The organism is Micromonospora sp. MH99 (assembly GCF_021442385.1).
Lineage (GTDB): Bacteria > Actinomycetota > Actinomycetes > Mycobacteriales > Micromonosporaceae > Micromonospora.
The window spans coordinates 1-52,285 of sequence record NZ_MUZA01000046.1 but is presented as its reverse complement, the minus strand read 5'-3'; the positions used below and the strand labels follow the sequence as shown (position 1 = coordinate 52,285).

Sequence of the window (52,285 nt, the reverse complement as noted above, 5' to 3'; positions counted from 1 at the left end):
CGCAGTCGGCCCCGCCGTTCCAGGCCGCTCCGCAGTCGGCGCCGCCGTTCCCGCAGTCCGCGCCGCCGGCCAACCCCGCCCCGCAGTCGGCGCCGCCCGCGCCGCCGTTCGGGCAGCCGCCGTCGGCCGACCCGACGCAGACGATCCCGCGCCAGTCCGCCGAGCCGGCCTCCGCCGATCCCACCCAGGTCTTCGGGCGCCCGGCCGACCCCGACGCCGACCGCACCCAACACATCAACCCCGACCAACCCCGCTAACCTCCGCGGCCTCGTTGATCATGAGGTTGTTGCCGGCGGCACGGCGTGTCGTGGCGATAACTTCATGATCGACGGGGTTGGGCGCACCTCCCGGGGTGGTGCCGTTTCCCACGGTGCGGGCTGGGTCTGGTGGGTCGGGCTCGCGCTGCGCATAGGCTGAGTGGATGGTTGATCGCACCCACTCCGGTCCGAGCGAGGCGAGCGTGCGGCGGGCCCTGGGCCGGGCCGCGACCGGTCGCGCGCTGGACGTCGACGAGGCGACCGCGCTGCTCGCCGCCCGCGGCGACGCGCTCGACGAGCTGCTCCGGACCGCCGGGGGGATCCGCGACGCCGGGCTGCGTGACGCCGGGCGGCCGGGCGTGGTCACGTACTCGAAGAAGGTCTTCATTCCGCTGACCCGGCTCTGCCGGGACCGCTGCCACTACTGCACGTTCGCCACCGTGCCGCACCGGCTGCCGGCGCCGTTCCTGGACCGCGACGAGGTTCTGGCGATCGCGCGGGCGGGCGCGGCGCAGGGTTGCAAGGAGGCCCTGTTCACCCTCGGTGACCGGCCGGAGGAGCGCTGGCCGGCGGCCCGGAGCTGGCTCGACGAGCGCGGCTACGACTCCACTCTGGACTATCTGCGTGCCTGCGCGGTGGCCGTGCTGGAGGAGACGGGCCTGCTGCCGCACCTCAACCCTGGGGTGCTGTCCTGGTCGGAGCTGCAACGGCTCAAGCCGGTCGCGCCGAGCATGGGCATGATGCTGGAGACCACGGCCACCCGGCTGTGGTCCGAGCCGGGCGGCCCGCACTACGGCTCGCCGGACAAGGAGCCGGCGGTCCGGTTGCGGGTGCTCGACGACGCGGGGCGGGTCGGGGTGCCGTTCACCACCGGCATCCTCATCGGCATCGGCGAGACGCCGGCCGAGCGGGTGGACGCGCTGTTCGCGATCCGCCGCGCGCACCGGGAGTACGGCCACCTCCAGGAGGTGATCGTGCAGAACTTCCGCGCCAAGCCGGACACGGCGATGCGGGGCATGCCCGACGCGGAGCTGCACGACCTGGCCGCCACGGTGGCGGTGGCCCGACTGCTGCTCGGCCCGAAGGCCCGCATCCAGGCCCCGCCGAACCTCATCGCCGGCGAGTACGACCTGTTGCTGCGCGCCGGCATCGACGACTGGGGTGGCGTCTCCCCGCTCACCCCCGACCACGTCAACCCCGAGCGCCCGTGGCCGCAGATCGAGGAGTTGGCCCGGCACACCGAGCTGGCCGGGTTCACGCTGCGGGAGCGGCTGACCATCTACCCGGAGTACGTGCGCGCCGGTGACCCGTGGCTCGACCCGCGGCTGCTGCCGCACGTGAGCGCCCTCGCCGACCCGGCGACCGGCATGGCTGTCGAGTCGGCCCTCCCGCAGGGGCGTCCCTGGCAGGAGCCGGAGGAGACGTTCGGCGGGCGCACCGACCTGCACGCCACCATCGACACCACCGGCCGCACCGACGACCGGCGCGGCGACTTCGACAGCGTCTACGGCGACTGGTCCGAGGTCGCCGGCAAGGTCACTCCCGAGGCGGCGGCGCGGCGTGCGGGCGTACCGCCGGAGTCGACCGGCAGTGGCGCGGACCGTGACGTGGCGGCCGGGTTGCGGCTGGCGGCCGACGACCCGGCGGCGCTGCTCGATCCCCGGCACACCGACGCGGCGTTGGCGCTGTTCGGCGCGGACGGGCCGGCGCTGGACGAGTTGTGCCGGCTCGCCGACGACGTACGCCGCGACGCGGTCGGCGACGACGTCACCTACGTGGTCAACCGCAACATCAACTTCAGCAACGTCTGCTACGTGGGCTGCCGGTTCTGCGCGTTCGCCCAGCGTGAGCGGGACGCGGACGCGTACCGGCTCTCCGTCGACCAGGTCGCCGATCGGGCCGAGCAGGCGTGGGCGGCCGGCGCCAGCGAGGTGTGCCTCCAGGGCGGCATCGACCCGAAGATGCCGGTCACCGGGTACGCGGACATCGTGCGCGCGATCAAGGCCCGCGTGCCGGAGATGCACGTGCACGCGTTCTCGCCGATGGAGATCGTCACCGCCGCCGCGAAGGCGGGCGTGCCGGTGCGCGAGTGGCTGACCCAGTTGCGCGAGGCGGGGTTGGACACCATCCCGGGCACCGCCGCTGAGATCCTCGACGACGACGTGCGCTGGGTGCTCACCAAGGGCAAACTGCCGGCGGCCGCCTGGGTCGACGTCGTCAGCACGGCCCACGAGCTGGGCATCCGGTCCAGCTCCACGATGATGTACGGCCACGTCGACCACCCGGGGCAGTGGCTGGCGCACTTTAGGGTGCTGGCGGGCGTGCAGGACCGCACCGGCGGGTTCACCGAGTTCGTGGCCCTGCCGTTCGTGCACACCAACGCGCCGATCTACCTGGCCGGCATCGCCCGCCCGGGGCCGACCTGGCGGGAGAACCGGGTCGTGCACGCCATGTCGCGGCTGCTGCTGCACGGCCGGATCGACAACATCCAGTGCTCCTGGGTGAAGCTCGGCGACGAGGGCACCGTGGCGATGCTCCAGGGTGGCTGCAACGACCTGGGTGGCACCCTGATGGAGGAGACCATCTCCCGGATGGCCGGCTCCGACAACGGGTCGGCGCGTACCGAGGAGCAGTTGCGGGCCATCGCGAAGGCTGCCGGTCGTCCGGCGCGCAAGCGGTCGACTGCGTACGGTCACGCTCCGCGCTGAGGTCGAACCTTTTCTCGCCGCCGGCCGTACCACGCGGTGCCGGCGGCGGTCGCGGCGAGGACCGCCGCCGGTGTCCCCTTCAGGGGCCCGGCGGCGTCACCGTGACGGCACCGGACCCGTCCGTCACCGCGGGCGCGTACGCGCCACCGCCGGAAAGGTTGCCCATGACCAGTGATCAGCGGAAGCGGCAGTGGCCGCGACTGACCCGCCGGCAGACGTTGACCGCCGCGGCCAGCGCCACTCTCGGCGCCGCCGCGCTCACCGTGCCGGGCCTGTCGGCGGCGCAGAACGCGCCGGGCGCGGCGGGTCGGGCCGATGAGCCGATCGTCGTGCACCTGCGCGACGCCGCGTCCGGAACGATGGACGTCTTCGTCGGCGAGTCCCGGATCGAGGTACGCGACCGTGGCCTGGCGGACCGACTGCGGCGCGCAGCCCGGCGCTGACCCGCACCGTCCCGCCCCGCCATCAGTCCCCGCCCAGTGAGGTTGGTCCGCCATGTCTTCCCACCGCGAGGCCCCGGAGATAGCCAAGGATCCGGTCGCCGACAGCTCCGACCTTTACGCGTTCGTCAGCCCCGACAAGCCCGACACGGTCACGTTGATCGCCAACTACGTGCCCTTGCAGCTCCCGTCCGGCGGGCCGAACTTCTTCGAGTTCGGCGACGACGTGCGCTACGAGATCCACATCGACAACAACGGTGACGGTCAGCCCGACGTCACCTACCGGTTCGAGTTCACCACCGAGATCACCAACCCGAACAGCTTCCTCTACAACACCGGGCCGATCGAGTCGCTTGACAGCAGGAACTGGAACCGCCGGCAGTTCTACAGCCTGACCCGGGTGACCGACGGCCGGGAGCACCGCCTCGCGCACAAGCTGCCCTGCCCGCCGTGCAACGTCGGCCCGCTGTCCACCCCGAAGTACGCCGACCTCGTCCGGCAGGCCACCTACACCCTGTCGACGGGGGAGCGGGTCTTCGCCGGCCAGCGTGCGGACGGCTTCTTCGTCGACCTGGGGGCGATCTTCGACCTCGGCACGTTGCGGCCGTTCCAGCAGCTGCACGTCGCCGGTAAGAAGATCTTCAAGGCCGAGGGGGAGCCGGTCAACGCCACCGACCGGATGAACGTGCACAGCCTGGCCGTGCAGGTGCCGCTGAAGCAGGTGCGTCGCCGTGCCAGCCGGTACGACGGGGCCGACCCGGCGTCGGTGCTCGGCGTGTGGACGTCGGCGTCGCGCCGGCAGGTCCGGGTGCTCGGTGACCGGGTCGCGCAGGACACCTCCACCGGTCCGTTCACCCAGGTCTCCCGGCTGGGCAATCCGCTGTTCAACGAGGTCATCGTGCCGATGTCCAAGAAGGACCTGTGGAACTCGCTGCCACCGTCGGAGGACAAGCGGTTCGCCCAGTTCGTCGAGCGGCCCGAGTTGGCCGCGCTGCTGCCGGCCCTGTACCCGGACGTCTTTCCCAACCTGGACAAGCTCAACAAGTCGAAGAAGGCCCGTGCCGACCTGGTGGCGATCCTGCTCACCGGCGTACCGGCCGGGCTGATCGACGGCTTCACCAACGCCACCGGCGACGTGCAGGCCGACATGCTGCGGCTGAACACGGCGATCCCGCCGAACCGCAAGCCGGACCGGTTCGGGGTGCTCGGCGGCGACCTGGCCGGCTTCCCCAACGGGCGGCGGGTCGGCGACGACGTGGTGAGCATCGCGCTGCGGGCGATCGCCGGGTTGACCGTCCCACTGGTCGACAAGACGTTCCGCCCGGACGCGGCGGCCGCCGCGGTCACCCCGGGGTTGAGCGCCGCCGATGTGACCGCCCCGTTCCTCGCGAGCTTCCCCTACCTCGGTACGCCGTACGACGGGTTCAACAACCCGCCGGCGTCGTCCTGATCGTCGGCGAGGGGAGCGGCGGATGCACGAGCACACGTACGGGCCGTCGGAGACGGGGAGTGTCGTCCTCGAACTGGGTGGCGACACCGGCGCCCTGATCGTCTTTACGGGTCGGGATCTGCACGGCCGGGAGATCGAGATCAGCCGCGGCGATGATCGACGCGTCCACTCGGCGGTACGGGAGCGCCGGGTGCGGGACGGGTCGTTCCACAGTGCGGTCTATCCCGATCTTCCCGCCGGGATGTATACCGTCTGGTGGGACGAGGACACGTCCGCCGGCGTCGTTTCTGTCCATGGTGGAGGGATAGCCGAGTTCGTGTGGCCCAGCAGCGGTTTTGGGGCCACCGGCTGACCCCGGAGCGCCATTTTGCACTCGCACCCCGTCCACATCGTGGGCGGGGTGCGAATGCTGTCCACGGCTCGACGGGCGGTCTGCGCCGCGCCGCGTTAACCTGTCCCCCACCAAGATCAGCTTTGCGAGAGGGGGCTGGCGGTCTCCCGTCGGGGGGAGCGCCACGGCAGAAAAGTCGGGCAACTCGCCGGAGAGGGCGTTACTCGGCCGGGGTCTGAATCGATAGGGCAGGTTGCGAGGCTGGGACGGTCCTGGTGGCCGACCAGGGGTGTCGGGAGGGCGACTCCATTATCAAGTTTGGCTTGACGGCGCACGCATTACACGCGTGTAATTTGAATGGGGTTGTTCGCACGGAACGCAACAAAAGGGACCGGACGGACAAGCACGCCTTTCGCGTGGGGGGTTGCAGCGGCGATGACGCCGGTGCGCGACAAGGAGGCATTTGATGGACGGCCAGCTTGAGGTGGCCGACCTGCTCGGAAACGCGCCGGAGTGGCAGGAGCGGGCCTTGTGCTCGCAGACCGACCCCGAGGCGTTCTTTCCCGAGAAGGGCGGCTCGACCCGCGAGGCGAAGCGAATCTGCTCGCGCTGCGAGGTCAAGACCGAATGCCTCGAATACGCTCTCGGCCACGACGAGCGGTTCGGCATCTGGGGTGGGCTCTCCGAGCGGGAGCGGCGCAAGTTGAAGCGGCGGGCCGCCTGAGCGGTGCAGGGTCGGGGCGGTGGGGGCCGCCCGGCTCAGCCGTCGTACGGGCGCGCGGTTCGCTGGCGCGTACGGCTCAGGCCAGCTCGTCGGGATCGACCCCGAGCAGGTTCGCCACCTGCTCGATGATCACGTCGTGGACGAGGTCGGCCAGATCCTCGCGGTCCATGGCACGGAACTCCAACGGTCGCCGGTACAACACGATGCGCGGCGGCACCTCCTGGCGGCCGGGGCGGCCGGGCAGCAGCCGGGCCAGCGGCACCTCGCCGTCCTCCAGCACGTCGGAGTCGTAGACGTTCAGGTCCGGTGGGACGTCCTCGACGGCGAACTCGACACCGGCCAGCTCCTTGGCGAACCGCCGTTCCAGCGTCTCGACGGTGTCCAGCACCAGGTCGTCGAAGACCTCGGCCTTGGTCCGCGCCAACGGCACGGTCGCCGGCACCAGACGCCCGCGCAGGCCACGCCCGTGCCGGTCGCGGTGCGCACGCCGGCCGGGGCCGGGGCGGCGGTGTTCCGGGCTCGTCATGAGGCAAAGGGTAGTCCCCGTGCCGGGCCGGCCAGCGGCAGCGGCACTCCTCTGGCGCGGCGCGACCCGAACCGGGAATTGTGATCACCACGACGGGCGTGTCGCAACGCGAAGCGATGCGCCGGACCCGGTAATGGAGATACCCTGCCGCCGTGAGGTCACCACGGCGCTGCTCCCGTAACGGCTGCCCCCGGCAAGCGGTCGCCACATTGACCTATGTCTACAACGAGTCGACAGCAGTGGTGGGCCCGTTGGCGGCGTTCGCCGAGCCGCACACGTACGACCTGTGTGAGCAGCACGCCCGCAGCCTCACCGCTCCGCGCGGCTGGGACGTGGTGCGGCACGAGGGCGAGTTCGAGCCGCCCCCGCCGACCACCGACGACCTGGTGGCGCTCGCCGAGGCGGTTCGCGAGGCCGCCCGCCCGGCACCCCGCCCTCCGGAGCCCGACCAGGCCCACCCGGAAGGCCCCCACCAGACGGGCCGCCGTGGCCACCTCCGGGTGATCCCCCCGAACCACTGAACCCGGTCACTGCCCCAGGAGACGGGAGAGTGTCCTGGCGCGGCGGGAAGGTCGGTCGGTGCGGTTCTCGTGTGCGTCGGCGCTGGTCATGACGCGCAGGGCCGCGTTCATCGCCAGCCAGCGCAGGGGCTCCGGCTCCCACCCGGGGGAGCGGTGGTTGACCCAGGGCAGGCTCGTCAGCTCGCTGCGCTCGCCGCGGATCAGGTCGGCCAGGGTGCGGCCGGCGAGGTTGCTGGCGCCCACCCCGTCCCCGACGTAGCCGCCCGCCCAGGCCAGCCCGCTGGCCCGGTCGAAGCCGACCGAGGCGGCCCAGTCCCGGGCCACCCCGAGCGGACCGCCCCAGGCGTGGGTCACCGGGACGTCCGGCCCGAGCACCGGAAACAACTCGCCCAGAGTCCGTCGCAGCGCCGCGAAGACCCGTGGCTCCCGGTCCTGGCCGGGAGAGACCCGGGACCCGAAATGGTACGGAGCGCCGCGCCCGCCGAAGGCCAGCCGACCGTCCGCCGTCCGCTGGCCGTAGATGATCACGTGCCGGTGGTCGGAGAACGTCTCCCGATCCGCCAGGCCGATCCGCTCCCAGGCCTGTGCCGGCAGCGGCTCGGTGGCCACCATCAGCGAGTACACCGGCGCCACCGCGCGCCGCAGGCCGGGCAGCACGGGCGTGTACCCCTCGGTGGCCCGCACCACCACCGACGCCCGGACCGTCCCCGCCGGGGTGCGAGCCGCGCCGGCCCGGATCGCGGTCACCGTGGTCTGCTCGTGGATCCGCACCCCGAGGCGTTCCACCGCCCGCGCCAGAGCACGCACCAGCTTCGCCGGGTGCACTGCCGCGCAGTGCGGGGTGTACGTCCCACCGCGTACCCCCTCGGCGCCGCACCGGGCCGCGGCCTCGTCGGCGTCGAGGAGCGCCAGGTGGTCGGCGCCGAAGCCGAACGCGCGGGCCTCGTCCACGGCGGCCCGGGCCCGGGCGAGCTGCGGGCCGGTGCGGGCGAGCGTGACGGTGCCGCCGTCGGCCCAGTCGCAGTCGATCCCCTCCGCCGCGACCACCCGGCCCACGGCACGGACGGTGTCGTGCAGCGCCCGTTGCATGGCGACAGCCGCGTCGCGGCCGTGCCGGCGGGCCAGCCCGGTCAGTGACGTGGGAAAGAGCGCCGAGCACCAGCCGCCGTTGCGCCCCGACGCCCCGTACCCCGCGATCTCCCGCTCCAGGACGACGACCCGCAGCGTCGGATCGGCCCGGGCCAGGTGGTACGCCGTCCACAGCCCGGTGTAGCCGGCGCCCACGATCACCACGTCGGCGTCCGTGTCGCCGGGCAGCGCGGGTCGAGGGGTCAGCGGCTCGTCCAGGGTGGACAGCCAGTACGACAGGTCCTCGTAGCGCATGGTCAGAGCCGCGACCACGCCTCGGTCAGCACCGTGCGCAGGATCTGCTCGATCTCGTCGAAGTGCTGCTGCTCGGCGATCAGCGGCGGGGCGAGCTGGATGACGGGGTCGCCCCGGTCGTCGGCCCGGCAGTAGAGGCCGGCCTGGAACAGCGCCGTCGACAGGAAACCACGCAGCAGCCGCTCCGACTCGGCCTCGTCGAACGTCTCCCGGGTCGTCTTGTCCTTGACCAGCTCGATGCCGTAGAAGTAGCCGTCGCCCCGCACGTCGCCGACGATCGGCAGGTCGTACAGCTTCTCCAGGGTGGCCCGAAACGCGGTCTCGTTGGCGCGTACGTGCCCGACGAGGTCCTCGCGGGCGAAGACCTCCAGGTTGGCCAGGGCCACCGCGCAGGAGACGGGGTGGCCGCCGAACGTCACCCCGTGGGCGAACATGCCCGTCTCGGTGAGGAACGGCTCCATCAGCCGGTCGCTGGCGATCATCGCGCCGAGCGGGGCGTACCCCGAGGTGATGCCCTTGGCGGTGGTGATGATGTCCGGCTGGTAGCCGTAGCGGACGGCGCCGAAGTACTCGCCGAGCCGACCCCACGAACAGATCACCTCGTCGGAGACGAGCAGCACGTCGTACGCGTCGCAGATCTCCCGGACCCGCTCGAAGTAGCCGGGCGGGGGTGGGAAGCAGCCGCCGGAGTTCTGCACGGGCTCCAGGAAGACCGCGGCGACCGTGTCCGGCCCCTCCCGCTCGATGGCCCGGCCGATCTCCTCGGCGGCCCAGCGGCCGAACGCCTCCGCGTCGTCGCCGTGCTCGGGCGCCCGGTAGAAGTTGGTGTTCGGCACCTTGATCGCGCCGGGCACCAGCGGCTCGAAGTCGCTCTTGATGCCGGGCAGACCGGTGATCGACAACGCGCCCATCGAGGTGCCGTGGTAGGCGATGTACCGGCTGATCACCTTGTACTTGTTGGGCTGACCGGTGCGCTTGAAGTAGGCCCGGGCCAGCTTCCACGCCGCCTCGACGGCCTCGGAGCCGCCGGTGGTGAAGAAGACCCGGTTCAGGTCGCCGGGGGTGAGCGAGGCGATCTTCTCGGCCAGCTCGACGGCCTTCGGGTGCGCGTACGACCAGAGCGGGAAGTACGCCAGCTCGCCGGCCTGCTTGGCGGCGGCCTCGGCCAGCTCGGTGCGGCCGTGGCCGGCGTTGACGACGAACAGCCCGGCGAGCCCGTCGAGGTAGCGGCGGCCCTGCGCGTCCCACACGTACGCGCCCTCGCCGCGCACGATGGTCGGCACCTCGCCGGCGGAGTAGCTCGCCATCCGGGTGAAGTGCATCCAGAGGTGGTCGGTGGCGTTGGCCATGTCAGCCCCATCGGTCGTCGGGCCGGTCAAAGGGGTGAAGCCGGCCGCTCTGCCAACGGTTATCGCACAGCCGATGCCCTTGGGGCAAGTGGTATCAGTAGCGTGACGGGCTGACCGCGACGGAATCAGCGAGTGGTTGCAGCCTTGACAACGGATTTCGCATCGTCGCGCGGCCTGCTGGTATGGGGGTCCAGCCCTGTCGAGCTGCCCCAGATGTGGGGCACTCGCCTGCCCTGCGCCGGCGATCGACCGCGCCTCACGCGTTGATCCACTCCGGTTCGCCGATGTTGTGGCATCACGGCGTGGTTGATACCGCGACATCGGCGAAGTCGAGTGGATCATCGGCGGGGCCGGCCCGGGGTGGGCGTGGGGACGCTGGTGGGACACCTTGGGGGCGCTCGGTGTGCGTCCTGGATGCACGCCAACACGTCCCACCGCAACACGCCGGTAGGCCGGAGACATCGACTCTCAGCGTGGCTATCGTGCGCCGCCGCGTGTACCGAGTGACCGACAACCTGCCCGGTCGGGTGCTGGTGCGGGACAGCAGGACCGCGACGGTGGCACCCTGACCTTCGCCGACCGCCTGGGCGTCGTTCGTCGACGCAGTCCGGGCAACGGCACGCTGATCCACTCGGGTTCACGGAAACCGGGGCATCAGGGCGACCCGGACACCCCGACTTCCGGAAAGCCGAGTCGATCAAGTGCCGACGAGCACCGGCGAGCGGTGCGTCAGGCCGTACCCCAGGTGTAGGTCTGCTTGCGCAGCTTGAGGTACACGAAGGCCTCGGTGGCGAGCACGCCGGGCACCGCGCGCAGCCGTTGCAGGATCTCCAGCAGGTGGTCGTCGTTGCGGCAGACCACCTCGGTGAGCAGGTCGAACGATCCGGCGGTGATGACCACGTAGTCGACCTCGTCCAGCTCGGCCAGCCGGTCGGCCACCGCCTCCAGGTCGCCGTCGGTACGCAGCCCGATCATCGCCTGGCGGGGGAAGCCGAGCTGGAGCGGATCGGTCACCGCGACGATCTGCATGACGCCCGAGTCGAGGAGCCGCTGGACCCGCTGGCGGACCGCCGCCTCGGACAGGCCGACGGCCTTGCCGATCGTCGCGTACGGCCGCCGGCCGTCCTCCTGGAGCTGTTCGATGATCTGCTTGGCCACGTCGTCCAGCAGAGCGTGATTGGCGCCTTCACGTACGGCGACGCGTCGACCGCCGTTGCCGCTCTCGTGCTGCCGGTTCGTCATCGTGCGCTCCCCATGTCCCGAATCGTGATGTCGTGCGTGTGCCCCCGCGCAGTCTGGCGTATTTCGTCGTGCATCGCTAACCCCGCAACGGAATCCCTTGTGAGAGAGGGTGTCTCATGTCAGGATCAGTCGTCCCTGGTACTTGACCCTCCCGACATTCCCGCCGGCGCGCGCCTCCCCCGTCCCGCCCGCCGACGATGACCCCCTAGGAGTCGTCATGCGTACTCCCCTCCGGCCCCTTTCCCGGCGTGGACTGCTCACCGGCACTCTCGGATCGGCCGCCCTGCTCGCTGCGGGCGGCAGTCTCGCCGGCTGCGGCACCAAGGGCGCCCAGCAGACCGAGGCCGGCTGCGTCAGCGAGGACCTGTCCGGCACCGAGAAGAAGCTGGCCTTCTCCAACTGGCCGCAGTACATGGACGTCGACGAGAAGGACGAGTCGAAGCGGCCGAGCCTGGACGAGTTCATCACGAAGACCGGCATCCAGGTCACCTACACCGAGGACATCAACGACAACAACGAGTTCTTCGGCAAGGTGCAGAACCAGCTGGCCGCCTGCCAGAGCACCGACCGGGACATCATCGTGCTGACCGACTGGATGGCCGCGCGGATGATCCGGCTCGGCTGGATCCAGAAGCTCGACGCGGCGAAGATCCCGAACGTCCAGGCGAACCTGCTGCCGTCGCTGCTCAACCGCTCGTTCGACACCGAGAACCGGATCTCGATCCCGTGGCAGTCCGGCCTGGCCGGGTTGGCGTTCAACGGCAGCGTCACCAAGGAGCTGCGCACGGTGGACGAGCTGCTGACCCGCCCCGACCTCAAGGGCAAGGTGACGGCGCTCAGCGAGATGCGCGACACGATGGGTCTGCTGCTCGGCTCGAACGGGCACGACCCGTCGAACTTCACCGCCGCCCAGTTCGACGACGCGCTCAACAAGCTCAAGAAGGCAGTCGACTCCGGGCAGATCCGCAAGTTCACCGGCAACGACTACGCACCCGACCTGGCCAAGGGCGACATCGCCGCGTGCATCGGCTGGTCCGGGGATGTCATCCAGCTCTCCAGTGAGAACGAAAAGGTGCAGTTCGTCGCGCCGGACTCCGGCGCGATGCTCTACAGCGACAACATGATGGTCCCGAACAAGGCCACCCACAAGGGCAACGCCGAGGCGCTGATCAACTACTACTACGAGCCGGCGGTCGCGGCGAAGCTCGCCGCGTACGTCAACTACATCTGCCCGGTCAAGGGCGCCCAGGCCGAGATGGAGAAGATCGACCCGGACCTGGCCGCCAACCCGCTGATCTTCCCCGACGACGCGCTGCTGGCGAAGTCCAAGGTGTTCATGGCCCTGGACGAAAAGCAGGAGAAGGAGTACGAGGGTAAGTTCCAGCAGGTCATCGGGGCGTGACTCCGATGGCGCGCGAGACACCCGCAGGCGACCTGCGCCTGGCCGACCTCACCAAGCGGTTCGGCATCTTCACCGCCGTCGACGACCTCAGCCTGACGATCGGCCAGGGCTCGTTCTTCGCGCTGCTCGGCGCGTCCGGCTGCGGCAAGACCACCACGCTGCGCATGATCGCCGGGCTGGAGGAGCCGACCAGCGGCCAGGTGCTGCTCGGCGACACCGACATCGCCCGGCTGCGGCCGTACAAGCGACCGGTCAACACGGTCTTCCAGAGCTACGCGCTCTTTCCGCACCTCACCATCTTCGAGAACGTGGCCTTCGGGCTGCGGCGGCGCGGCATCCGCTCGGTCGACGACCAGGTCCGGCGGATGCTGTCGCTGGTGCAGCTCGACGGCTTCGGCCCCCGCCGCCCGGCCCAGCTCTCCGGTGGCCAGCAGCAGCGGGTCGCGCTGGCCCGCGCTCTGATCAACCAGCCGCAGGTGCTGCTGCTCGACGAGCCGTTGGGCGCGCTCGACCTCAAGCTGCGCCGGCAGATGCAGATCGAGCTGAAGCGCATCCAGACCGAGGTCGGCATCACGTTCGTGCACGTCACCCACGACCAGGAGGAGGCCATGACCATGGCCGACACCGTCGCGGTGATGAACGCCGGCCGGATCGAACAGCAGGGCGCCCCGGCCGACCTCTACGAGTTCCCGGCCACCGCGTTCGTGGCGAACTTCCTCGGCCAGTCCAACCTGCTCGCCGGCGAGGCCGCCGGCACGAGCGGCGGCGAGGTCGCGGTGACGGCGCACGGCGCGCGCTTCTCGGTGCCCGCCGGCCGGTCGCGCGCCGACCGGGGTCCGGTCCACCTGGGGGTACGCCCGGAGAAGCTGCATCTGGTCGGCTCCGCCGACCAGGTCCCCCAAGGACACCAACACGTCGCCGGTGTGGTCACCGATGCCTCCTACGTGGGGGTCAGCACGCAGTACCTGCTGCGCACCGGTTGGGGCACCGAGCTGTCGGTCTTCGCGGCGAACGACGGCGCCCAGGTGCCGGTGCCGGTGGGCAGCGAGGCCGTGACGTACTGGGATCCACGCCACGCGTTCCTGCTGGCGCGCGACGCCGCCGACACCGACCGGACCACGCCGGTGCTCGACGAGCCGGTGGGCGCGTCGTCATGACCCTCCTGGCCCCCAGCAAACCGGGGCAGCTGCCGTCCCCACCACGTGCCGCCCGGTCCGGGCGGCACCGGCTCCTGCCGTACCTGTTGCTGCTGCCCGGCGCGGTCTGGCTGCTGGTGTTCTTCGGCGTGCCGCTGCTGCAACTCGCCGCGGCGAGCCTCTACGACCCCAGCGGCTCGCTCTCCACCGGGTACGCGATGACGTGGGCGTTCGGCAACTATCCGGACGTCGTGCAGGCGTACTGGCCGCAGTTGCTGCGCTCGTTCGGCTACGCCGGACTGGCCCTGGTGCTGGCGCTGCTGCTCGGCTACCCACTGGCGTACGCCATCGCGCAGAAGGCCGGCCGGTGGAAGAACCTGCTGCTGGTGTGCGTGGTCGCGCCGATGTTCACCAGCTTCCTGGTCCGAACGCTGGCCTGGAAGACGATCCTGTCGGACAACGGCGCGCTCGTCGGCCTGCTGCGGGACGTGCACCTGCTCGCGCCGGACGGGCGGCTGCTGGCCACGCCGTTCGCGGTGGTGCTCGGCCTGACGTACAACTTCCTGCCGTTTCTGGTGCTGCCCCTGTACGCGAGCCTGGAGCGGCTGGACCCCCGGCTGTTGGAGGCGGCGAGCGACCTGTACGCGAGCGGCGTCCAGGCGTTCCGCCGGGTGACCCTGCCGTTGTCCATGCCCGGTCTGGTCGCGGGCACGCTGCTGTTCTTCATCCCGGCCAGCGGCGACTACATCAACGCCGAACTGCTCGGCACCCCGAACGAATACATGATCGGCAACGTTATCGACTCGGCGTTCCTGGTCCGGCTGGACTACCCGCAGGGCGCCGCGCTGTCGTTCCTGCTGATGGCGGCGATCCTCGCGGTGGTCTTCGGCTACCTGCGCAGGGCCGGCACGGAGGAGGTGCTGTGAAACTTTCGCGCTGGTTGGCGGACCGTTGGGTGATGATCGTGGCGCTGCTGGTGCTCGGCTACCTGGCGCTGCCGATCCTGGTGGTGGCCGGGCTGTCGTTCAACCGCCCGTCGAGCCGCCTGTCGTACGACTTCAACGAGTTCACACTGGACAACTGGCGGCAGCCCTGCGCCACCTCCGACATGTGCGACGCGGTCGTGCGCAGCGTGCAGATCGGTTTCATCGCCACGGTGGTCGCCACCGTGCTCGGCACCCTGATGGCGTTCGCGCTGGTCCGGCACCGCTTCCGCGGCCGGTCCGGCGTCAACGTGCTGATCTTCCTGCCGATGGCCACCCCGGAGCTGGTGATGGGCACGTCGCTGCTGGCCCTGTTCGTCTCGGCCGGGGTGCCGCAGGGCTTCTGGACCATCGTCATCGCGCACGTGATGTTCTGCGTGTCGTTCGTGGTGGTCACGGTCAAGGCGCGGCTCGCCGGAATGGACCGGCGGCTGGAGGAGGCCGCCATGGACCTCTACGCCAACGAGTGGCAGACCTTCCGGCGGATCACCCTGCCGCTGGTGCTGCCGGGCATCGTGGCCGCCGCGCTGCTGGCGTTCTCGTTGAGCTTCGACGACTTCATCATCACGAACTTCAACGCCGGCACGACAGTCACCTTCCCCATGTACGTCTGGGGCGCCGCCCAGCGGGGCATCCCGCCGCAGGTGAACGTCATCGGCACCGCGATGTTCGCGATCGCGCTGCTGCTGGTCGGGCTCAGCTCGCTGCGCGGGAGGCGGGCCCGCCGCGCCGCGCTGCTGGCCGGCCCGGTGCCGCAACCGCGTCGCTCGTCATGACCGCCCTTGATGCGGGCCGTCCGACCGGGTCGCAGTCATGACCGTCCCGCACGCCTGCCGTTTGACCGGGTCGCAGTCATGACCGTCCCGCATACCGGCCGGGCGTTGGCCGACGCGGCGCCCGTGCCGTACTGGCTGGACCGCCCGGAGCGCCCCGACCCACTGGCGCCGCTCACCGGCGCGCAGACCGCCGACCTGCTGGTGATCGGCGGCGGGTACGGCGGGCTCTGGGCCGCCCTGGAGGCCAAGCGGGCCGAGCCGGACCGGGACGTGCTGCTCGTCGACGCCGGGACCTGCGGATGGGCCGCCTCCGGGCGCAACGGCGGGTTCTGTGCCGCCTCGCTCACCCACGGCCTGGCCAACGGCGTCGACAGGTTCCCCGGCGAGATCGGCGAGCTGGAACGCCTCGGCCGCGCCAACCTGGACGCGATCGCCGCCACCGTCGCGGAGTTCGACATCGACTGCGACTTCGAGCGCACCGGCGAACTGGCCGTCGCCGTCGAGCCGTACCAGCTCGACGGGTTGGCCGCCGACGCTGAGCTGGCCCGCAGGTACGGCCACCGGGTGCGGCTGCTCGACACCGACGAGGTACGCGCCGAGGTCAACTCGCCGACGTACCTGGGCGGCATGGTCGACGCCGACCGGGTCGCCATGGTGGACCCGGCGAAGCTGGCGTGGGGGCTGCGCCGGGCCTGCCTCGACCTGGGCGTACGCGTGCACGAGCACACCCGGGTCACCGGGCTGCGCGCCGACGGCCCGGCCCTGCGCGCGTCGACAGTCGGCGGGCCGGACAACGCGCCCGGTTCGGTACGCGCCCGCCGGGTCGTGCTGACCACCAACGCGTTTCCGCCACTGCTGCGCCGGCTGCGCGCGTACGTGGTACCCGTCTACGACCACGTGCTGATGACCGAGCCGCTCAACCCGGCGCAGCGCGACGCGATCGGCTGGCGCAACCGGCAGGGGCTGGCCGACACCGGCAACCAGTTCCACTACTACCGGATCACCCGCGACGGGCGGATCCTCTTCGGCGGCTACGACGCCGTCTACCACTACGGCAACCGGGTCGCCCCCAAGCTGGAGCAGAACCCAGCCACCTTCACCACCCTCGCCCAGCACTTCTTCACCACGTTCCCGCAGCTCGCCGACGTGCGCTTCAGCCACCGCTGGGGCGGCGTCATCGACACCTGCACCCGGTTCTGCCCGTTCTACGGCACCGCGTTCGGCGGTCGACTCGCGTACGCGGCCGGCTACACCGGCCTCGGCGTCGGGGCCACCCGCTTCTCCGCCCGGGTGCTGCTCGACCTGCTGGCCGGCGGGGACACCCCGCTGACCCGGCTCGACCTGGTCCGCCGCAAGCCCCTGCCGTTCCCGCCGGAACCCGTCCGCGCGGTCGGCATCAATCTCACCCGCCGGTCGATGGCCCGCGCCGATGCGCATGAGGGCAGACGCGACCTGTGGCTCCGTACTCTCGATCGTCTTGGTTTGGGGTTTGATTCCTGATGCGTGTCCTGCTCGTCGGCGCCGGTGGCGTCGGCTCCGCCGCCGTAGCCATCGCCGCCCGACGCTCCTTCTTCGAGACGATCGTGGTCGCCGACCATGACCCGGACCGCGCCGCCCGCGCGGTGGCCGGGCACGGCGACCGTTTCGTCGCCGCCCAGGTGGACGCCTCCTCGGCCGACGCGGTCACCGCGCTGTGCCGCGAGCACCGGATCACCCACGTGCTCAATGCCGTCGACCCGCGCTTCGTCATGCCCATCTTCGACGGCGCGTTCGCGGCCGGCGCGGACTACCTCGACATGGCGATGTCGCTGTCCCGCCCGCACCCGTCGCAGCCGCACGCGCAAACCGGGGTGAAGCTGGGCGACGAACAGTTCGCCGCCGCCCCCGCCTGGGAGGAGGCCGGCCGGCTCGCGCTCGGCGGCATCGGCATCGAGCCCGGCCTGTCCGACATCTTCGCCCGGTACGCCGCCGACGAGCTGTTCAGCGAGATCGACGAGATCGGTGTGCGGGACGGGGCGAACCTGACCGTCGACGGCTACGACTTCGCGCCCTCGTTCTCCATCTGGACCACGATCGAGGAGTGCCTCAACCCGCCGGTGGTCTGGGAGGCCGACCGGGGGTGGTACACGACCGAGCCGTTCAGTGAGCCCGAGGTCTTCGACTTCCCGGAGGGGATCGGGCCGGTCGAGTGCGTCAACGTGGAGCACGAGGAGGTGCTGCTCATCCCGCGCTGGGTCAAGGCCCGCCGGGTCACCTTCAAGTACGGCCTCGGCGACGAATTCATCGACGTGCTCAGGACGCTGCACAAGCTCGGCCTGGACGGCGTCTCCCCGGTCCGGGTGCGCGGCGCCGACGTGTCCCCGCGCGACGTGGTCGCCGCCTGCCTGCCCGACCCGGCCACCCTCGGCGAGCGGATGCGCGGCAAGACCTGCGCCGGCACCTGGGTGCGTGGCCTGGGCCCGGACGGGAAGCCCCGGGAGGTGTACCTCTACCACGTGGTCGACAACGAATGGTCGATGCGCGAGTACGGCCACCAGGCGGTCGTCTGGCAGACCGCGGTCAACCCGGTGGTGGCGCTGGAACTGCTCGCCACCGGAGCGTGGACCGGTGTGGGGGTGCTCGGGCCGGAGGCGCTGCCCCCGGTGCCCTTCCTCGACCTGCTCACAAGTTACGGCTCGCCGTGGGGGATGCGGGAGAGCTGAGGGGGCATTGACAGCAGTCATAGCCACAGTGATCATGGTGGGGCGCTGCGGCCATACGGGGGCCCGCAGCCCAATCCCTGGAGGACCGTCATGGGTCGTGCCATGTCCGCATTCGCCCTGGGCGTCACCGCTCTCGCCGCCGCCGTCCTGGTGGACACCGCACCCGCGTACGCCGCCACTGAGCAGTTGCGGCTGGACTTCGACGCCACCCCCACCGGACAGGTCGAGCCCGGTCCGTGGACGTCCGGCTGCTTCGCTGACGTCGCCACCCTCGGCGACTCCGGCTGCATCGCCGTGAGCGCCCCGGGCGCCATCTCGCGGACGACCCGCCCCAGCGGTGGGGGTGCCAGCCCGGCGCTCGCCTTCCCCGCCTCGGGCAGCGCGGTCGTCCAGGTCCCGGACGCCGCCAACCTCAACCCGGGCAGTCAGGACTTCACCATCAGCGCGCTGGTGAAGGTGACCACCGGGCAGGTGACCAGCGGCGCCAATCTCATCCAGAAGGGCGTCTTCGCCGACCCGGCACAGTGGAAGCTCCAGCTCGACAACGGCAAGCCGGGTTGTCGAATCGCCGGTGCGGGCCCCGACGGGGCGGCGTCGCTGCTCATCACCGCCGACACCTCCATCGCTGACCAGGGCTGGAAGTTCGTGCAGTGCAAGCGGCGCGGTGACGTGCTCAGCCTGATCGTCGGCAGCGAGACCGTGAAAACCGCGACGGGCGCCACGATGACCATCACCAGCACCGCGAAGGTCAACATCGGTGCCAAGGGGCCGGGTCTCAGCAACAACGACCAGTTCCGCGGCGAACTGGACAACGCGCTGATCAGCATCGGCTGACGGTGCGGTGCCCCTGAGTCGTATCCACGACTCAGGGGCACAGTTGTCGTACCGTTCCCGTCGGACTCCGCCACCGCTCCGGGCGTACGCCCGCTGTGTCTGCTTTTGCGGGCGTTCTGTCCCACACGATCGGCCCTGCGCGGTCGGCCCCACGGACCGGTCGACCGGCCGACCCGCCATCCACGGAGAACTGTCGGCGGCCAAGGCTGATCCCGCCGATGATCCGCCGGCGGGCGAACGGAGCAGGCGACCGGCGCGACGGTGGATATTTCCGGTAGTACTTGCGACGACACTCATCGTCGTGACGATGCAACCACCGACCGGGCCTGCGTACCCACCGCCGTACGGCCCCGGACCTCAGCCGCCCGCCGCCCCGAACTGGTTCCGCCGCGCCAGCCCAGGCCGCCGCCTCGCCGTGATCCTCGGCTCGGTCGCGCTCTCCGTCCTGCTGCTCTGCTGCGCCGGCACCGCCATCGTCAGCGCGCTGGGCGGCGAGCCGGAACCCAAGCGCACCGGCACGGCGGCCGAAGAGGCGCAGCGACCCATCGTGGCCGCCCCCGCCGAGCCCACGCAGGAGGCTCCCGCGCAGGCGCAGTCACCGGAGGCCGCGCCCTCCGCCACGCCGGCGCCCACCCCCTCCAGCGCCGCACCCTCGCCCGTGGTGCGGGTGACGACTGTGACGGAGCGGGCCGCGATCCGGCACGGTCAGCGCACCGTCAAGGACGCGTCCCTGGCCGAAGGCAAGCGGGTCGTCCGCACCAAGGGCGTCGACGGCGTCCGCACGCTGACCTACCAGGTGACCACCACCGACGGCGTGCAGACCGGTAAGAAGCTGGTCAAGTCCACCGTGACGAAGCAACCGGTGACCGAGGTGGTAGCCGTCGGCACCAAGAAGAAGTCGAACTGCGACCCGAACTACAGCCCCTGCGTCCCGATCGCCAGCGACGTGGACTGCCTTCCCGGCTCCGGAAACGGACCCGCCTACGTCCGCGGGACCGTCAAAGTCATCGGCACCGACATCTACGACCTGGACCGCGACAACGACGGCTACGGCTGCGACTAACCCCCCTCCGCCCTCCCGCGCCGATCTTGCACTTTCTGTCCCCGCATTACGCTCCTATCGGGCGTATCTGCGACAGAAAGTGCAAGATCGGCGGAGGGAGGGGTGGGGGTAGCACTGGGAGGGGTGGTTTGGGGGTTTTCCACAGGGCGGATTGTTTTCCACAGGCGGGACGCCGGGGGTCTCGTTGAGGGTCCGGGGTGGCCAGCCTGCTCGGTGTGGCTATTCAGTTGTGGCGGACGGACGCGTTGGTGCGGGACCTCACCATCAGACGAATCCGTACCCGGCTCGGTCGTGAGGAACTGCTTCGAGTCCGAAGGGGCGTCTATGCCGACCAGCCCTGCGACGAGGATGACGAACTGCGTGCGCTGATGCTGCGCCTCCCCGACGAGGCCATGCTGGCGAGGCAGAGTGCTGCCCGCAGACACGGCTTCGGCGTTCTGCGGGAAGACCTGGTACATGTCCAGTTGCCTGCCTCGGTGCCGAAGCCGCGCCTGCCCGGCGTCGTCGTGCACCGGACGGTGCTACCCGTTCGACCGGTCCTGGTCAGGGGCCTGCCGTGTGTCCCCGCGGCCCGCTGCGCCGTCGACCTGGCGCGTGCTGCCCGGCGGCTCGACGCCCTGCCGGTGCTCGACGCGGCGCTCCGGTCGGGCGTGGTGAGCCAGGATGATCTGCTGGCGGAGGTTTCGGCCCACGCTGCCCTGCGGGGCGTCCGGCAAGCCCGGAGTCTCATCGCGTTGGCGGACGGTCGGGCCGAGTGTCGGCAGGAAAGCCAACTGCGACTGATCCTGATCGACGGCGGGCTTCCACCGCCCGAGCCGCAACTGTGGGTCACCGACCGATTCGGGATCCGCCTCTACCGGCTCGACCTGGGGTACCGGGAGAGGCGAGTTGGCGTTGAGTACGACGGACTGTCGCACCTGGACCGCGATCGTCTCCGCCATGACCGCGAGCGGGTCAACTGGTTGGATGCGGCCGGCTGGCGTATGCGCTACTTCACCGACCGCGACCTCTACCGCCGCCCCCACCACGTAATAGCCACCGTCCGAACGGCACTGTCCTAACCTCCAGCCCGCCGATCTTGCACTTTCTGTCCCGACCAATGGCCACAACAGCGACATTTGAGCGACACAAAGTGCAAGATCGGCGGGGGTTGGGGCGGCGATCAGCTGGGGCTGGTGAACGGTTTTGGGGCGCTTTCCGTATCAGGCGGTGAAGGACACCACCGAGGACGGGAGTGACGGCGATGAGGGTGCAGCGCAGGCACGTGCTGGCGGCGACCGTGGCGGTGGTCGCCGCGGCGGGCGTGGCGGTGGGGACCGGGTTCGGTTTCGCCGACACCGCCCCGGCGCGGAAGTCCGTCTGCTCCGGATCGGTCACGTTCTCGGCGGAGGCGGAGGCGGGGGCGCCGGCGGCGACCAGCGACCGGTTCCCGGTGGGCACGCGGTTGCGGGTGACGAACCTGGACAACAACCGTACGGCCACGGTGACGGTGACCGGCCCGTCGGGCAGTTGTGTGCTGCTCAACTCCGCCGCCATGGAGCTGGTCCGCGAGCCGGGCAAGAACGTGATCCGCCGCAACGTGGTGGAGAAGCTGGACGGCGCGGTGGCCCAGCCGGCCCCCGGTTCGGTCCGTCCGGGTGCCGCCTCGCCCGGCGTGCCGGGCCCGCCGCCCCGCTCGGCCTGCTCCGGCGCGATCACCTTCTTCGCCGAGAACGCCGCGCCGGCGGCGACCAGCGGGCAGTTCCCGGTCGGTACGCGGTTGCGGGTGACCAACCTGGACAACAACCGGGCCACCACCGTGACGGTGACCGGCCCGTCGGGCAGTTGCGTGCTGCTCAACACCGCCGCCATGGACCAGATCCGCGAGCCGGGGAAGAACCTGGTCCGCAACAACACCGTCGAGGTCCTGCGCTGACGTGAGTGGAGGGGCCCGACGTGGGCCCCTCCACACGGTCAGCCGAACGCCGCGTCGAGGATGTCGGCGCCGCGGGCGAGGTGCTCGTCGGAGATCACCAACGGTGGCAGGAAGCGCAGCACGTTGCCGTACGTGCCGCAGGTCAGGGTGAGCAGGCCGGCGGCGTGGCACGCGGCCGAGATGGCTGCCGTGGCGGTCGGGTCGGGGACGAGGGAGCCGGGCTGGACCAGTTCCACGGCGAGCATCGCGCCGCGCCCGCGTACCTCGGCGATGCGCGGGTCCCGCTCGGCGATGGCGCGGAGCCGGGGCGCCAGCACGGACTCGATCCGGCGGGCCGCGCCGGCGAGGTCCAGCTCGTGCATGGTCTCGATGGTGGCCAGCGCGGCGGCGCAGGCGATCGGGTTGCCGCCGTACGTGCCGCCGAGCCCGCCGACGTGCACCGCGTCCATCAGCTCGGCCCGACCGGTCACCGCAGCGAGGGGCAGGCCGCCGGCGATGCCCTTGGCCAGCGTGACCAGGTCCGGTTCGACGCCCTCGTGCTGGCAGGCGAACCAGTCGCCGGTACGGCAGAAGCCGGTCTGGATCTCGTCGGCGACGAAGACCACCCCGGCCGCCGTCGCCCAGTCGCGCAGCGCCGGCAGGAAACCCGGCGCTGGTACGACGAAACCGCCCTCGCCCTGGATCGGTTCGATGAGCAGCGCGGCGACGTTCTCCGCGCCGACCTGCTTCTCGACCATCTCGATCGCCCGTGCGGCCGCCTCGGCGCCGGAGAGCCCGCCGTCGCGCAGCGGGTACGACATCGGCACCCGGTAGATCTCCCCGGCGAACGGCCCGAACCGGTGCTTGTACGGCATGTTCTTCGCGGTCAACGCCATGGTCAGGTTGGTCCGGCCGTGGTACGCGTGGTCGAACACCACCACCGCCGGTCGCCCGGTGGCGTGCCGCGCGATCTTGACGGCGTTCTCCACCGCCTCGGCCCCGGAGTTGAACAACGCCGAGCGCTTCTCGAACCCGCCCGGCGTCAGCGCGTTGAGCTGCTCGCACACCGCCACGTACGACTCGTACGGCGCGACCATGAAGCAGGTGTGGGTGAACCGTTCCACCTGCGCGCGGACCGCCTCGACCACCCTCGGCGCGGAGTTGCCGACGCTGGTGACGGCGATGCCGGCGGCGAAGTCGATCCACTCCCGGCCGTCGACGTCGGTGAGCGTGCCCCCGGATGCGGAGTCCACGTACGAGCCGATGACGCTGCCGACGCCCCGGGCGACGGCACCACTGCGACGCTTGTGCAGATCTTCCGAGGACGGCATGGCTCAGCCCTCGATGTTGTGCATGACGTGCTTGATCCGGGTGTAGTCCTCCAGGCTGTAGACCGAGAGGTCCTTGCCGTGCCCGGAGTGCTTGAAGCCGCCGTGCGGCATCTCCGAGACGAACGGGATGTGCGTGTTCACCCAGACGCAGCCGAAGTCGAGCCGTCGCGTCATCCGCATCGCCCGACCGTGGTCGCGCGTCCAGACCGACGCCGACAGGCCGTAGTCGACGCCGTTGGCCCAGCGCACCGCCTCGTCCTCGTCGGAGAAGCGCTGCACGGTGATGACCGGCCCGAACACCTCGTCCTGGATGATCTCGTCGGCCTGACGCAGGCCGGAGACCACCGTCGGCGCGTAGAAGTAGCCGCGCTCACCCTGCCGGGATCCGCCGGTCTGGATCGCCGCGTGGTCGGGCAGCCGGTCCACGAAGCCGCTGACCCGGGCGAGCTGGTTGGCGTTGTTCAGCGGGCCGTAGAGCACGTCCGAGTCGTCCGGTGCGCCGGTCTTCGTGTTGCGGGCCTGCTCGGCGAGCGCCGCCACGAAGTCGTCGTGGATGCCCGGCCCGGCCAGCACCCGGGTCGCCGCCGTGCAGTCCTGACCGGCGTTGAAGTAGCCGCCCAACGCGATGGCCTCGGCCGCCGCCGCCACGTCCGCGTCGTCGAAGATCACCACCGGGGCCTTGCCGCCCAGCTCCAGGTGGGTGCGCTTCAGGTCGGTGGCCGCCGCGGCGGCCACCTCCATGCCCGCGCGGGTCGAGCCGGTGATCGACACGAGCTGTGGGGTCGGGTGCGACACGAGGGTACGACCGGTGTCCCGGTCACCGCAGACGACGTTGAACACACCCGGCGGGAAGAACTCGGCGGCGATCTCGGCGAGCAGCAGCGTCGACACCGGCGTGGTGTCCGACGGCTTGAGCACCACGGTGTTGCCGGCGGCGAGTGCCGGGGCGATCTTCCACACCGCCATCATCAGCGGGTAGTTCCACGGGGTCACCTGGGCGCAGACCCCGATCGGCTCGCGCCGCACGTACGAGGTGTGCCCGGCCAGGTACTCGCCGGCGGAGCGCCCCTCCAGCAGGCGGGCGGCCCCGGCGAAGAACCGGAACTGGTCCACCGCCGGCGGCAGCTCCTCCTCGGCGGTGAGCTGGCGCGGCTTGCCGGTGTTGCGGACCTCGGCGTCCACCAGGTCGGCCGCGCGCGCCTCCACGGCGTCGGCGAGCCTGAGCATCGCCTTCTGCCGCTCGGCCGGGGTGACCTCCCGCCAGCTCTCGAACGCGGTGGCGGCGGCGGTCATCGCCGCGTCGACGTCGGCGGCCCCGGAGACCGGCGCCTGGGCGAACACCTCGCCGGTGCAGGGGTCGACCAGATCGGCGTACCCGCCGTCGGCCGGTTCGACGTAGGAGCCGTTGACGAAGTTGCGCAGCTGCTGCTGGTCACTCATGACGGGATCACTCCGAGGGGGCCGGGGATGCGGTGTGCGGCGGTTATCGCAATCTTCCTGCCATCTTCGCTACTGAATTCGCGGCAGACAAGGGATACGGCGACTGTTTCCGTCGGCTGTTGTCTCGTCTACGCTGCACGACGTGGAGCCTGCTGACTTCTTCGTCGCCTCCCGTCCCGCCTCCGGCGAGGGCGAGCTGACCGTCCACCATCCGTACGACGGCCGGGCGGTGGGGCGTACCACATTTGCCACCCCTGACCAGGTCGACGCCGCCGTCGCGGCCGCGGCCGGTGTGGCCGCGCAGGCCGCGGCCCTGCCCGCGCACGCCCGCGCGGCGGCCCTGGACCACGTGTCGCGGCGGCTCGCCGAGCGTGCCGACGAGATCACGGCGCTGATCACCGCCGAGAACGGCAAGCCGGTGAAGTGGGCGCGCGCCGAGGTCGGGCGGGCGGTGTCCACCTTCCGGTGGGCCGCCGAGGAGGCCCGGCGCTTCTCCGGGGAGCTGCAACGCCTCGACACCGACCCGGCGGCCTCCGGGCGGATCGCCCTGGTCCGGCGGGTGCCGAGGGGGCCGGTGCTCGGCATCGCGCCGTTCAACTTCCCGCTCAACCTGGTCGCGCACAAGGTCGCGCCCGCCATCGCGGTCGGTGCGCCGATCATCGTCAAGCCGGCCCCGGCCACGCCGCTGTCCGCGCTGCTGCTCGGCGAACTGCTGGCCGAGACCGACCTCCCCGCCGGCATGTTCTCGGTGCTGCCGCTGCCCAACGACCGCGCCGCCGAACTGGTCGCCGACCCCCGGCTGCCGGTCGTGTCGTTCACCGGGTCGGGGCCGGTCGGCGCGGCCATCCGCCGCCAGGTGCCGGACAAGCACGTGACGTTGGAGCTGGGCGGCAACGCGGCGGCGGTGCTCTGCGCGGACTGGACCGCCGACGAGGACCTGGACTTCGCCGCGCAGCGCATCGCCACGTTCGCCAACTACCAGGCCGGCCAGTCGTGCATCGCCGTGCAACGCGTGTACGTGCACCACGCGCTGCACGCCGACTTCCTGCCCCGGCTGGTCGCGGCGGTACGCGCCCTGCGCACCGGAGATCCCGCCTCGGAGCTGACCGACGTCGGGCCGATGGTGTCGACCGACGCGGCCCACCGGGTCGAGACGTGGGTGGCGGAGGCGGTCGCGGCCGGCGCCACAGTCGAGGTGGGCGGCGTGCGCGACGGCGCCTCGTACCCCCCGACCGTCCTCAGCGGCGTGCCGGCCGACGCCAAGGTCGTCGCCGAGGAGGTGTTCGGGCCGGTGCTCGTGGTCACCCCGGTCGCCGACGACCAGGCCGCGTTCGCCGCGGTCAACGACTCGGCGTACGGGTTGCAGGCCGGCGTGTTCACCCGGCGCCTGGACGTGGCCTTCGCCGCCGCGCGGACGCTGGAGGTGGGCGGCGTGATCGTCGGCGACGTGCCGTCGTACCGGGCCGACCAGATGCCGTACGGCGGGGTGAAGGGCAGCGGCGTCGGTCGGGAGGGGCTGCGCAGCGCGATGGACGACTACACCGAGGCGCGGGTCATGGTGCTGACCGGGCTGGCGCTCTAGGACCAGGTGCCATCGTCGTTGACCCGGGCGGGCGCGCGGCCGAGCAGCAACGTGGTGAGCGCGGCGTCGATGGTGTCGCCGAGGAACCACTCCCCGGCCTGGTCGAGGGCGAAGACCCGGCCGCGCTCGTCGACGGCGAGGATGCTGTCCTGCTGCTCGGTGCCGATCGGAAAGAGTCGTACGCCGAGCACCGCGCCGAAGTCCGCGAGGGTGTCGGCGGTGTGCGCGATGGCGTGCGGGCGGATGTCGAAGCGCGAGATCCACACCTGCGCGCCCGGGCCGCGCCGCGCGCCGACCAGGCTGGGGAACGCGGTCAGCGCCTCCACGGCGGCGGGAAAGACCTCGTGCCGGTGGACGGCCCCCGGAACGGCGGTGACGTCCCGCACGCCGGCGGCGGCCATGATCTGGTCACCGATGTGCGGTCGCCAGCCCGCCGCCACCAGCGCGTTGGCCACCTCGGGTGGAAAGCGGCCCGGGTCCGGGTCCGGCTCCGGCGGTGCGAGCCACGTCTCGGTGTAGGCCCGCGCCGACTCCGGCAGCATGTTGGCGCTGACCAGAAACGAGACGCACGAGTCGCAGGGTCGCTCGGCGGCGCCACCGGCCGGGTCACCCGGCTCGCGGATCCGGAAGATCTCGAAGCGCGCCGCCCCCAGCAGGGCACCCGCCTCGGCCCGCCCCATCGGCGCGATGCCCTCGGCGGCCCGACGGTGGTCGTACTCGTGCAGCACGTCGGAGACCACGATCAACTCGGCGTGACACTCGACGCCGCGGACCAGCTCGCCCGGGGGTTGCTCGTCCAGGTAGCCACGGACGAGCGGGTGGTGGTTCAGCGCGACCGCGCCCTTCGTCCCCTGGGCCGTCCAGATGCGACCGTCGAGGGTCAGGTGCGCCACCGTGTTCGGCGTCGGGGCTCGACGGATCTCCCGGATCAGCAGGCTCGACGCGTCGACGGTGCGGGGGGCGGTCGGCCCGCTGGGCTGACTGCGCCGGTACAGATCCGCCACCACCTCGCTGGGCACACGCGGCCAGGTGGTGACCTTCCCGGTCCGCCTGTCGATGACTGTCGTCGGCAGATCGCCGGGGATCGTCCGCACCCCGTTCGACACGATCGAGGTGACGACGAAACCGAGGTCGAACTCGTCGACCACCGGAGTGCACTCGTGGCCGAGGCGCTGCGAATCCCGCCTCGCCCACGCGGACGCGAGCTGCTCGGCCTGCTGACGGTCGATCACGCATCGAAACTACCGGACTACACGAATCGATGGCGGCCGGTATGGTCTCGGATACCGACGGTGACGGGAGGAGCGGCGGTGAGCGAACGCGTGGACCGGGACGCCAATCGCGAGCTACGAGCCCGATTCGACGACGTGTACGGCCAGTATCAGCAGCTCAGGTCCGGTCTGGACACTCTGCAGGCGCGACTCGCCCAACTGCGGGTGAGCCGCCGCTCGCCGGACGGCCACATCACGGCGACCGTCGGCGCGCAGGGTCAGTTGGTCGAGGTCGTCCTGGCCCCGGCGATCTACCGGGACCGCGACGCGGAGGCGCTGAGCCGGAAAGTTACCGAAACGGTCCACGCTGCCGTGGCCGCCGCCACGCAGGCCACCCAGGACCTGGTCGCCGACACCATGCCGGCCGGCGCCGGCTCGGCGGACTTCCTGCGTACCGGCGATTTCGGCGCGTTGCTCGGCCGCGCCGACGCCATGCTCCGCCGCGGCGAGGGGCCGGCATGACCGACGGTCAGCTCTGGCTCGACGCGTCCCGGGCCCGGCGCGGTGGTGCCGACCTGGCCCTGTCCGGCGAGGCGGTGACGGCCAGCCGGGCAGCCGAGGGCGGTGAGATCGAGGCCGCCAGCGGCGCCCGTCCGTGGGGGCGTGACGACATCGGCGCCGCGTTCGAGCGGAACTACCGGGGCATCGAGCAGACCGTACTGCGCGCCTGGGCGGGTGTCGGGCAGCGGCTCACCGAGCTGGGCGCCGACGTGGTCAGCGCCGTCGACGCGAGCGTGCAGACCGACCAGAGCAGCGCCGCCCGGCTCGACCGGGCCGCCGACCAGCGCTGACGGCGGGTCGATCCGGATGAGCGTGCTGCCCAGCCCGATCCCGCACCCGCTGGACTACGCGCCCTGGGACGTCCCCGGCTGGATCTACGAGGCCCTCGACTGGGCGGTAGGCGTGCAGTGGCCCGAGGGGAACGAACGGGCCGTCTGGGACGTCGCCGACCGGTGGTACGCGGTAGCCGGCGTCCTCGCCGGTCCGCACGCCGACGCCGCCGCGGCCGCTTCCGAGGTACGCAGCGGATACGGCGGTGTCGGAGCCGTCGACGCCGCGTTCGAGGCGGCCTGGCGTGGGATCGCCGAGGGCGATGACGCGCCCCTGCCGGTGCTCCTCGCGGTCACCGCCGACCTGGGCCGACTGGTCGAGGAGTGCGGCTGCGACATCGAGGGCGCCAAGCTCGAAGTCTGGATCGAGCTGGGCATCCTCGTCATCGAGCTGCTCTCGGTGGCGGTGGCGGCGCTGCTCACCGCGGGTGCCGCATCCCCGGCCGCCGGTGCGGCCATCACCGCCACCCGGCTGCTGATCCAGCAGATCTTCAAGCGTCTCATGGGCCAGCTGGCGAGCAAGGCGCTGCGGCGCGGGCTCAAGGAGGCCGGCGAGCGCGCCGCCAAGGAGATCGCCAAGGGTGGCGCGCGTGGCCTCGCCAAGCGAGCCACCCGGGAAGGTCTGGAGGAGGCGGCCGAGGAGTCCGGGATCAGCCTGGCCACCCAGGCGTACCAGAACTCCACGGGCCGGGCGCACGGCGTGGACCTGACCGACCTGGGCGCGTCGGCGGTCGGCGGGCTCGCCGGGGGAGCGGTCGCGCCGCTGGCCGGCCTGGGCCGCCACGCGACCGGCCGCGCCGCGCGCATCGGCGAGCACCTGGGTCGGGAGATGACCGGCGAGATGTTCGCCGAGAGCGCCGCCAGCGTCGCCACCGGGCAGGGCCTGACCTCGGTGGAGGACGCGGTACGCGCCGCCGCGTCCGGGGCCACCGGATCGGCGACCGGGCAGACCGACCACGCCCTGCAGGCCCGGCTGCACGCGCAGGCCAACGCCCTCGCCGGAGCGTCCTTCACCGGCCAGTCCCTTCCGACCCCCACTGCGCCTTCGATGGATGCCCCGCCCCCGGAACTCGCGGCGTCCTCGCCGGTGCCTCCGGCGTCGCCGGCCGCGTCCGCCCCGGGGCCTGGGGTGACGGATGGCGTCCACCACGCAGGGGTGGACGTTGTCGGGTCCCCGGTGCCGGCAGCACCCGAAGCGACGTCATCAGGTGTCGGTCACGGCACGAGTCCGGCGCTCTCCGCTGTCGCGGCGGATCCCACGCTCTCGGCTGTCGCGGCGGATCCTGCGCTCTCGGTTGTCGCGGCCCCGGGGCTTTCCGCTGTCGCGGCGGATCCCGTGCTGTCGGCGGTCACCGCGCCCGTGGCCGGTGCCGTTGACCCGACCGGCGGGCCGGTGGCGGGTGCCGGGCCGACGGAGGGTGGCGGGCCGGCGCTCGGCACGTCGCAGGGGATCGCCTCGGGTGCGGTCACCCCGGGCACCAACGGCACGGTTGCCGTGTCTCCGGCCACCGGGCCGTCGTCGGCGTCCGTGCCTCTGACGACCGGCCCGTCGTCGGCTCTGTCGACCGGCCCGTCCTCGGCTTTCGGACCTCTGACGACCGGCCCGTTGGCGGGGGGCGTTTCCTCGTCGGCGGCCGCGAGCACGGTGGGGCTGGCGCCGCCTGCCGCGTCCGCTGGTTCCGCCTCGACAGTCGCCCCCGGTACGGCTTTTCCACCCACGTCCACCGGTACGACGCCCGATGCCGGCGGCCGGCCCGGTGGGGTCCTGACCGGGACGGGCGGTGGCACGGTCCCCGGTGCCGCGGTGGGCCGGCACGCCGCGCCCACGCGATTGCCGACGCGGGAAGCGCCCGCGCCGGCCCGCGTACCCCGTCAACGGGCCCGCGGCCGGGCCTCGGTTCCGCTCGACGTGCTGGCGTTCGGCGATCCGTCGGTGTCCGTGGCCGAGAACGACGGGTACGCCGCCCGGTGGGTGGCCGAGGCGGAGGCCGCCGAGCGGCGGCGCTACCAGGGCCACTTCGAGTCGCAGCGCACCGGCTTCGAGAACAATCGCCGGCAGGCCGAGGCCGCCCGTATGCGGACCCGCGCCGCGGAGCACGATCGCAGGGCTGTCGAGTACGCGAGCTACGCCCGACAGTTGCACCAGGCGGGGCACCGGCAGTGGGCCGACGGCTGGCAGCGGGCCGCGAACGACGAGACACGCGCGTACGCCCAGTGGCGTGACCTGGCCGACGACGTGCTGGCGGGCATCAGGGCGCCGGCCGTCGTGGACATCGCCGACGGCGCGTTCGCGTACGCCAACAACGATGTGGGCGCGCTCGCGCTGGGTGCGGTGGAGACCGCCGGCCCGTCCCGGCTCACCGGCGACGACGTACCCCCGCCGATCGACGACTCCCGGCCGTACGGGCAGCCGGGCGGGCTCCGGCCTCCGCTCGCCCTGCACCAGGTCGACGTCGAACGGCAGATGCCCCGCGACCTCGACGGCGCTGTCAGGCGTACCGCAGACCCCCGCCGGGGCGGCTGGTTCCGCCTGCTGAACGACGGCGGCCCCCAGGCGGACGCCACCCGGGGCATCAACTGCCTGGACTGCACCCTGTCGCTCTTCGAAACCTGGGTGCACGGGCGGCCGCGGGTGTCCGCGCCGCGCACCTTCGACGGCTACCTGAACGGCGACACCCGACGTCCGATCCGCGGTGAGGCGGGTGGCCCGGGCCGGGTGGAGGACGTGACCGGTGGCCGTTTCCAGCGCGTCCTCGCCCCGCCGTCGGGCCAACGGGCACACCCGGCGCAGGCGCGGCACGCCGCCGACCGGGGGTACGCCAACCTGCACGACCAACTGCTGCTGGGCGGCCACGGCAGCTATGCGTTCCTGATCACCGAGTGGGCGGGCGGCGGCTCGCACGCCTGGGTGGCGCTCAACCAGAACGGCACGGTGCTCTACGTCGACCCGCAGACCGGCCTCGTCCGAGACCGGCCGCTCTACCCGGACGTGGTCGGCATCGACGCACTCGTGCTGGGCGGGGACGGCCGGCCGATGCCGCTCGGCGGGCTGTCCCGAGGCCGGTTCAGTGAACGTCCCGACCTGCCGACCCACCCACCGGCGTACGACGACGGCGGCCACGGTGACCCGTACATCAACCGCATGCACCTGCTGCTGGACGGGCCGGGCTCGGTGCAACACCCACCTGTGCCGGACAGCGGCGGAGCCGAGCCAGGTAGGCCGGAGTCATCGGCAGATGAACTGAACCAGCTCACGCCTGCTGAGCTGGCGGGGCTGACCGAACTACGTGATCGTGCACTTGCTGCTGCCGATCCTGTTGAGGACGCGTTGATTCAGGTCGGGCGGGACGTGTCGGAGGCCATGCGCCTCAGCGAGCGGGTGCAGCTGCGCGACCGTGAGTTCCGCGTCAAGGGGATTGAATCGCTGGCACGGAAGTACCTGGACGAGACCCGCGGTTTGTCCATCGGGGTCGAGGAGTTCGCGGAGACGGTCAATGATGTTCTGAGGTTCTTGTTCGAGGTGCCGTCCGGGACAGGGTATGGACGCGCCGTCCAGCTGATACTCGCGGGTCTCGTGGAATCAGGGTTCTCCGTACCCCGGTCTTCCCTCAAAAATTTTTGGCGGGCAGGCAACAGGTTTTACGGTTTCAACAGCACTCTCCGCTCGCCCGACGGATTCCTCTTGGAACTGCAATTCCACACCCGGGAATCGAGGGAAGCGTGGCTGCAGACCCATGACGACTACGAGATCCTACGGCGGTCCTCGAGCCGGCCGGAAGCCCATGTGCAAGGGTTTCTGCGGATGCTTGCACTCAACCGTGAGCGCGGGTTGCCAGAGAGCGTGCCACCCGGCTTGGAGAACCATTTCCCGCCGAAGGACGCCAGTCTCGCGAGGTGGATCAGCCGAAACGCGGGATCCTGGTCGACGTACCGAGACTGGCTTGATGCTCAGGGCAAAGACTTCTCGCAGGTAGTGCAAGAATCGGGCCTGAAGCGTAGGGATTTCCCTGTGGCCGAGGACGTGGCTCGTGAGTTGGAGAGGGGTCTTGTTGACGTATTACGTGATCTACCGGAATGACGAGCGAACGGGAGGGCCGGCTGGATTGTTCGTGATGAGTTCGGACGCTGGCAAGGCGCTGCTCTGGGATCATCGAGTCGGTGATTGGGTCGTCGACACAGATCTGGTCCTGCGCTTCATCAACAATCTTGGAAACATCGACCGCTTCGAGACGGTCGATCGAGCGCAGGCCGAAAGTGTGGCTGACGTCGTCACGGGTGGGAGGGCCCTGCCGGACGAGCATGGCCTACGCGCGTTGTTCGCCGCACACTCGCATGGCGGGCCCCAGGCATCCCCCGACCTTGACTGAAGTGGGAGTTCGGCTCAGCTCGCACTACCGTCCGCGATCACCAATGATGCTTCTGGAAGACGCTGGTCAGAGCGAGAAGGTGAGCGCGCGGACGGTTGCCGAGGTGGACGGGTATCGACAAGAGTCGCCGTATGGCTGACGCGCGCGCCGAAGCGGCGACCTCCGACGGCGAACCCACGCGGACCTTCGGCTGGTCGTACCTGTTCGTTCATCCGGACGATGACCCGCGCTCGGATGGCAACTTCGCCGACGAGCGGACGGTGCTCGTCGAGTATCTGCGCGACCAGCGCCTGACGTTCGAGCTCAAGTGTGACGGCCTGAACGCCGAGCAGTTGGCCCGGCGGGCGGTGCCGCCGTCGACGATGTCGCTGCTCGGCCTGATCCGACATCTGGCCGAAGTGGAGCGTGGCTGGTTCCGCAGGACGATGGCGGGGCAGGTCGCGCCCAAGTTGTACTGCTCGGACGACGATCCCGACGGCGACTTCGACGGCGCGGTGGCCGACCCGGTCGTGGTGGACGAGGCGTACCGGGCGTGGCGTACGGAGGTCGAGTTCTCCGAGCGGTTCGTCGCCGAGGCGGCGGATCTGGACGTGCAGGGGCGGCAGCGGGAGGGCAACGTCATCGTGCTCCGCAGGCTGCTGGTGCACATGATCGAGGAGTATGCGCGGCACAATGGCCACGCCGATCTCCTGCGCGAGCGTATCGACGGAAGGGTGGGTCAGTGATGGCCGAACGGTTCGACATCCGATTGACGCGGGCGCAGGAGCGCTACGAGCAGGCGGTCTTCGGCGGCGACGCCAAGTCGTTGGACGAGGCGGAGCGTGATCTGGTGGCGTTGGAGGCGGACACGGCGTTGGCCCGGGGTCGGCTCCTGCACGCCCGCTTCCTGGAGACCGGTGCGGAGGACGCGGCCGAGCTGTCGCTCTTCGAGCGGGCGGCGCAGCTCTACCGCGAGCTGGGTGACCCCCGCGGCGAGGGGGAGTCGCTGTTCTGGGTGGGCACGGTCCACCAGGTGATCCGCGGGGACCAGGCGGCGGCCGACCCGGCCTTCGCACGGGCGCGTGAGCTGGCGACCGAGGCAGGGGACGAGCTGACCCTGTCGTACGTGCTGCGGCACCTCTGCTTCGGCGAGCAGGCCGCCGGTCGGGTCGACGCGGCGCGGGGGTTGCTGGAGGAGTCGACGCGGTTGCGCCGGAAGCTGTCGTTCACCCCGGGGGTCGCGGCGAATCTGATCGGGCTGGCCGACCTGGCGGCGAGCGACGGCGACCGGGACGCCGCCCGTGGCCTGCTCGACGAGGCCGCCTCCCTGGCCACTGGCAGCGGTGCGCACGGTGTTGCCCGGTGGGTCGACGAGGCCCGCGACGAGCTGAAACTCGCCTGATCACGGGCGGTCGGGCGGGCGCGTTCTGGTCTGGACGGTAGGTCCGGGCCGGAGATCCGGCGACGGTGCGGTCAACGAATGCGACGGCGGTCCGTGTGGTTGATGGCGCGGATTAGCATCGGTCCATGGCGAATTCCACGACCGACATTGGCAGGTCCCGTGTCTGGGCCTGGCCGGTTGCCCTCCTGCTCGGCCTGGCGATCGGCATTCCCGCGCTCGGTTCGAAGGGCGGCGTGGCCTTCGGTGTCGCCATGGCCGTCGCCTTCGCGGTGGCCCTCGGCGCCACCCGGAAGCGCGTCGACGACGAGAGGGCCGATGAGGAGCCCGCCGAGAATGGCAGCGCGCGCCAACCGGCCAAGTAGGACAAGTAACCCGACGAGGTGACCGACATCCTCACCGACGGGCTTCGCCGAGCTTGATCGACTCGACATCGCCGATAGTGGGGTGTCCGAGGACGTGGGATACCCCGATATCGCCGAAACCGAGTGGATCAAGGCCGGGGGCCGGTGTGGATCAAGGGTGGGCGCTGATGTCTGGTGGATCGACGCCGCGCACCGTGGCGGAGGCGGTGGCCGTACAGGAGGAGTTGCGACCGCTGGTCGACCTGGTCGGGCCGGGTCCGGCCGCGCCCGCGACGGTGGCCGGCCTGGACGTCGCGTACGACGAGAGCGGAGACCTCCTCGCGGCGGCCGTGACCGTGCTGGACGCCCGGACGCTGGCCGTGGTGGATTCCGCGGTCAGCGTGGGCCGGCCGTCGTTCGGTTACGTGCCGGGGCTGTTCGCCTTCCGTGAGCTGCCGGCTCTGCTCGCCGCCCTGGACACGTTGACGACGATGCCGGACCTGCTCGTCTGCGACGGGCACGGTGTGGCTCATCCGCGCCGGTTCGGGCTCGCCTGTCACCTCGGGGTGGTCACCGGCCTGCCCGCGATCGGCGTGGGCAAGACGCCGCTGGTCGGCGAGTGGGATCCACCGGCAGCCGAGCGGGGTGCCTGGTCGGCGCTGCGCGACGGGGGTGAGGTCGTGGGTCGGGTGCTGCGGACCCGGGACGGCGTGAAGCCGGTCTTCGTGAGCGTCGGGCACCGGATGAGCCTGGACAACGCGACAGCGCAGGTGCTCGCGTTGGCGCCGCGCTACCGCCTGCCCGAGACGACCCGTACCGCCGACCGGCTCTGCCGTGCCGCCCTCGCCGGGAGCACACGTCCGGGTCGGTCGTAAACCGTAACGCCGCACACATGCGGGCCGCTCTATGACAGGTGGCGGGGGTGGCCCGGTAGTAGCCTGGCCGCGAACCCCACCCGGGGAGGAACGGTGAGGTGATCATGACGGTGCGTCGACGCGCGGCACGGCTCGCGACGGTCTGCGGTCTGCTGGTCGGCCTGGTGATGCTCGGTGCGTCACCCGCGCTGGCCGACGACGACTCGGTCCGTGTGGGGTCGGCCAGCAGCTTCGCCGCCGGGGGTTCAGCCCAGGGGGTGAACGTCGCGGTGCGCAAGCGCTCCGGCGGCTGCGTCCTGCTGCGTACCGCCCTGGGTCTGAGCCTTGAGGGTCTCCAGCCGAGCCAGGTGGCGGTCCAGGTGAACGTGGGCGGGCGCTGGGTCCCGGTGGCTGTCGGTGGCGGTGGCGGCAACGTCGAGACCGGGCAGACCGCACCGGCGAAGCCGATCCTGTGCAAGGGCAAGGGCATCACTATGCGGTACCGGGTGGCGTTCGGCGCCGACGCGCCGGGCGGTCAGCTCCGCGTGACAGGTGTGGGTCTCACCGCGGCCGGCCAGCAGTTGGGGCACGGCATCGACGCGGCGAAGGTCACCGGTCGGCTCTCCGCGCCGCCCACGCCGACGCCGTCGAAGAAGCCGACCCCGACCCCCAGCCCCACCGAGGTCGCGGCGGCCAGCGAGGTGGTGAACCCGGCCGCGCAGGGCCCGACGTCCGCCGCTCCCAGCGTGACCGCGGTGGCCGCCGAGTCCGGCGGAGGGTCACTGATCATGTTCTTCGGCATCGCGATGGTGGCGGTCGGCCTGCTGCTCATCGTGCTGCTGGTGCGCCGGTCCCGGCAGGACCGCACGTCGTCCGACGATCCCGGCCCGCTGCCGGGCAACCCCGGTGGCACCACCTACCGCTCCGGCGGTGGGTCACCGGCCGTGCCCGTGCAACCCGGCTCGGTGTACGGCCAGCAGCCGCCGGCCGCCGGCCAGGTGCCCCCGCCGCGTCCCGCCGGCGGAGGGGTCTACGGGGCGCGACCCGTGACGCCGACCCCGGACGCCACGCAACCGATGCCGGGTGCCCCGGCTGCTCCGGGTGCCCGATCGCTGCCCGGTGACCCGCCCGAGCCGCCCGACGGGGGCGATCACACCGTGTTCATGCCCCGGCTCCCCGGCTGAGCGGGGCCGGGCCGGGCCGCTCCGATACGCTCAGGTTCGTTGGGAACCTGCGGCCAAGGAGCGGAACTAGTGTCTGATCTGTCCCAGATCGTGAAGGCGTACGACGTCCGAGGGACGGTGCCGGACCAGTGGGACGAACGGGTCGCCGAGGCGCTCGGGGCCGCATTCACCCAGCTGCTCAACACCACTGACGAGCCCGGCGACGCGGTCGTCGTCGGGTACGACATGCGGGCCACCTCGCCCGGCCTGGCCGCCGCCTTCGCCGCGGGCGTACGCGCAGAGGGGCGCTCGGTGATCGAGATCGGCCTCGCCTCCACCGACCTGCTCTACTTCGCCTCCGGTTCGCTCGACCTGCCCGGCGCGATGTTCACTGCCAGTCACAACCCGGCGCAGTACAACGGCATCAAGATGTGCCGTTCCGGCGCCCGGCCGATCGGCCAGGACAGCGGGCTGGCGGAGATCCGGGAACGGGCACAGGCCCTGCTGGACTCGGGGGCGTCGCGCCCGGCGGGCGAGCCGACCCGGCCGGCCGAGCGGCGTGACCTGCTTCCCGACTACGCCGCGTACCTGCGCAAGCTGGTCGACCTCTCCGGCATCCGGCCGCTGAAGGTGGTGGTCGACGCCGGCAACGGGATGGGTGGCTTCACCGTCCCCACCGTGCTCGGCGACGCCGCCCTGTCGGCCCTGCCGTTGGAGATCGTGCCGCTCTACTTCGAGCTGGACGGCACCTTCCCCAACCACGAGGCGAACCCGCTGGACCCGGCGAACCTGGTCGACCTCCAGCGCGCGGTGGTCGAGCACGGGGCCGACATCGGCCTGGCCTTCGACGGGGACGCCGACAGGTGTTTCGTGGTGGACGAGCGCGGCGAGCCGGTCTCGCCGTCGGCGATCACCGCGCTGGTCGCGGCACGCGAGCTGGCCAAGCACCCAGGCTCCACGGTGATCCACGGCCTGATCACCTCCAGCGCCGTCGCGGAGATCATCCGTGAGCACGGCGGGGAGCCGGTGGTCGCCCGGGTGGGGCACTCCTTCATCAAGGCGGAGATGGCCCGCACCAACGCCGTGTTCGGCGGGGAGCACTCCGCGCACTACTACTTCCGGGACTTCTGGTTCGCCGACACCGGAATGCTCGCCGCGATGCACACCCTGGCCGCCCTGGGCGAGCAGTCGCTGCCGCTGTCCGTGCTGGCTGGCGAGTACGAGCGCTACGTCGCCTCCGGCGAGATCAACTCGACGGTCTCCGACCAGGGCGCGGCGGTGGCCGAGGTGCGTGCCGCGTACCCGGAGGCGACGGCCGACGAGATGGACGGGCTGACGCTGCGTTTTCCCGACGGCGCCTGGTTCAATCTGCGCGCCTCCAACACCGAGCCGCTGCTGCGGCTCAACGTCGAGGCGCCCACCCGCGAGCGGATGGTCTCGCTGCGGGACGAGGTGCTCGACCGCGTTCGCCGATAAGATCGCCTGCGCCGGTCGGCACCGCCGCCGGTGACCCCGCATTCGTGGAAGGAGCCGCGCCATGGCCCTGGATCCGCAGTTGCTCGAGATCCTCGCCTGCCCGGACACGCACCACGCCCCGCTGACCTACGACGCGGAGGCGCAGACGTTGACCTGCACGGAGTGCGGCCGGATCTTCGAGGTCCGCGACGACGTGCCGGTGCTGCTGCTCGACGAGGCGCGCGGCGGCCCCGGACAGCAGTCATGATCGACGGTACGGCCGGGGTCAGTGGGCGTCGCGACGCCGACGAGGCCCTGCTCGACAACCCGGACGCGCTGGCCGAGCACGACCCGGGCGGCATGCTGCGGCACACCGCGTCGGCCGGCGCCCAGGTGCGGGAGAGCGCGGCGTTGGCCGCCGAGGCGAACCTGGCGGTGCTCGCCGACGACGGGCGTCCCCGGGCCGTGGTGATCGCCGGCATCGGCACCGCCGGGCGTACCGGTGACGTGCTGGCCACTGTCGCCGGGCCCCGCTGCCCGGTCCCGATCATCGGGCACCGCAGCGCGGGCGTACCCGGTTGGGTGGGCGCCGCCGACGTGGTGATCGCGGTGAGCGCGTCCGGTCGGAGCCCGGAGGCGTTGGGCGCCGCCGAGGCCGCGCACCGTCGCGGCGCCCGGCTGGTCGCCGTGGGCGCACCGGACTCGCAGTTGCAGTCGGTGGCCGAGCGGGCCCGCGCGCCGTTCATCCCGGTGCCGCGACGCGCGCCGGCCCGGGCCAGTCTCTGGGCGCTCACCGTGCCGGTCCTGCTCGCCGCGCGTTCGCTCGGGTTGGTGAAGGTCAACGAGGCGGACCTGGCGGAGACGGCGGCCCGGCTCGACGCGGACGCCGACCGCTGCCGCTCCGCCGCCGAGTCGTTCGTCAACCCCGCCAAGTCGCTGGCGCTGGGCCTGGCCGGCTCGATCCCGATCGTGTGGGGCTCGTCCCCGCTGGCCACCGTGGCGGCCCGCCGCTTCGGCGACACCCTGTCCGCCAACGCCCGCTACCCGGTGGTCACCGGGGCGCTCGGCGAGGCCGGGCGGGGCCGGGTCGGGCTGCTGGACGGCGTCTTCGGCGGCCTGGCCGAGGGGGAGCGGGACATCTTCGCCGACCCGGCGGAGGACGACGGCGAAGGCACCCGGCTGCGGCTGGTCCTGCTGCGCGACGGCGGCCTCAACGCCGAGGACGACACGGACGAGCCGCTCGCCGTCGAGGAGCGCCGCGCGGACGCGGTGCAGACCCTCGCGGAGCGTCGTGGTGTGCGCTGCGACGTGGTGACCGCCGAGGGTGGTTCGGCTCTGGAGCGGCTGGCCTCGCTGATCGCCGTCCCGGATTTCGCCTCGATCTATCTTGCACTGGCACACGGATTGGACCCGATGGCCGTCCCGGCCATCACCGAGATGAAGGAGCTGTCGAACCAGTGAACGAACGCAGGCGGCGGCGCGTCACGTACGTCACCACGACGCGAAGCGGAGTGGCAGCGTGAGCGCGAACGGCGGGACGAAGGCGATCGTCGCCGCCCTGCTGGCCAACATCGGCATCGCCGTCACCAAGTTCATCGCGTTCCTGCTCTCCGGGTCCTCGTCGATGCTGGCCGAGGCGGTCCACTCGGTCGCCGACTCCGGCAACCAGGGTCTGCTGCTGCTCGGTGGGAAGCGGGCGAAGCGCGCGGCCACCCCGGAACACCCGTTCGGGTACGGCCGGGAGCGCTACATCTACGCGTTCATCGTGTCGATCGTGCTGTTCAGCATCGGCGGCCTGTTCGCCCTCTACGAGGCGTACCACAAGTGGTCGCACGCGGAGGGCATCACCGAGTGGCAGTGGCTTCCGGTGGTGGTGCTGCTGGCGGCGATCGCCATGGAGTCGGTCTCCTTCCGGACGGCGATCAAGGAGTCGAACCAGATCCGGGGCAACCAGTCCTGGGTGCGTTTCATCCGACGGGCCAAGGCGCCGGAACTGCCGGTGGTGCTCCTGGAGGACTTCGGCGCGCTCATCGGTCTGGTCTTCGCGCTCTTCGGCGTCGGCATGACGCTGATCACCGGCAACGGCAGGTGGGACGCCGCCGGCACCGCGATGATCGGCATCCTGCTGGTGCTCATCGCCATCGTGCTGGCCATCGAGACCAAGAGCCTGCTGCTCGGTGAGGGTGCCGAGCAGCAGGACCTGACCGCCATCGAACGGGCCATCACCGAGGGCCCCGAGGTGGAGCGGATCATCCACATGAAGACGCTCTACCTGGGCCCGGAAGAACTGATGGTGGCCGCGAAGATCGGCGTGCCGGCCTACGAGAGCGCCCAGGAGCTGGCCCGGGGCATCAACGCCGTGGAGGCGCGGATCCGTACGGCCGTGCCGATCGCCCGGGTGATCTACCTGGAGCCGGACATCTACAGCGCCGCCGCCGCGGCAGCCGGCACGGGCGCCGCCGCCGACACCGCCGTACCGCAGCCCGAGGACGTGTCGGGCGAGGCGGTCGGGCGGTCCGGGGGCTGAGATCGTGGAACCGCTGTACGGACCGATCCGGGACTACGCCTGGGGGTCCCGCTCAGCCATCGCCATGTTGCAGGGTCGGCCGGTGCCCAGCGCCGGCCCGGAGGCGGAGCTGTGGCTGGGCGCCCACCCGGGCGCCCCGGCCAGCGTGGAGCGCGCCGGCCTGCGGGTGAGCCTCTGTGACCTGGTGCGCGACGAGCCGGGGCAGTGGCTGGGCCAGCGGGTGGCCGACCGGTTCGGCACCCGGTTGCCCTTCCTGCTCAAGGTGCTCGCCGCCGACGCGCCGCTGAGCCTGCAGGCCCACCCGGACGCCGAGCAGGCCCGGGCGGGTTTCGCGGCGGAGGCGGGCCGCCCCGCGGCCGAGCGCAACTACTCCGACCCGCACCACAAGCCGGAGTTGCTGGTCGCGCTCACGCCGTTCGAGGCGCTGTGCGGTTTCCGGGATCCGGCGGAGTCGGCCGAGGCGCTCGCCGCGTTCGGCGTACCAGCGTTGGGGCCGGTTGTCGACGCGCTGCGGGCCGGTCCGGCGGGGCTGCGCACGGCGGTGCGGACACTGCTCGGCTGGCCGGTCGCCGAGCGCGACGGGCTGCTGCGGGCCGCAGTGGCGTCGTCGGCCGACGGGCCGGACGCTGACCTGGCCCGCCGGCTGGCGGTCGCCTATCCGGCCGACCCGGGCGTGCTGGTGGCGCTGCTTCTGCACCACCTGTGGCTGGAGCCCGGGGAGGCGATCTGGATGCCCGCGGGCAACCTGCACGCGTACCTGAGCGGCTGCGGCGTGGAGATCATGGCGGCCAGCGACAACGTGCTGCGCGGCGGCTTCACCCCGAAGCGGGTGGACGTCGACGAGCTGCTGCGGGTGCTGCGTTTCGAGGTGCTCGACGATCCGGTACGCGCCGCGCAGTCGGTCGCCCCGGGCGTGGACTGCTGGCCGGTGCCGGTGGACGACTTCGCGCTGCACCGGGTGCGGGTCGGCACGGCCGTGCCGGAGGTCGCCCTGGCGTTGCCCGGCCCCCGGGTGGTGCTCTGCGGTGCGGGCTCGGTCACTGTCGACGACGGGGCGGGCGCGCTGACGCTGGCCTCCGGCCAGGCGGCGATCGGCACCGCGGCCGGCGGGCCGCTGCGGATCAGCGGTGACGGTGAGGCGTACGTGGCGACGTCGGGGCTGCGCTGAGCCCGACACAAGTCCGACTTTCCCGGAATAGCTTGACTCGCCCTTGGCGGGGTGTGACTCTATGAGTACGCAGCGTTATCGCGACGACGGTCCGGCAACGTGCGGGGAACCAAACCGGGGGGATGCACGGGGCGGGCGGAAGTGGGCAGCAGGTCTGTCCACCACCGACCGCCCCGTGCGCTGTCCGCAGCCCGTCCCCCGTCACCCGTCGCCGGCGCGCGTAAGGTGGAGGATCGGCGCAGACATCGTTCGACAGGAGCTTTCATGACCAGCACCCTCCCGGCGGCCGCCAGCGGTACGCCGTCCGAGGCCCGGCCGAGCACGCTCGCCGAGGGCGACTTCAAGGTGGCGGATCTGTCGCTCGCCGAGTTCGGGCGCAAGGAGATCCAGCTCGCCGAACACGAGATGCCCGGCCTGATGGCGATCCGGCGGGAGTTCGCCGAAGCGCAGCCGCTCGCCGGCGCGCGGATCACCGGGTCGCTGCACATGACCATCCAGACCGCCGTCCTGATCGAGACGCTGGTCGCCCTCGGCGCGCAGGTCCGCTGGGCGTCCTGCAACATCTTCTCCACCCAGGACCACGCCGCCGCCGCGATCGTCGTCGGCCCGAACGGCACCCCCGACGCCCCCGCCGGCGTCCCGGTGTACGCCTGGAAGGGCGAGACCCTTCCGGAGTACTGGTGGTGCACCGAGCAGGTGCTCGCCTGGCCGGACGGGCAGGGCCCGAACATGATCCTCGACGACGGCGGCGACGCCACCCTGCTGGTCCACAAGGGCGCCGAGTTCGAGAAGGCCGGCGTCGTGCCGCCGGTCGAGTCCGCCGACTCCGAGGAGTACGCGGTCATCCTCGAACTGCTGCACCGCTCGCTCGCCGAGGACGGCCAGCGCTGGACCCGGATCTCCGCCGGCATCAAGGGCGTCACCGAGGAGACCACCACCGGCGTGCACCGCCTCTACGAGATGCACCGCGCCGGCACGCTGCTCTTCCCGGCCATCAACGTCAACGACTCGGTGACCAAGAGCAAGTTCGACAACAAGTACGGCTGCCGCCACTCCCTGATCGACGGCATCAACCGGGCCACCGACGTGCTGATCGGCGGCAAGATGGCTGTCGTGATGGGCTACGGCGACGTGGGCAAGGGCTGCGCCGAGTCGCTGCGCGGCCAGGGCGCCCGGGTCGTGGTGACCGAGGTCGACCCGATCTGCGCGTTGCAGGCCGCGATGGACGGTTACCAGGTCGCCACCCTGGACGACGTGGTCGAGCAGGCGGACATCTTCATCACCGCCACGGGCTGCTTCGACGTCATCACCAACGAGCACATGGCCCGGATGAAGCACCAGGCCATCGTCGGCAACATCGGTCACTTCGACAACGAGATCGACATGGCCGGCCTGGCCAAGCGCTCCGACGTCGAGCGGATCAACATCAAGCCGCAGGTCGACCTGTGGCGCTTCGCCGACGGGCACGCCATCATCGTGCTGTCCGAGGGGCGTCTGCTGAACCTGGGCAACGCGACCGGGCACCCGAGCTTCGTCATGTCGAACTCGTTCGCCAACCAGACGATCGCCCAGATCGAGCTGTTCACCAAGACCGAGGAGTACCCGGTCGGCGTCTACGTGCTGCCCAAGCACCTGGACGAGAAGGTGGCCCGCCTGCACCTGGGCGCGCTCGGCGCCAAGCTGAGCACGCTCACCAAGGAGCAGGCCGCCTACCTGGGCGTCTCGCAGGAGGGTCCGTTCAAGCCGGACCACTACCGCTACTGATCGACATCTCTCCGAACCGGGTCGGCTGCTCGCAGCCGACCCGGTTCGTCGTTCCCGCCCCGCCCCGCCCCGTCCCCGCCCTGTCCCGCCCCCGCCCCCGCCCCCGCCCCCGTCCCGCCCTGCCCCGCCCCGCCCCGCCCCGCCCCGCGATCTTGCAGTTTCGGTCTACGATTTGCGGCTCTCGCCCCGCTATGTCGCGACAGAAAGTGCAAGATCGCGGGGGACTGTGGGCGGGGAGACAGCAACTTCGGGGATGTTGCTGTCTCCCGCGCGTCTGACGCAGCAACATCCCTGAAACTGTGACGATCTTGGGCGCGGGGCGCGGGGCGCGGGGCGCGGGGCGCGGGGCGCGGGGTCAGCCGCGGCGGGTGGGGCGGAACCACGTCCAGGCGCACCAGGCCAGCCAGCCCAGGGACACGACGGTGGCCAGTGCCCGCAGGCGCAGTGCGCTGAGCAGCAGCACCACGGCGAGCACCGCCAACCACGGCAGGAAAGCCTTCACGGCAGGGATCCTCCCACGCTCGGACGGTTTCCGGTTCGTGGTGGGCCTTCGGAGACCAGGTCACAGCGAGAGTGAGCTTGTCATGAACGACTTGACGAGGTCCCGGAACTGGAGGAAGGTATGGCTGCCCTAAGTTAGCTGAGGCGTGCCTAACGAACACGGAGCCAGGATGTTCGCCACCTACCTGATCGGCCTGCGGGAGGGCCTGGAAGCGACCCTGGTGGTTAGCATCCTGGTCGCCTTCCTGGTGAAGTCGCAGCGCCGGGACCGGTTGCCGCAGGTGTGGGCGGGCGTCGGCCTTGCCGTGGCGCTGTCCGTGCTCTTCGGCTGGCTCATCGAGTACACCTCGACCTCGCTGCTGTCCCGCTCCGAGGACCGCGAGCTGTTCGAGGCCATCACCTCCGTCGCGGCCGTGGTGTTCGTCACCTGGATGATTTTCTGGATGCGCAAGGCGGCCCGCACCATCGCGGGCGAGCTGCGCGGCAGGCTCACCGAGGCGCTGGCCGTCGGGTCGCTCGCCGTCGCCGGCATGGCCTTCCTCGCGGTGATCCGCGAGGGCCTCGAAACCGCCCTGATCTTCTACTCCGCCGCCCAGGGCGCGGCCGGCGACAGTGGGCCGCTGCTCGCGCTGATCGGCGGCATCGTCACCGCCGTGGTGCTCGGCGTGCTGCTGTACGCCAGTGCCCTGCGGATCAACCTCAGCAAGTTCTTCACCTGGACCGGCGCTCTGTTGATCCTGGTCGCCGCCGGCATCCTCAAGTACGGCGTGCACGACTTCCAGGAGGCCGGTGTCCTGCCCGGCCTCAACAACCTGGCCTTCGACATCACCGGCGCGCTCGACCCGAGCACCTGGTACGCGGCGCTGCTGGCCGGGATGTTCAACGTGACCCCGGCACCCACCGTGCTCGAGACGATCGCCTGGATCGGGTACGCCGTGCCCGTCCTGGTGCTCTTCCTGCGCCCGGCCCGGCGTACGCCAGCACCGGCCGCGGCCACCGTGGCGTCGGCTGCGCCCGCGACGTCGGCACCCGCCGCGGCCTCGGCGCCCGCCGTCGCCACGCCGACGGCCGGGTCGACGTCTCCGGACGCCACGACCACCACCACCGTCACCGAGCGCGGGGCCGACACCGGCGCCGAGGCCGAGGCCGATGCGGCATCCGCGCCGCAGCGTGCCTGACCCCCACGAGGAGAGACAGCTCAGATGCGTACCACCCGATTCTTCGCGCTGGCCGCTGCCGGCGTGCTGGCGACGGCCGGCGTCGCCGCGTGCTCCGATTCCAAGAAGGATGACGCGGGCGCGGCAGGTGGCGCGATCGTGGTCAAGGCCACCGACACCGCCTGCGAGGTCGGCACTACCGATCTCGGCGCCGGGACCGCCACCTTCAAGATCACCAACTCGGGCGCGAAGGTCACCGAGTTCTACGTGTACGCCTCCGGCGACCGGGTGATGGGCGAGGTGGAGAACATCGCCCCGGGCCTGAGCCGCGAGCTGCACGTCGAGTTGCCGGCGGGCACGTACGAGACGGCCTGCAAGCCGGGGATGAGCGGCAAGGGCATCCGGGGCGCGCTCAAGGTCAGCGGGTCGGCGCAGCCGCTGACCGCCGACGCCGCCCTGGCCGGGGCCACCGACAACTACCAGCGCTACGTCAAGAGCCAGACCGCCGCGCTGCTGGAGAAGACCGAGGAGTTCGTCGCCGCTGTGAAGGCCGGCGACGTGGCGAAGGCCAAGTCGCTCTACCCGGTCGCGCGCACCTACTGGGAGCGGATCGAGCCGGTGGCCGAGATCTTCGGCGACCTCGACCCCAAGATCGACGGCCGCGAGGAGGTCATCGAGGAGGGCATGGAGTTCACCGGCTTCCACCGGATCGAGAAGGACCTCTGGCAGTCCGGCGACATCAGCAAGGACGGCCCGATCGCGGACCGGCTGCTTGTCGACGTCAAGGAGATCGTGGCCAAGGCCAACGCCGAGAAGCTCTCCCCGCTCCAGCTCGCGAACGGCGCGAAGGAGCTGCTCGACGAGGTCGCCAGCGGCAAGATCACCGGCGAGGAGGACCGCTACTCGCACACCGACCTGTGGGACTTCGCCGCCAACCTCGAAGGTTCCAAGGCGGCGCTGTCCGCCCTCCGGCCCGCGCTGGAGCAGCGCTCGCCGGAGCTGGTCAAGCAGCTCGACACCGAGTTCGCGAACGTCGAGGCGCAGCTCGGCAAGCACCGCGACGGCGACGGGTGGAAGCTGCACACCGCGTTGAGCAAGGCGGAGCTCAAGGAGCTCTCCGACGGCATCAACGCGCTCGCCGAGCCGATCAGCAAGGTCGCCGCAGTCGTCGCCCGGTGACCGGGACGCAGGGGGAGTCGAGTCGATGAGCGCAAGCAGGTTGACGCGCCGGCGGGCCATCACGCTCGCCGGCGCGGGGGTGGCCGGAGTCGCCGGGGTGGCCGCTGGCGCGGGCGCGCTGGTGGGCGACTCCCGTGGCCCGGCGGCCGCCAGCGACCATCCGGCGGGCGCGGTCCCGTTCCACGGGGAGCACCAGGCCGGCATCGTCACCCCGGCGCAGGACCGGCTGCACTTCGTCGCCTTCGACGTCATCACCAAGGACCGGGCCCGTCTGGTCGAGATGCTCGAGGAGTGGACGGCCGCTGCCGCCCGCATGACTGCCGGCCGCGACGCCGGGGTGCTCGGCGCGGTCGGTGGCATGCCGGAGGCCCCGCCGGACGACACCGGCGAGGCGCTCGGCCTCCCGCCGTCGCAGCTCACCCTGACCATCGGCTTCGGCCCGACGCTGTTCCGCGACGCCGACGGACGGGACCGGTTCGGCATCGCCGACCGCCGCCCGGCCGCCCTGGCCGAGCTGCCCAAGTTCCCCGGCGACGCGTTGCAGGCCCCGATCTCCGGCGGTGACCTGTGCGTGCAGGCGTGCGCCAACGACCCCCAGGTGGCGGTGCACGCGATCCGCAACCTGGCGCGGATCGGCATGGGGGTGGTCAGCGTCCGCTGGTCGCAGCTCGGCTTCGGCCGTACGTCGTCGACGTCCCGCGACCAGGCGACCGCCCGCAACCTGTTCGGTTTCAAGGACGGTACGGCCAACCTCAAGGCCGAGGAGACCGACAGGCTCCGCGACCAGCTGTGGGTGCAGCCGGGCGACGGGCCGGACTGGATGACCGGCGGGTCGTACCTGGTGACCCGCAAGATCCGGATGCTCGTGGAGACCTGGGACCGGACCTCCCTGGCCGAGCAGGAGGAGATCGTCGGTCGCACCAAGGGCAGCGGCGCCCCGCTCGGGCGCAGCAAGGAGTTCGACGAGCCGGACTTCGCGGCACGCGGTGACGACGGCAAGCCGCTGATCGCCGAGCACGCCCACGTCGCCCTGGCCCACCCGAGCAGGAACAACGGCGCGCAGCTGCTGCGGCGGGGCTACAACTTCGTCGACGGCTCGGACGGTCTCGGCCGGCTCGACGCCGGCCTCTTCTTCATCGCCTACCAGCGGGATCCACGCCGGCAGTTCGTGCCGATCCAGACCCAGTTGGCCCGCCACGACGTGATGAACGAATATCTGCGGCACGTCTCCAGCGGCCTGTTCGCCTGCCCGCCCGGAGTACGCGACGGTGGGGACCACTGGGGCCGCGCGCTCTTCGGCTGAGCGCCGGACGGCGACCCGTCGTCCGGATCGTGACAGCGCGGCCGGCCGGGGCTACGGTGGCGCCGGACGGCGCCGAGGGGGGATCATGGTGGCAGCCGGCCCCGGGTCCGATCCCTGCTCTGGCCCCCGCACCACGTGGCGCCGCCGCCGCGGGTCGCGGGCGACTGGTTCTGCCGGCGGCACCATCCGTACCGGGTGACGCCGGTCCCACCGAACTGAACGGGGATGCAATATTAATCCCATGAGAGCCCGGGTACTGGTGGTCGACGACGACCCCGCACTCGCCGAGATGCTCGGCATCGTGCTGCGCAATGAGGGTTTCCTGCCCTCGTTCGTGGCCGATGGCGAGCGGGCGTTGGCAGCGTTCCGTGACAGTCGACCGGACATCGTCCTGCTCGACCTCATGTTGCCCGGTATGAGTGGTATCGACGTAGCACGGTCGATCCGTGCCGAGTCCGGTGTGCCGATCGTCATGCTGACCGCCAAGAGCGACACCGTGGACGTCGTCCTGGGCCTGGAGTCCGGCGCCGACGACTACGTGGTCAAGCCGTTCAAGCCCAAGGAGCTGGTGGCCCGGATGCGGGCCCGGTTGCGCCGTGGCGAGGACGTGGCCCCGGAGATGCTGACGATCGGCCCGCCCGGCAACCAGATCACCATCGACGTGCCGGCACACACCGTGAGCCGTAACGACGAGGAGGTGAAGCTGACGCCGTTGGAGTTCGACCTGCTGGTCGCGCTCGCCCGCAAACCGCGTCAGGTCTTCACCCGTGAGGTGCTGCTGGAGCAGGTCTGGGGCTATCGGCACGCGGCCGACACCCGACTGGTCAACGTGCACGTGCAGCGGCTGCGCGCCAAGATCGAACCAGATCCGGAGCGGCCGGAAATCATCCTCACCGTGCGGGGCGTGGGCTACAAGGCGGGCACCGGATAGCCTGGTCACACTGTGTCGACCTCGCCGCCCCCGCACCCCCAGAGCGCGCCTGCCCGCCGGCTCGACGCCGGCCGGGACCTGTGGCGTGCCGTCAGTGGCCGGGTCGCGCGGCTGGTGGCCCGGGCGCACCAGACCTGGCGTCGCTCGCTCCAGGTCCGGGTGGTGACCATCACGCTGGTCGCCTCCAGCCTGCTGGTGGGCGGTTTCGCGTACCTGATCGCTGACAAGATCACGACGATCCTGCTCGACAACGCCCGCAGCGACGTCCAGTTGCGGGTCAAGGGCGGCGCGGGCTACGTGGCCAAGCAGGTCTCCCTCTACGGCCAGCCGCAGGAGGCGCAGCTTCAGGAGACCATCGAGGGCACGGTCAACTACCTGGCCGGCGGCGACCCGCAGCAGACCAGTGGTGTGGTGGTGGCCATCACCGCCGCCGACTACCCGACCATGATCCAGACCCGCACCGCGCCGGCGGCCAACGTCCAGCCCCTGATCAGCAAGGAGCTGCGGGCCGCGGTCGCCAGCGGCAAGGTGGCCAGCCAGATCCAGACCGGTCGGCTCACCGGCGAAACGACGAAGTACCTGGTCTACGGCTCGCCGGTGCCGACCCGCTTCGGGCAGATCGAGCTCTACTACCTGGTGCCGCTGACCCGGCAGGACGCCACCGCGGCGGACGCCCGAGCCACGGTCGTCGCCACCGGGATCGCCCTGGTGGTCCTGCTGGGTCTGCTCGCCGCCCTGGTCACCCGTCTGGTGGTCAACCCGGTCCGCGTCGCCGCGCGTACCGCCCAGCGGCTCTCCGCCGGCCTGCTCGACCAGCGGATGGTGGTCAACGGCGAGGACGATCTCGCCCTCCTGGCCGCCTCGTTCAACCAGATGGCGACCAACCTGCAACGGCAGATCCTGCGCCTGGAGGAGATGTCCCGGTTGCAGCGCCGGTTCACCTCCGACGTGTCGCACGAGCTGCGGACCCCGTTGACCACGGTCCGGATGGCCGCCGACCTGATCTTCGCCGAGCGCGACGAGTTCGACCCGGCGGTGGCCCGCAGCGCCGAACTGCTCCAGGCCGAGCTGGACCGTTTCGAGGAGCTGCTCACCGACCTGTTGGAGATCAGCCGGTTCGACGCGGGCTTCGCCATGCTGGACGCCGAGCCGACCGACCTGGTGCCGGTGGTGCACCGGGTCGTCGACCGGTTGGCCGGCCTGGCCGAGCGGGTGGGCGTGGAGATCGAGCTGGACCTGCCGACCACGCCGGTGATCGCCGAGGTCGACCCCCGCCGGGTCGAGCGGGTGCTGCGCAACCTGGTCGGCAACGCCGTCGAGCACGGCGAGGCCCGCCCGGTGCTGATCACCCTCGGCATCGACGACACCGCCGTGGCGATCACGGTTCGCGACCACGGCGTGGGGCTGAAGGTGGGTGAGGAGAAGCTGGTGTTCAACCGGTTCTGGCGGGCGGATCCGTCCCGGGCCCGGCAGACCGGCGGCACCGGGCTGGGTCTGTCGATCAGCCTCGAGGACGCCCGCCTGCACGGCGGTTGGCTGGAAGCCTGGGGAGCGCCCGGGCAGGGCGCCCAGTTCCGGCTCACCCTGCCGGCCCGCGCCGGTGACCGGCTCACCACGTCGCCGCTGCGGCTGGTGCCCGCCGACGCGGCGCTGCCGTTCGGCGGCCCCCGCGACGGCGGCCCGCTGGCCATCGGGCCGGGCGCCGGTGGAGCGCTGGCGATCGGCCCCGCGTCGACGGGGGACGGCCAGCGGGCGGAGGTGCGCTCGTGAGGGCTCGACCACTGCTGGGCGCCTTCGGCGCGGCGCTGCTGCTCAGCGCGGGCTGCGGCATCCCGGCGTCGTCCGACGTGCGGGTGGACGGCAAGGCCGGCACGGCGACCGAGGCCGGGTCGAGCAACGGCCGGAGCAGCGAACCACCATCGCGTACGGCCAGCGGCAGCGACAACGAGGCGTTCGTGCGCAACTTCCTGTCCGCCGCCGCCGGCGAACCGGATCGGGCGTACGAGCGGGTGAAGGCGTTCATCGCCCCGGAGCACAAGCCGCGCCTGCAGGACAAGAAGGGCAGCGAGGTCGCGCTGACAGTGGTCCGGCTGGGGGAGTCGGTCTTCACCTTCAACAGCGACTCGACCACCACGGTCAAGATCTCGGTGCAGCAGATCGGTGTGCTGCGGACCAACGGCACCCTGGCACCGCCGGTGGCGACCGAGACGGAGTACGAGTTCCGGCTGCGCAGCGCCTCCCTCGGCGGGGCCGCCAACGACGAGCGCGCCGGTCAGTACGTCCTCGACCCGCCGAACGTGCTGCTGCTCAGTGACGTCGCCCTTCAGCAGTACTACCAGGACGAGTCGATCTACTTCTGGAGCTCCGACCGCACGCGGCTGGTGCCCGACCAGCGTTACCTGCCGTTCGCGGTGCCGGACGAGCGCCGGGTCAACGAGGTGGTGCGTTGGCTGGTCGGCGGCCCGTCCGACTGGCTGCGGCCGGGCGTGGTCGGCCTGCCCGACGGCACCGAGCTGATCAACAACGCCACCGGCGCGAACAACCGCTGGGAGGTCAACCTGGACATGTCCGGCGACGACCAGAGTCGGGTCGACCAGGTGATCACGCAGCTCGCCTGGTCGCTGGGTGACCTGCCGGGCGAGTTGGAGCTGAAGATCCGCAACAACTCGCAGCCGGTCCAGGATCTCAACGAGCGCCGGTTGGCCAAGCCGCTCTACCCGGTTCGGGAGAGCCCGCAGCGGTTCGGGGTCTACGAGGGCGCGATCCGCCCGCTGGACTTCGTCGGCGAGCCCAGCGGCGTGGTGCCCCTGGCGGCCGAGGTCAACCGCAACATCGTGTCCGCCGGCCTCGCGCGGGGCACCAGCCGGATCCTCGCCGCGATGGTGGTGACCAGCGGCAAGGACCGGCAGCGACTCGCAGTGGGCGTCGGCGCGGACACGGTGGCCGCGCTCAACCGCAGTGGCACGGAGTACGCCTCGATCAGCCGCCCGGTGTGGCTGCGTACCGTCGACTCTCGGCCGGCGCAGGGGCTGGTGGTGGCAGATGGCCGCCTGTACCGCTTCGACGAGGCCGCCCGCATGTCGGAGGTGCCGCTGAACCTGCCTTCGCCGCAGGTCACCGCGGTCGCCGCCGCGCTGGACGGTCAGCGGGTCGCGTTGATCGCCGGCGGACGGCTCTACGTCGCGGCGATCACCCTCGACGGCGCTGGGAGCGGGATGTCGGTCGGCCCGCCCCGGGCGCTGGTCACCTCGTTGACCGGCCTGACCGCGGTGGACTGGATCGGCGAGGATCGGCTGGTGGTGGCCGGGTCGGCCGGCCAGCCGGCGATCTACGAGATCAGCGTGGACGGCGCTCTGGAGACGCCGCTGCGCACCGACGTGGGCGCGAAGGTCAACCACCTGACGGCGTACCCCACCAACCGCAGCGTGCGCGTTCCCACCGGGTCGTACATGTACGAGGCGAACAAGGTGGCGTACCGCAGCAGCCCGTTCGAACGGATCGAGCCGGGAAGTGTGCGCGACGTCCCCGCGCCGCCGGCCGGGGTCCGGCCGAGCAACCCGTCCGCCCCGTTCTTCCTCTACTGACGCCGTGCGCGGCCTCTGGGCGGACCTCGCCGACCTGGTCCTGCCCGCGGACTGTGCCGGCTGCCGGGAGAGTCACGCCGTCCTGCGGCAGGGCTTCTGCCCCGCCTGCGTGACGGCGCTGGGCGTGCTGCGTCCCCGGACGGTCCGCCCCACGCCCGCCCCACCGGGGCTGCCGCCCTGCGTCGCCCTCGGCCCGTACGCCGGCCCGCTGCGGGAGGCCCTGCTGGCGTACAAGGAGCACGGCCGGCACGGTCTGGCCCGCCCGTTGGGCGCGCTGCTGGCCGAGGTGGTCGTCGCGGCTGTCGGCGGAGTCCGCCCGGTGGAGTTGGTGCCCGTGCCGGACACCGCCGCGGCGGCCCGGGCCCGCTACGGCGACCACCTGGACCGGTTGGCCCGGCACTGCGCGAGCCGGCTGCGCCGGGGCGGCTGGCCGGC

Annotated in this window: 47 protein-coding genes and 1 pseudogene; 40 read left to right on the top strand and 8 right to left on the bottom strand. The window is 71.6% G+C overall.

Going from position 1 to position 52,285, the window contains the following annotated elements; all coding sequences use genetic code 11:
• The 6 genes and pseudogenes from B0E54_RS22110 to B0E54_RS22085 all read left to right on the top strand — a co-directional run.
• A pseudogene (locus B0E54_RS22110) lies at positions 1–257 on the top strand (hypothetical protein); the annotation flags it as partial.
• 164 nt (positions 258–421) lie between these two features.
• A complete protein-coding gene (locus tag B0E54_RS22105; RefSeq protein ID WP_234587744.1) occupies positions 422–2,965 on the top strand; it encodes a bifunctional FO biosynthesis protein CofGH in 2,544 nt (847 codons plus the stop codon).
• Positions 2,966–3,129: 164 nt separating this feature from the next.
• Positions 3,130–3,408 (top strand): hypothetical protein, encoded by a 279-nt coding sequence (locus tag B0E54_RS22100; RefSeq protein ID WP_234587743.1) that lies wholly within the window; start codon positions 3,130–3,132, stop codon positions 3,406–3,408.
• A gap of 52 nt (positions 3,409–3,460) precedes the next feature.
• Positions 3,461–4,855 carry a DUF4331 domain-containing protein gene (locus B0E54_RS22095; protein ID WP_234587742.1) on the top strand — a complete coding sequence of 465 codons (1,395 nt, stop codon included), beginning with the start codon at positions 3,461–3,463 and terminating at the stop codon, positions 4,853–4,855.
• 22 nt (positions 4,856–4,877) lie between these two features.
• Positions 4,878–5,207 carry a phospholipase gene (locus B0E54_RS22090; protein WP_234587741.1) on the top strand — a complete coding sequence of 110 codons (330 nt, stop codon included), beginning with the start codon at positions 4,878–4,880 and terminating at the stop codon, positions 5,205–5,207.
• A 445-nt stretch (positions 5,208–5,652) separates the two neighbouring features.
• Positions 5,653–5,910, top strand: coding sequence for a WhiB family transcriptional regulator (locus B0E54_RS22085; protein WP_007455784.1), 258 nt, complete (start codon positions 5,653–5,655; stop codon positions 5,908–5,910).
• Between the two features lie 76 nt (positions 5,911–5,986).
• Here B0E54_RS22085 and B0E54_RS22080 read toward each other — a convergent pair whose 3' ends face one another.
• On the bottom strand, positions 5,987–6,436 hold the full coding sequence (locus tag B0E54_RS22080; protein WP_007455785.1) for a metallopeptidase family protein: 450 nt from the start codon (positions 6,434–6,436) through the stop codon (positions 5,987–5,989).
• A gap of 152 nt (positions 6,437–6,588) precedes the next feature.
• On the opposite strand from B0E54_RS22080, the gene B0E54_RS22075 reads away from it, so the two are divergent.
• Complete coding sequence (locus B0E54_RS22075; RefSeq protein WP_234587740.1) at positions 6,589–6,957, top strand: DUF3499 domain-containing protein; 369 nt, start codon at positions 6,589–6,591, stop codon at positions 6,955–6,957.
• A 6-nt stretch (positions 6,958–6,963) separates the two neighbouring features.
• Here the strand turns inward: B0E54_RS22075 and B0E54_RS22070 are convergent, their stop codons facing one another.
• The 3 genes from B0E54_RS22070 to B0E54_RS22060 form a co-directional block, all read right to left on the bottom strand.
• Complete coding sequence (locus B0E54_RS22070; protein ID WP_234587746.1) at positions 6,964–8,340, bottom strand: FAD-binding oxidoreductase; 1,377 nt, start codon at positions 8,338–8,340, stop codon at positions 6,964–6,966.
• Positions 8,341–8,342: 2 nt separating this feature from the next.
• On the bottom strand, positions 8,343–9,689 hold the full coding sequence (locus tag B0E54_RS22065) for an aspartate aminotransferase family protein (protein ID WP_234587739.1): 1,347 nt from the start codon (positions 9,687–9,689) through the stop codon (positions 8,343–8,345).
• Between the two features lie 729 nt (positions 9,690–10,418).
• Positions 10,419–10,931 carry an Lrp/AsnC family transcriptional regulator gene (locus B0E54_RS22060; RefSeq protein ID WP_139584073.1) on the bottom strand — a complete coding sequence of 171 codons (513 nt, stop codon included), beginning with the start codon at positions 10,929–10,931 and terminating at the stop codon, positions 10,419–10,421.
• Positions 10,932–11,148: 217 nt separating this feature from the next.
• Between B0E54_RS22060 and B0E54_RS22055 the strand changes: the two genes are divergently transcribed.
• From B0E54_RS22055 to B0E54_RS22010, 10 genes are all read left to right on the top strand, one after another.
• Complete coding sequence (locus B0E54_RS22055) at positions 11,149–12,333, top strand: spermidine/putrescine ABC transporter substrate-binding protein (protein WP_234587738.1); 1,185 nt, start codon at positions 11,149–11,151, stop codon at positions 12,331–12,333.
• A gap of 5 nt (positions 12,334–12,338) precedes the next feature.
• Complete coding sequence (locus B0E54_RS22050) at positions 12,339–13,490, top strand: ABC transporter ATP-binding protein (protein WP_234587737.1); 1,152 nt, start codon at positions 12,339–12,341, stop codon at positions 13,488–13,490.
• A complete protein-coding gene (locus B0E54_RS22045; protein WP_234587736.1) occupies positions 13,487–14,395 on the top strand; it encodes an ABC transporter permease in 909 nt (302 codons plus the stop codon). Before B0E54_RS22050 ends, B0E54_RS22045 begins: the two co-directional genes overlap by 4 nt.
• Entirely contained in the window at positions 14,392–15,228 is an 837-nt protein-coding gene (locus tag B0E54_RS22040; RefSeq protein ID WP_234587735.1) for an ABC transporter permease, read from the top strand. Before B0E54_RS22045 ends, B0E54_RS22040 begins: the two co-directional genes overlap by 4 nt.
• 78 nt (positions 15,229–15,306) lie before the next feature.
• A complete protein-coding gene (locus B0E54_RS22035) occupies positions 15,307–16,728 on the top strand; it encodes an FAD-binding oxidoreductase (RefSeq protein ID WP_234587734.1) in 1,422 nt (473 codons plus the stop codon).
• Entirely contained in the window at positions 16,728–17,930 is a 1,203-nt protein-coding gene (locus tag B0E54_RS22030; protein WP_234587733.1) for a saccharopine dehydrogenase family protein, read from the top strand. Before B0E54_RS22035 ends, B0E54_RS22030 begins: the two co-directional genes overlap by 1 nt.
• Positions 17,931–18,032: 102 nt before the next feature.
• Entirely contained in the window at positions 18,033–18,764 is a 732-nt protein-coding gene (locus tag B0E54_RS22025; RefSeq protein ID WP_234587731.1) for a LamG-like jellyroll fold domain-containing protein, read from the top strand.
• Between the two features lie 307 nt (positions 18,765–19,071).
• The gene (locus tag B0E54_RS22020; RefSeq protein WP_234587745.1) at positions 19,072–19,827 is read left to right on the top strand and encodes a G5 domain-containing protein; all 756 of its coding nucleotides are present in this window, start codon (positions 19,072–19,074) and stop codon (positions 19,825–19,827) included.
• A gap of 197 nt (positions 19,828–20,024) precedes the next feature.
• Positions 20,025–20,888, top strand: coding sequence for a DUF559 domain-containing protein (locus B0E54_RS22015; protein WP_234587730.1), 864 nt, complete (start codon positions 20,025–20,027; stop codon positions 20,886–20,888).
• A gap of 182 nt (positions 20,889–21,070) precedes the next feature.
• Complete coding sequence (locus B0E54_RS22010; protein WP_234587729.1) at positions 21,071–21,742, top strand: septal ring lytic transglycosylase RlpA family protein; 672 nt, start codon at positions 21,071–21,073, stop codon at positions 21,740–21,742.
• A 38-nt stretch (positions 21,743–21,780) separates the two neighbouring features.
• Here the strand turns inward: B0E54_RS22010 and gabT are convergent, their stop codons facing one another.
• Positions 21,781–23,052, bottom strand: a complete 1,272-nt coding sequence (gene gabT / locus B0E54_RS22005; protein WP_234587728.1) for a 4-aminobutyrate--2-oxoglutarate transaminase — start codon at positions 23,050–23,052, stop codon at positions 21,781–21,783.
• Positions 23,053–23,055: 3 nt separating this feature from the next.
• Positions 23,056–24,492, bottom strand: a complete 1,437-nt coding sequence (locus B0E54_RS22000; protein WP_234587727.1) for a gamma-aminobutyraldehyde dehydrogenase — start codon at positions 24,490–24,492, stop codon at positions 23,056–23,058.
• 142 nt (positions 24,493–24,634) lie between these two features.
• On the opposite strand from B0E54_RS22000, the gene B0E54_RS21995 reads away from it, so the two are divergent.
• A complete protein-coding gene (locus B0E54_RS21995) occupies positions 24,635–26,074 on the top strand; it encodes an aldehyde dehydrogenase family protein (protein ID WP_234587726.1) in 1,440 nt (479 codons plus the stop codon).
• Here the strand turns inward: B0E54_RS21995 and B0E54_RS21990 are convergent.
• Positions 26,071–27,306, bottom strand: a complete 1,236-nt coding sequence (locus B0E54_RS21990; protein ID WP_234587725.1) for an SUKH-3 domain-containing protein — start codon at positions 27,304–27,306, stop codon at positions 26,071–26,073. The two genes, B0E54_RS21995 and B0E54_RS21990, sit on opposite strands and share 4 nt — an antisense overlap.
• A 78-nt stretch (positions 27,307–27,384) precedes the next feature.
• Between B0E54_RS21990 and B0E54_RS32815 the strand changes: the two genes are divergently transcribed.
• The 15 genes from B0E54_RS32815 to ahcY all read left to right on the top strand — a co-directional run bounded on the left by B0E54_RS32815 (position 27,385) and on the right by ahcY (position 43,195).
• The gene (locus B0E54_RS32815; RefSeq protein ID WP_234587724.1) at positions 27,385–27,807 is read left to right on the top strand and encodes a YbaB/EbfC family nucleoid-associated protein; all 423 of its coding nucleotides are present in this window, start codon (positions 27,385–27,387) and stop codon (positions 27,805–27,807) included.
• A complete protein-coding gene (locus B0E54_RS21980; protein WP_234587722.1) occupies positions 27,804–28,136 on the top strand; it encodes a hypothetical protein in 333 nt (110 codons plus the stop codon). The genes B0E54_RS32815 and B0E54_RS21980 overlap by 4 nt, the downstream gene beginning before the upstream one ends.
• Before the next feature lie 16 nt (positions 28,137–28,152).
• A complete protein-coding gene (locus B0E54_RS21975; RefSeq protein WP_234587720.1) occupies positions 28,153–32,253 on the top strand; it encodes a toxin glutamine deamidase domain-containing protein in 4,101 nt (1,366 codons plus the stop codon).
• Entirely contained in the window at positions 32,225–32,542 is a 318-nt protein-coding gene (locus tag B0E54_RS21970) for a hypothetical protein (RefSeq protein WP_234587719.1), read from the top strand. Before B0E54_RS21975 ends, B0E54_RS21970 begins: the two co-directional genes overlap by 29 nt.
• 131 nt (positions 32,543–32,673) lie before the next feature.
• The gene (locus B0E54_RS21965; protein ID WP_234587718.1) at positions 32,674–33,267 is read left to right on the top strand and encodes a DinB family protein; all 594 of its coding nucleotides are present in this window, start codon (positions 32,674–32,676) and stop codon (positions 33,265–33,267) included.
• Complete coding sequence (locus B0E54_RS21960) at positions 33,267–33,923, top strand: tetratricopeptide repeat protein (protein WP_234587717.1); 657 nt, start codon at positions 33,267–33,269, stop codon at positions 33,921–33,923. The genes B0E54_RS21965 and B0E54_RS21960 overlap by 1 nt, the downstream gene beginning before the upstream one ends.
• A 125-nt stretch (positions 33,924–34,048) precedes the next feature.
• Positions 34,049–34,285: a hypothetical protein gene (locus B0E54_RS21955; RefSeq protein ID WP_234587716.1), complete on the top strand. Its 237-nt coding sequence runs from the start codon at positions 34,049–34,051 to the stop codon at positions 34,283–34,285.
• Between the two features lie 167 nt (positions 34,286–34,452).
• Positions 34,453–35,139, top strand: coding sequence for a deoxyribonuclease V (nfi, locus tag B0E54_RS21950; protein WP_234587715.1), 687 nt, complete (start codon positions 34,453–34,455; stop codon positions 35,137–35,139).
• 104 nt (positions 35,140–35,243) lie between these two features.
• Positions 35,244–36,302, top strand: a complete 1,059-nt coding sequence (locus tag B0E54_RS21945) for a hypothetical protein (RefSeq protein WP_234587714.1) — start codon at positions 35,244–35,246, stop codon at positions 36,300–36,302.
• Between the two features lie 69 nt (positions 36,303–36,371).
• Positions 36,372–37,757: a phosphomannomutase/phosphoglucomutase gene (locus tag B0E54_RS21940; protein ID WP_234587713.1), complete on the top strand. Its 1,386-nt coding sequence runs from the start codon at positions 36,372–36,374 to the stop codon at positions 37,755–37,757.
• A 61-nt stretch (positions 37,758–37,818) separates the two neighbouring features.
• Positions 37,819–38,004, top strand: coding sequence for a Trm112 family protein (locus tag B0E54_RS21935; protein WP_007455824.1), 186 nt, complete (start codon positions 37,819–37,821; stop codon positions 38,002–38,004).
• Positions 38,001–39,197 (top strand): SIS domain-containing protein, encoded by a 1,197-nt coding sequence (locus B0E54_RS21930; protein ID WP_234587712.1) that lies wholly within the window; start codon positions 38,001–38,003, stop codon positions 39,195–39,197. The genes B0E54_RS21935 and B0E54_RS21930 overlap by 4 nt, the downstream gene beginning before the upstream one ends.
• Before the next feature lie 58 nt (positions 39,198–39,255).
• Positions 39,256–40,263: a cation diffusion facilitator family transporter gene (locus tag B0E54_RS21925; RefSeq protein ID WP_234587710.1), complete on the top strand. Its 1,008-nt coding sequence runs from the start codon at positions 39,256–39,258 to the stop codon at positions 40,261–40,263.
• A gap of 4 nt (positions 40,264–40,267) precedes the next feature.
• Entirely contained in the window at positions 40,268–41,431 is a 1,164-nt protein-coding gene (manA, locus tag B0E54_RS21920; RefSeq protein WP_234587708.1) for a mannose-6-phosphate isomerase, class I, read from the top strand.
• Positions 41,432–41,695: 264 nt separating this feature from the next.
• Complete coding sequence (gene ahcY / locus B0E54_RS21915) at positions 41,696–43,195, top strand: adenosylhomocysteinase (RefSeq protein ID WP_234587706.1); 1,500 nt, start codon at positions 41,696–41,698, stop codon at positions 43,193–43,195.
• A 355-nt stretch (positions 43,196–43,550) separates the two neighbouring features.
• Here the strand turns inward: ahcY and B0E54_RS21910 are convergent, their stop codons facing one another.
• On the bottom strand, positions 43,551–43,697 hold the full coding sequence (locus tag B0E54_RS21910; RefSeq protein ID WP_234587704.1) for a hypothetical protein: 147 nt from the start codon (positions 43,695–43,697) through the stop codon (positions 43,551–43,553).
• A 169-nt stretch (positions 43,698–43,866) separates the two neighbouring features.
• Here B0E54_RS21910 and efeU point away from each other — a divergent pair, with 169 nt between their 5' ends.
• From efeU to B0E54_RS21875, 7 genes are all read left to right on the top strand, one after another.
• Entirely contained in the window at positions 43,867–44,874 is a 1,008-nt protein-coding gene (efeU, locus tag B0E54_RS21905; RefSeq protein ID WP_308195388.1) for an iron uptake transporter permease EfeU, read from the top strand.
• 24 nt (positions 44,875–44,898) lie between these two features.
• Positions 44,899–46,032, top strand: a complete 1,134-nt coding sequence (gene efeO, locus B0E54_RS21900) for an iron uptake system protein EfeO (protein WP_234587702.1) — start codon at positions 44,899–44,901, stop codon at positions 46,030–46,032.
• 25 nt (positions 46,033–46,057) lie between these two features.
• Positions 46,058–47,335, top strand: a complete 1,278-nt coding sequence (gene efeB, locus B0E54_RS21895; RefSeq protein ID WP_234587700.1) for an iron uptake transporter deferrochelatase/peroxidase subunit — start codon at positions 46,058–46,060, stop codon at positions 47,333–47,335.
• A 241-nt stretch (positions 47,336–47,576) separates the two neighbouring features.
• Entirely contained in the window at positions 47,577–48,266 is a 690-nt protein-coding gene (gene mtrA, locus B0E54_RS21890) for an MtrAB system response regulator MtrA (protein ID WP_234587699.1), read from the top strand.
• A gap of 12 nt (positions 48,267–48,278) precedes the next feature.
• Entirely contained in the window at positions 48,279–50,036 is a 1,758-nt protein-coding gene (gene mtrB / locus B0E54_RS21885; protein WP_234587698.1) for an MtrAB system histidine kinase MtrB, read from the top strand.
• Positions 50,033–51,850, top strand: a complete 1,818-nt coding sequence (locus tag B0E54_RS21880) for an LpqB family beta-propeller domain-containing protein (RefSeq protein ID WP_234587697.1) — start codon at positions 50,033–50,035, stop codon at positions 51,848–51,850. Before mtrB ends, B0E54_RS21880 begins: the two co-directional genes overlap by 4 nt.
• Before the next feature lie 4 nt (positions 51,851–51,854).
• Positions 51,855–52,285, top strand: a 431-nt coding sequence (locus B0E54_RS21875; protein WP_374109299.1) for a ComF family protein, incomplete at its 3' end; no start/stop codon positions are given.

Coding starts and splice junctions, on each gene's coding strand:
- B0E54_RS22105 (WP_234587744.1), top strand. CDS start 422: ATGGTTGATCGCACCCACTCCGGTCCGAGCGAGGCGAGCGTGCGGCGG.
- B0E54_RS22100 (WP_234587743.1), top strand. CDS start 3,130: ATGACCAGTGATCAGCGGAAGCGGCAGTGGCCGCGACTGACCCGCCGG.
- B0E54_RS22095 (WP_234587742.1), top strand. CDS start 3,461: ATGTCTTCCCACCGCGAGGCCCCGGAGATAGCCAAGGATCCGGTCGCC.
- B0E54_RS22090 (WP_234587741.1), top strand. CDS start 4,878: ATGCACGAGCACACGTACGGGCCGTCGGAGACGGGGAGTGTCGTCCTC.
- B0E54_RS22085 (WP_007455784.1), top strand. CDS start 5,653: ATGGACGGCCAGCTTGAGGTGGCCGACCTGCTCGGAAACGCGCCGGAG.
- B0E54_RS22080 (WP_007455785.1), bottom strand. CDS start 6,436: ATGACGAGCCCGGAACACCGCCGCCCCGGCCCCGGCCGGCGTGCGCAC.
- B0E54_RS22070 (WP_234587746.1), bottom strand. CDS start 8,340: ATGCGCTACGAGGACCTGTCGTACTGGCTGTCCACCCTGGACGAGCCG.
- B0E54_RS22065 (WP_234587739.1), bottom strand. CDS start 9,689: ATGGCCAACGCCACCGACCACCTCTGGATGCACTTCACCCGGATGGCG.
- B0E54_RS22060 (WP_139584073.1), bottom strand. CDS start 10,931: ATGACGAACCGGCAGCACGAGAGCGGCAACGGCGGTCGACGCGTCGCC.
- B0E54_RS22055 (WP_234587738.1), top strand. CDS start 11,149: ATGCGTACTCCCCTCCGGCCCCTTTCCCGGCGTGGACTGCTCACCGGC.
- B0E54_RS22050 (WP_234587737.1), top strand. CDS start 12,339: ATGGCGCGCGAGACACCCGCAGGCGACCTGCGCCTGGCCGACCTCACC.
- B0E54_RS22045 (WP_234587736.1), top strand. CDS start 13,487: ATGACCCTCCTGGCCCCCAGCAAACCGGGGCAGCTGCCGTCCCCACCA.
- B0E54_RS22035 (WP_234587734.1), top strand. CDS start 15,307: ATGACCGTCCCGCATACCGGCCGGGCGTTGGCCGACGCGGCGCCCGTG.
- B0E54_RS22030 (WP_234587733.1), top strand. CDS start 16,728: ATGCGTGTCCTGCTCGTCGGCGCCGGTGGCGTCGGCTCCGCCGCCGTA.
- B0E54_RS22025 (WP_234587731.1), top strand. CDS start 18,033: ATGTCCGCATTCGCCCTGGGCGTCACCGCTCTCGCCGCCGCCGTCCTG.
- B0E54_RS22020 (WP_234587745.1), top strand. CDS start 19,072: ATGCAACCACCGACCGGGCCTGCGTACCCACCGCCGTACGGCCCCGGA.
- B0E54_RS22010 (WP_234587729.1), top strand. CDS start 21,071: ATGAGGGTGCAGCGCAGGCACGTGCTGGCGGCGACCGTGGCGGTGGTC.
- gabT (WP_234587728.1), bottom strand. CDS start 23,052: ATGCCGTCCTCGGAAGATCTGCACAAGCGTCGCAGTGGTGCCGTCGCC.
- B0E54_RS22000 (WP_234587727.1), bottom strand. CDS start 24,492: ATGAGTGACCAGCAGCAGCTGCGCAACTTCGTCAACGGCTCCTACGTC.
- B0E54_RS21980 (WP_234587722.1), top strand. CDS start 27,804: ATGACCGACGGTCAGCTCTGGCTCGACGCGTCCCGGGCCCGGCGCGGT.
- B0E54_RS21975 (WP_234587720.1), top strand. CDS start 28,153: ATGAGCGTGCTGCCCAGCCCGATCCCGCACCCGCTGGACTACGCGCCC.
- B0E54_RS21965 (WP_234587718.1), top strand. CDS start 32,674: ATGGCTGACGCGCGCGCCGAAGCGGCGACCTCCGACGGCGAACCCACG.
- B0E54_RS21960 (WP_234587717.1), top strand. CDS start 33,267: ATGGCCGAACGGTTCGACATCCGATTGACGCGGGCGCAGGAGCGCTAC.
- B0E54_RS21955 (WP_234587716.1), top strand. CDS start 34,049: ATGGCGAATTCCACGACCGACATTGGCAGGTCCCGTGTCTGGGCCTGG.
- nfi (WP_234587715.1), top strand. CDS start 34,453: ATGTCTGGTGGATCGACGCCGCGCACCGTGGCGGAGGCGGTGGCCGTA.
- B0E54_RS21945 (WP_234587714.1), top strand. CDS start 35,244: ATGACGGTGCGTCGACGCGCGGCACGGCTCGCGACGGTCTGCGGTCTG.
- B0E54_RS21935 (WP_007455824.1), top strand. CDS start 37,819: ATGGCCCTGGATCCGCAGTTGCTCGAGATCCTCGCCTGCCCGGACACG.
- B0E54_RS21930 (WP_234587712.1), top strand. CDS start 38,001: ATGATCGACGGTACGGCCGGGGTCAGTGGGCGTCGCGACGCCGACGAG.
- ahcY (WP_234587706.1), top strand. CDS start 41,696: ATGACCAGCACCCTCCCGGCGGCCGCCAGCGGTACGCCGTCCGAGGCC.
- efeU (WP_308195388.1), top strand. CDS start 43,867: ATGTTCGCCACCTACCTGATCGGCCTGCGGGAGGGCCTGGAAGCGACC.
- efeO (WP_234587702.1), top strand. CDS start 44,899: ATGCGTACCACCCGATTCTTCGCGCTGGCCGCTGCCGGCGTGCTGGCG.
- efeB (WP_234587700.1), top strand. CDS start 46,058: ATGAGCGCAAGCAGGTTGACGCGCCGGCGGGCCATCACGCTCGCCGGC.
- mtrA (WP_234587699.1), top strand. CDS start 47,577: ATGAGAGCCCGGGTACTGGTGGTCGACGACGACCCCGCACTCGCCGAG.